This is a genomic window from Novosphingobium sp. SG707 (genome assembly GCF_012275515.1).
Taxonomy (GTDB): domain Bacteria; phylum Pseudomonadota; class Alphaproteobacteria; order Sphingomonadales; family Sphingomonadaceae; genus Novosphingobium.
The window spans coordinates 1-42,390 of record NZ_JAAZQL010000016.1 but is presented as its reverse complement, the minus strand read 5'-3'; the positions used below and the strand labels follow the sequence as shown (position 1 = coordinate 42,390).

The following is a 42,390-nucleotide window of genomic DNA, read 5'->3' as shown; positions in this document are numbered from 1 at the left end:
AGCCGCATTAAAGGCCGGACACATGGCCGCACCGACCACCAAGTGCACACGCTCACCAAACCCCTTGCCAACGGAGAGCCGTCCACACATGGGCGGAAGCCGCACCTCTCGATATGGTGGATAGCGGTCATTCCCAACTAGCGCCTGTTCGAGTAGGCTGCTCAAATGAGCGACGAACGACCAAACCGAGGGCACATGGATGCCCATCCCCAGAACAACTGGGAAACGGTGCAATATGACGCACGCTATGATGTCTATTGGGTCGAAGCTGGCGGAGCCAAACAGGCCCTGTTTTTCTGCCCATGGTGCGGTGAACGCTTCCCGCCATCTCAACGAGATCGCTGGTTTGACGAACTTGAAGCGTTAGGTATCGACCCCTGCATTGGCCCCATCCCTGAAGACTTCCAGTCTAGCGCATGGCGAGGCGTTCCAGCAGCATTAGCGTCAGTTCGGCGGACCGGCGCTATAGGCGCTATAGAAGGGCGATACATCGATTTCTTCGATATTCCTTTAGACGACGGCGCGGACGAGTAAGTCCGCAACTGGGCGCGAGCCGCCCGTCTCGTTGTGGTGGTGAGCCGTCGTTCCGGCTTCATGAACAACTCGGTCCTTTCGGGTCTGCTGCGAATAGTTCGAAGCGGCGGAAAAGTTAGAGGGCGCGGACGGCCCTTTCATTGACGGCGAGAGATGAGAATGCGCAAAAGCGCGCTTGCGGCCAGCAAGAGAGGAGGCAGTACCTGCAAAGCCATGCTGCCTCCAGCTGCAAAGGTCCCGCATGGGCTTGGCGAATCGAAACCGTAAGGATTTGAAGTCGTGACGCTTATGCCCAAGAGCGGACAGGTCGCTCTCAACAAACTTTCCAGATGTAAGCTATAGGGTATGGATGCTAACGTGAGTCCTGCGAGAACCAAGGCTCGATTTGCGACTCTGATATTTAGAATATGCCCTTTGCCAAGGATGGCTACCAACAGCCAATGGGCCAAGACCATTGAGGTCACAGGCGCGTAAAATATCAACAATACGTGTCTGTAATTCGAAGCTCTCGCCGTGATTATGGTTTGATCCGTTATGCCGGATTGAACGAGCAAATGCAGAGCGAGCCAGTACTGGGCGCCTGCGAGCGTACCCAGCGAAATAAGTGAATTTGCAAGTCCGACGGATGCGCCTCTGAATAGTTTTGCCCTGTCTGATTTGCCCTCAAACACCTTCATTGGAACATCATACCTGATCAGTGAATGTCCGCAATGGTGTCGTGTCCGGAACGGCGCTTATCGTCGGAATTGGTGGGGAGCGGACATCGTTCAATAGGTGTCGTCACGCTTATGATAAGGCCGTAGTCGTCCGATGCGACGCGCAGTCAAATGCGGCAATCGGGTTTCGAAATGACGAAGCTCATTAGACGCATATCCGTCCCCGAGTTTGGCACCTTGCCTTAGCCAATATCGGTAGCCAGTTAGATCTCTTCGGTTGAAGCATTGCACCGCCAAGTGCTGGGCAGCGCGGACATTTCCAAGCCGGAATGCTCGATAATACAAGCCTGCGGGTGAGAAGGCGTCTGATCGGGCCCCCAAGTCTCCTGGCCATTTACTGGTTTCGCATATCCAGCAAGCCAGTTCGATCATGGCCTCGGCGTCACGCCGCAAAGCTAAATGCCACATGATCGGCACCCACAGGCCGGGTTTATGGTCGTAACGAATTGCCAGAGCCCTGAGGAACAATTGGTCGGAGCGAGCAGAGGCTGTACTTGGCATAGTTGCATGATGGCGGCAGGAGCCAGTGTCCGCAATCGTGTCGTGTCCGGAACGGCGCTTATCGTCGGAATATGATGGTTAGCTGCCACTCTGCCTTAAACGAGCAAACCAACCGATCATGGATGCACACACGGCAAGCGCGACGACCCACACTATGTAATCAGCTTTGAAGGAAAACTGCAGAGCCAATGGGATAACCGTGAAACCAATCAGCATCAGCGCCCCAGGGAGCCACCATAAACCGCGAGCAATCAGAACGATAAGCGAGGCAAGCGCGAATACCGCAAGCAGCATCAATGCCGTCGGAACTTTCGTTTGATCGGACCGCCAATCAAGGTTCAGATAGAAGATCCAGTAGCTTATCGTGAGTACTACGGCATAGGTGACGAGAAATGCGATCCGTTTCATCCAAAGATGATTGCAGCCGATCCGATTGTCCGCAAGTGGGCGGGAACCTCCCGTCTCGTTATGGTGGGAAGCGGACATAGGCTCGCAGGACCACTATGTCGCAAGCGCTCCCCCGCTATCGGATAATTCCCCGGTCCCGCATCCATTTCGAGACAGAACTAACGCCCGCGACGATGCCGACTATTCCGATCGCGGCCGTGAATTTGACGAATACGGATTCTTCGCTCGCGTGATCAACCAGCGCAGGCTCTGTAATCAGCAAACCAATGAATAGGCCTAAGGAAAGGACCGCTACAAGCGCTCTTGCTTTCGCCGAAATCTGCACGTTCCAAGCCCGATGCAACAAGCGCATGCTCAATTCCTCTAATGAGCAACCGAAGCAGCATTAAACTACTTGAGCCATCCTGTCGATGTCCGCAACTGGGGCGCCACCCGCCCTTCCACGGTGGCGCCCATTCCCTCACCCGCTGATAATTACCTCCCGCCCCTCCATGGCCTTGGCCTGACCGCCGATGGAATAGCGCACGCCAACCTCCTTGATGTCGAACCCGGCAAAGATCCGGCGTACCTCGGACCGGTCGTTGAGGGACAAGATAAACCGCCCGCTGATCCCGCGCAGCACATCGGCCATCTGCTCGAATTCCTCGCGCCCGAACATGCCCTTGCCATAGTCGCCTTCGCAGCCGTGATAGGGCGGATCGAGATAGAACAGCGTCCCCGCCCGGTCATAGCGCGCGACAAAATCCGCCCAGGGCAAGCGCTCGATCACCACGCTCGACAGGCGCTCATGCACTGCCTCGACCATCGGCCCCAGCTTTGACACGTCGAATCGCGCCGGGCTGGCGGGCGAGATCCCGAAACGCCTGCCCGCCACTTTCCCGCCAAAGGCACAGCGCTGGAGATACAAAAACCGCGCCGACCGCTCCAGATCGGTCAAACTTTCGGGCGGCAAGGCGGAGAGCTTTTCAAACCCCGCGCGACTCGTCACCTGCCAGCGCAGCATGTCCATGAAGGGCTGATAATGCCGCTGCACCACGCGAAAGAAGGTCGAGACATCCTCGCTCCAATCGTTGATGACCTCGGCATTGGGGCGCCGGTCGCGCCGGAAAAACACCCCGCCCATGCCGACAAACGCCTCGGCATAGGTCGCATGCGGCACGGCATTGATCCGCTCGACCAGGCGGCGCGAGAGGTTGCGCTTGCCCCCGATATAGGGTGCCAGCGGACGCACCGGCGCCACCTTTTCCGCCACCATTGCATCCATGTTGAAAGAAACCGGATTCGACTCTTGCATGCTCAAACTCTCATAGGCCCGCCGCCAGCGTTGGCACGGCGGGATGGCCCCATGACGGGCCCGATTGGGACATGACGAGCTCAATTCGTCGGATTGGGGCGCGCCAACGCCCCATCCCCCGCCGCATTCACCGGCGAGATGGATTTCAGGGGCGTCGCGCGCCGCTTGCGCCGCTGACCGCCACGATGGTTCCGTCCTGCTGGATCAACCGTCCATCGGCGCAGGTCCAGTCGCGGAAGGCCAGCAGCGGCACCCCGAACCAATCATTCATCCGCAGCATCCGGCGGATGATGGGAATGATCTCGGTCAGGTAAAACGTGTCCAGCGCCTCGCTCACCTTGCCGAAACCGCCGCTGTTCTGCGGGATGATCCCGATCAGCGGCGGCGGCATTCGATGCGCGGCCAGCATGTCGTCACGGCTGATATTCTTGACCGCCGTGAACTCGTCATGCGCGGTGATGTTGCCGATCGGCAGGATCTGGACGCCGTCCTTCTTCCCGCCGGGCGAGTAGATCAGCATATTCTTGAAATTGCCTGCGCCCTTGGACTGGCGGATCTTGTCGGTGATCGTGTCGACCATCTCCTGATCGGCCAGCGGATCGTTGATATAGAGAATGAAGCCCGCATGGTTGCCGTTGAGGTAATAGCGCCGCCGAAACAGCGTGGCATTTTCCGAGAGCAGCGCCGACTGCAATGCCGACAGCCATTCGGGCAGCCCATAGATCTCCTGCGCCACATCGGGCTGCATCAGATGGAACACGCGGCCCGGCGCAAACTGATGCTCCTGCCCCAGCGCGCCATTGACGAACCAATAAGTGTCCGCCGCCACGCCCGCGCGCGTGTGCACCGCCGGGCTGTGCTTGGCCGCCGCGATGCGGCCCGAGAGGTTGGGGACATTTTCCAGATAGCCATTGCCCATCTGGACAAAATCCAGCGCGAACCGCTCGAAATCATCGGCGCCCAGCCAGCGCGACGCCACCATCTGCGAGACCAGCAGATTGACCCGCAGGGCCACCGCGCTGCGATGATAGGGCGTGGCATTGAACACCTGCGCCAGCTTGCCCATCGGCAGCGGCGGCTCATACCAGCGGCCATTGTGCCAGACCTCGAAATAGGCCGACAGTTCGCGCCGATCGAGCACGCTCTCGGCATCGCCAAAGGTGAAGACATCGCCGCTCAGGGGCGCGGCTTTTGCGGGCGCACCGGCCTCCTGCTCGATCAGGGCCAGTTCTGTCTTGGGCGCATCAGTCATCAATCGGCTCCTCAATCGTCGGACGTCGCCACCCGGCCCCGGCTCGCCCCGCTGGCGGCCCCGGCATCGAGCGGTTCATTGGAAAGGGCGTTGAGCAAGGCCCACGCAAGGTCGGCATGGCCAATCTCGCCATTGCGGCGGGCGACATAGGTGACGCCGCGCCCGCTGCCGGTCAGCGCGGGCCGGATCGCCATCAAGGCCGCCATCAGGTCGGTCCACTGCTCGTCGAACTCGATGCGGCCGGAATTGAAGACATTCTGGGCTTTCACCACCAAGGCCGTCTTGCTGGCCACCGAATATTCGATCCGCCGGGCGCGCGGGAACCAGCCCACCACCAGCTCATAGACCGCCTGCCCCGCGCCGGTGGTGTCGATGGCGATATCGGTGACGTTGTACCGGGCCGCGATATCTCTGATGAAATCGGCCTGCCCCTGAAAGTCGCGCCCGTTGAGCCGGTATTTGGCCAGGACGCGGAACTTGCCCTTGCCCGGCTGTTCCGGCGGCGCCAGCACCACAAGGGCGGCATCATCGCGCCCCTGCTTGTTGGGGTCATACCCCAGCCACACCGGCTTATCGCCAAAGGGGCGCCCACCCGCCACCTCGGCCAGCGCAGGCCGGAAATCGCGCCAGCGATAGAAGGCATCGACGCGCGCGGGCGCGATCCGGCTGAACGGAAAGCTGCTCTCGCTGTCATCGACGAACTGGCAATTGTAGAGGTTCTCGAATTCCTCTTCGCTGCATTCGGCGCGCAGCTCCTCCTTGTCGATGCGCCCGCCTGCCCCGCCCGCGATGGCATCGTCGAGCGTGACCATCTGGCACCACGAGCCATCGGGCATGATGGCGCCGCCGCGCAGGTTCCGGTGGCTGATGTCAAAGGGCCGCTGATCGCCCTTCTTGCGCCCCCGGTTCCACTCCTCGCCGCTCCAAAAGGCATAGGCTTCATGGGTTTTGGTGCTGGGCGTCGAGAAATAGGTGCGCTTGTAGATGGTGAGCGTGGCCATCGCGGCGGCCACCTTGCGCAGCTTGGCAAAGCCATGGACCCAGAAGAATTCGTCGAAATAGAAGTCGCCGCTTTCGCCTTGCGCGGTGTTGCTGTTGGTGGACAGCGGATAGAGCCCCACCCCATCGAGCCGGATCTCGGCCTTGCCCGCGTCCTCATCGGCGGGATGCAGGTCGGAGAAATCCAGCATCAGCGGATTGCCCTTGAGATCGACGCCGGTGACGCGTTTTACCCAGCCGGTGATCTCGCGGATGAACTTCTTGGCCTGTCGCTCGCTGGCCGAGAGGAAGATCTGGTTGCGCGGCTGCTCACCATGGAGGACCGCCTCGCCAATCTTGGCCATGGCCTCACGCGCAAAATAGGCGGTGGCGCCGATCTGGCGGCTCTTGAGGATCTTGCGGGTGCGCTGATCGCGCTGCTCCCACCAGCCCTCCTGATAGTCATCGCACCATTCATGGAAGTCGGTGAGCAGGGCCTCCCACTGCTCAAGGCTAAGGAAATTCTTGCGCTTGTCCGCCCGCTTGGCCTTGGCCCGGTCATCATTGCGGCGGCCAACCGCCTCGTTGAGATCGCCCTCCTTGCCACTCTCATTGTATTTGCGGATGCGCGCGGCGGTCTGCATCTGGCGCATCAGAAACTCGACGCGCTTCATGTCGCCTTCGGTGAAAGGCTCCTTGCAAAGGTAGGTCGCCAGCTTGGCCTCGAGGTGATCCTCGACCACCTCGAGCGGACTGTCGGCATCCCAATCGCCCCGCCGCTTCCAACTGGCCACGGTGTTGTAATTCTCGCCCAGCTCACGCGCGATATCGGCCAGATCCCAGCCGCGATGATACAGCGACTTGGCCTCGCGGGCTTTGGCGCGCGTCACCTGACGGCTGTTCGCCGGGGGCGTCGGATCATGGGGGGCGGGTTTTGGGGTCATGATCCTGCCATGCCCTGATCGGGGGGCCCCGCGCGCCGGGGTGCCGGTGTAACCCGCCGGGTTACTGTGCCCGCGCGTTGCAGGAAGGCCGGTTGCCGTGGATTTCAGGGGTCAATGCTGATCCGCCCCGCGCAATCCCCCATGTCCCCGCCCGGAGTAACCCGATGAAGACCAAGCCCTTCCTGCTCGCCACCGCCGGTTCGACCGTCGATGGCCGCGAAATTGCCGAAGCCGATATCGACCAGATCGTCTCGGGCTTTAACCCCAAGACCTATGGCGCGCGGGTCAACCTTGAGCACATCCGGGGCATCAGCGGGCAATCGCCCTTCTTTGCCTATGGCGATGTGATCTCGGTCTCCAAGGGCACGGTCGATGTCGACTTCAACGGCAAGATCGAAACCCGCGCCGCGCTCTATGGCGTCCTTGACCTCACCGACAATGCCAAGGCGCTGATCGAGGCGGGCCAGAAGGTTTATCCTTCGATCGAGATCATCCCCAACTTTGGCGGCAAGGGTTTCTCCTATCTGGGCGGGGTGGCGCTGACCGACAGCCCGGCAGCCATCGCGGTCGAGCGCGTCCAGTTCAACCGCTTCCAGCCCGGCTCGATGGTGCTGGCCCGCGATGAAGCCGCCGCGCTCGAATTCGCCGATGATGGCGCCGCCACCGAAAGCGCCAAGGGCTTGCTCGACAGCATGAAGGGCATGCTCGACAAATTCACCGCCAGCTTTGCCCCCGCACCCAAGCCGGAAGACAAGCCCGAAACCAAGCCCGATGGGCAGCAGCTGGCCAGCCTCGATTTTGCCGCCCTGCGCGGCGTCTTCGAAGAATTCGGCACGACCGTCACCGCCTCCATTGAAGGGCTGCGCAGCGAATTCCGCGCCGAGGCCGATGCCCAGGCGCTCAAGCTCAAGAAGCTCGAGGACGCGCAGGAAGGCACCCCTGCCCACAGTTTCCAGCGCCGCCCGATCGCCGATGGCAGCAGCCACGCCAGCGCCGACAGCAAATACATCTTCTGACCCTGCCCTCCCAAGCCCCGCACCCCAACGCCAAGGAACGCAGCTTCATGTCTCAAATCCATACCCTTTCTGATCGCGGGCGCGGCGCGCTGGATCAGCTTCTCGCCAACATCGGCAGCGCCAACGGCACCCGCAATGTGGCGCGCAACTTCTCGCTTTCCCCCACCAGCGAACAGCGGCTCGAGGATCTCCAGCGCGAGAGCGTCGGCTTTCTTCAGCGCGTCAATGTGATGGGCGTGCGCGATCTTCAGGGACAGGTGATCGGGCTTGGCACGTCCAACATGATCGCAAGCCGCAAGAGCCGTAACAACCTGCCCCGCAAGCCGCGCTATGTCGGCCAGATGCAGGACCGCAAGTTCCAGCTCTATTCGACGCTCTTCGACACGATGCTGCCGTGGGAAGTAATCGACGCCTGGTCGAAATTCCCCGACTTTGCGGCGCGCTATGGCCGCCATGTTGCGGTCTCGGTGGCGCTCTCGCGGATCTCGGTAGGCTTCAACGGGCTTGAGGCAGCCGAGGATACCGACGCCGAGGACAATCCGCTGGGCGAGGACGTCAACATCGGTTGGCTGCACAAGCTGCGCCTTGAACGCCCCGACCATGTGATGGGCCGCGCCACCGTCACCGCTGGCGGCGTCACCACTGCGACGGGCGCCGCCGCGCCGATCTACATTGGCCCCGATGCCAACCATGCGCAGGGCGATTACAAAAACATCGATGCCCTCGCCTATGAGCTGATCGCGGGCATGCCTTCCTATGCGCGGGCCAGCACCGATCATGTCGTGATCGTCAGCCAGGATCTGGTGGACGAAAAATACTTCCCGATGATCAACCGCCCGCTCTCCGACACGATCGACGGCGGCAAATCGACCAGCGATCAGGTGGTCTCCGACCTCATCATGTCGACCAAGCAGATCGGCGGGCGCCCGGCGGCCATTGCCCCGTTCTTCCCCGAAGGCACGATGGCCATCACCCCTCTGGGCCGCGCCAATGCGCCCGACAGCTCGAACCTCTCGATCTATTATCAGGAAGGTTCGCGCCGCCGCTACATCAAGGATGAGCCGGAAAACATGGCGGCCCTCGTCGACTATAACAGCGTCAACGAAGGCTATGTGATCGAAAGCACCGATTACATGACCATGGCCGAAAACATCACCTTCGGCGCCCGTCCGTAACCCTCCCCGCTCTGCCCACTGACACCCGCCCGCCGGTTCCCCCCTGCCGGTGGGCGGTCATCACGAAAGCCCCGCTTATGGTCTCCGCCTTTCGCCGCCACCAGATGCGCGTGCGCGCCCTGCAATCGGGCGCGGCCCAGCCTGATACGGCCCCCGCCGCCGCGCCCGAACATGCGCTCGATACGCCCCTTGGGCAGGAATATGCCGCCCTGCGCGTGGCGCTTCATGACAATTTGCACTCCCTGTCCGACATCGCCAGCATCGAGGCCCGCAATCCCGTCAAGATCGAGATGGCCCGCACCTTCGCCCCATGGATCGAGGGCGTGCTGCAGGCGGGCGAAGAGGGTCAGGCCGCGCAGGATGAGATCCTGGTGTGGAACCTGATCTGGGCCATCGACTACCGCGATTGGGACTATGGCCTTCGCCTTGCCGCCCATGCGATCCGGTTCAATCTGGCGTCGCCCCAGCGCTACAACCGCACCGTCGCCTGTTTCGTGGCCGAGGATATCGCCAAGCTGAGCCTCGACCAGCAGGAAGCCGTACCCCATGAGGTGCTCTGCCGCGTCCTCGCACTGATCGAGGGCCACGATATGCCCGACCCGGCCAAGGCCAAGCTGCACAAGGCGCTGGCCCGCTCCTTCATGCGGCGCGCCGATGCCTTCGACCCCGCCGCCGACAATGCGCCTGCCGGTGGCAAGGCGGCCTATCTCTCCGAAGCGCTCGACCACGCCCGCCGCGCCCATCAGCTCGACAGCAGCATCGGCGTCAGATCCGACATCCGCAGTCTCGAAAAATCCCTGCGCAAACTCGGCCCCGAAGACGCGAGCGGGGATGTGGGCGACGATGACGAGGCAAGTGAATAACCAGTTCGCCCCACGGCGGCGGGGGGCGGTTGGCGCGGACGGCGCACGCAAGTGACAGCCCACCCACACCATCCTCACCCCCCGTTTTGACGCCCCGTTTCAATGAAGGCCGCAGCCCATGAGCAGCTTCACCCCCTCCCCCATCGCCCCGCCCGATGCCGATGACGCGCAGGTGGTAGCCGATGGCTGGTTCCCGCCGGTCAAGCTCGCCGATGTGCGCGAGGGGCTCAACATCGGCGGCGGCGCCATCACCCAGCTCCAGCTCACCCTTGCCATCGAGGGCGGCATGCTCTCGGCCCTGCGCCAGCTTGCCGCATGGCGCACCGAGCGCGCGCTGGCCGGGGCGGTCAACCTTGCCGATGTGACCACCCAGAAACTGGGAGGCAAGAATTTGGGTGAGCTGCTCTGGACCCGCGCGGTGGGCTATTATGCCGTCGCCGATCTCGCGGCAGGCAACCGCGATGTTTCCTCCTCCGACACCGGCCTTACCCGCGCCTCGGAAAAGGCCGCGCTGGCCGACGAATACCGGCGCGAAGGCCACGCCGCGATTGCCGACCTGCTCTCGATCGGCGGCGCCCAGGTCGCGCGCAACCGCGTGGAGATGTTGTGACCCAGACCGCCACCGCCATGGATGGCGAAACCGTGGACGAGATCTGCCACCGCGTCCTGAGCAAGACGGCGGGCGTGACCGAGCAGGTCTTGGGCCTGAACCCCGGCCTTGCTGAACTCGGCCCGCGCCTGCCCGGCGGCACGGTGGTGATCCTGCCCGATGCCAGCGCCGCCCAGACCGCCACCATCGATATCGTGCAGCTCTGGGACTAGCGACTATGCTGAAAATCAACCTCCTGCGCGATGCCCTGATGAAGGCGATGCCGGAACTCAAGGCCGCGCCCAAAAACCTCATCATGTGGGTCGATCGCGGCAAGGCGCAGTCGCGCGACACCGACGATCTCTCCTTTGCCTTCGAATTTCAGCTCAACGTCCTGCTGGTCGAATTCGCGGGCGATATCGCCGACTTTGCCCTCGCCATGCTGATCTGGCTGCGCACCAACCAACCCAATGTGTTCGCCATGGGGGCTGACGCCTTCGACTTCGATGTCGATATCCTCGACAACGGCAAAGCCGATGTGCAGATCCGCCTGCAACTGCGCCAAAGCGTAGAGGTGGCTATCACGCCCCAAGGCGCCAAGGCCAGCTATCTGCCTGAACCGGCCCCGATATTCCCTGACGATCTGCCCTTCGGTGGCCTAGATGCCGCCACGATCCTGACATCGATAACCGTCAATGATGAGGATCTGCCGCCATGGAGCGCGGTCGATGGCGGATGACCTCTCCCGCCTCGATGAATGGTTTGGCCGGATTGTGGCGGGCATGGAACCGGCCGAGCGCCGCAAGGCCACGCTCAAACTTGGCCGCCTGTTGCGTCAGGCAAACCTCAAACGCATCGCCGCCAACGTCGATCCCGATGGCGCCCCCTTCGCCCTGCGCAAGCCCCGGCGCGATCTGCGCGGCCGCCTGCGCAAGGGCGCGCGTGGCAGGATGTTCAAGGGCCTGCGCAAAACGGCCAAATGGCGCATCGATGCCGCCGCCGATGGCGTGGAAATCAGCCCCGTCACCAACACCGCCGACCGCGTCGGTTCCGTCAGCCAGTTCGGCCTGACCGTCACCGTTGGCCGTGGCCGCGATGGCCGAAAGATCCGCGCCAAATATGCCGAGCGGCGGTTGCTCGGCTTTGGGCGGGAGGATGAAGATCTGGCGCTGCAAGTGGCGGGGGAGATGTTGGAGGCGGAGGGAGTTTAGGCAGCCCAGTCAGCGGATGGCAGCAGTCCGGCCACAATGCGTCGTTCTCATCTGCCTTCGCGAACGACAGCTTACGCAGAAACCCACCGTTGGTGTGAATCTCAACGGCTAGGCAGAAGACGCTGCCAGAACAGTCATTTATGCAACTCATTAATCACAGTAAAATTTGGCGTTCGTTCAAGCAAGGCCCTTGGAAACTTCTACGAATCCACCGAGTGCGTTTCTCCAAAATCCGTTTGGCTTGTTTGGGAATTGTTCCCGCAAATCTTGCATAACGAAACGCACATCGGGCTGTTTCAAGCGCGCTAGCCACCGATCAAGCGGCAGATCAGCTAAAGCCGCGCCGCACAGTATAGCTTCTGTCCGATAAGAACTCAGGCCGTAGTCTTCGTCAGCCTCTGCCTTGTCCCAGGTCAGCGCCTGTTCGAACCATAGATCGAGACAATTTATGACGGCCTGCCTCTCATGGAAGGGCCAATTTTGCCATCCTGCTAGTCGCAGCTTGCCGATCACAATCTCGGCACGTGGAGTATTGTTATCGGCTGCTATGGAGATCTCGAGAATGCGAGGCAAGAAGTATCGAAAATCGAGTTCGTCACCGACCGTATGAAAGACCCCGCCGATGTAGTGCATCAACTCTTGACAGCTAATTTGGCGCAAAGGTTTGGAGAGTAACACGTCGATTTCGCGCCCATCAACGCAACACGGGCAACCTTCAATCATAAGTGGTGTGGCTGCCTCGAAAGTGCGATAGAGCTCTTCCAAGGCGGCAACCAGATGGTCTTGCAAGGCATCCATGGCAGTAGGATGGAGCGCCCGGGTCATTTTGGCAAGGGCATACACCAGAACCAGACAACCTACATGAAAGGCCGCTAATCGCCTTGCCGCGTTTCCAATCCGATTTGCAGGATCGTGCTCAAACAAGGGCACGGGAGAGATGGCTGGCGTGACTCCACAAATGACCGGTTTCGGCCTAACTTGACGTGCTCGACCGTCGCGCCGATCAGCATGAATGTCCCATCATCCGCCCCCACCCCCGTAACCCGCCGGGTTACACCCCCTTGCCCTCCCCGCGCGCGCGAAGGCTCGGCACAACGGGGGCATGGCTACCAGCACCTCCGTCATCGACCTGTCGCAACTCCCCGCCCCCACGGTGGTGGAGGCGCTCGACTATGAGACGATCCGCGCCGAACTGATCGCCGATGTGCAGGAAATGCTGCCCACCTGGGACGCCACGGTCGAAAGCGATCCCGCTGTCAAGGTGCTCGAAGTCGCCGCCTATCGTGAACTGCTGATCCGCCAGCAGTTCAATGACCGGGCCAAACAATGCCTGCTCGCCTATGCCAAGGACAGCAATCTCGACCATCTGGGCGCGCTGCTGGGCGTCGCGCGCCTGCCGGGCGAACTGGACGAGCCCTATCGCTACCGCATCCAGCTTGCCCCCGACGCCTTCAGCGTGGCCGGGCCGGAATCGGCCTATGAATATCACGCTCTGTCCGCCGACAGCACGATCGCCGACGCCAAGGTCACCAGCCCCAGCCCCGGCGTGGTCCTGGTCTCGATCCTGTCCAAGACCGGCGACGGCACGGCCAGCGCGGATCAGATCGCCAACGTAGAGGCCGCGCTGGCTGGCGCCCGCCCGCTTACCGATCAGGTGATCGTCCGGTCGGCCACCATCGTGCCCTACACGATCACCGCCGCCATCACCCTGTTCGACGGCCCCGATGGCGATGTGGTGATCGCGGCCGCGCTGGCGGGCGCGCAAAGCTTTGTAGCAGCCGCCCGGCGCATCGGGCGCGACATCAACCGCGCCAGCATCTTTGCCGCTATCGGCGTGGCAGGCGTCTCCAATGTCGCGCTCTCCAGCCCGGCGGCGGACATGCCGATGGACGATACCCATTGCGGGCATTGCCTCGCCATCAATCTGACGGTGGCGGGCCGTGGCGAATAACCCTTCCCTCCTGCCGCCCAATGCGCGCCCGCTCGAACATGCGCTGGCCACATCGATGGCGCGCATCACCGCCATCCCCACCCCGCTCACCGACCTGGTGCGCCCCGATGCGATCCCAGCTCCCATCCTGCCATGGCTGGCATGGGGCCTGTCGGTCCAGCGCTGGCGCCCGAGCTGGAGCGAGGCCCAGCGCCGCGCCGCCACCGCGCAGGCGATCCCCAACGCCAAGATTCGCGGATCGCGCGGCGCTGCCGAAGCGGTGATCGCCGACTATGACCCGCGTATCACGCTCACCGAATGGTGGGAGGCGGGCGGCTCGGGCGTCCCCTACACCTTCTTCGTCACCCTGCCGCTCGACGGTCTGTTCGACACGATCGCCACCGCCAGCTTCGCCGCCGAGCTTTACCGCGATCTGGTCCGCGTCAAACCGGCGCGCGCCCATTTCACCCTGCGCCAGACGGTATCGTCATGGGCCGCGCTGCCCCTGTTCCCGATTGCCCGCGCCCTGCGCGCCGACCGTTTCGCCGCCACCACCATCGGCCCCTTCGATGCCGATGAGATCAAACTGCAAACCGAGGATGGCGAGCCGCTCGAAGGCCCCGACGGCATCGCCTGGGAAGATCAATGATGGACAATTTCCAAATCACCCTCACCAAGGCGGGCCTTGGCGCGATCATCCGGGATGACGGCCCCGGCTTCATCACGGTGGTGATCGCCCAGATCGGCCTCACCGACGCTGAATTCACGGTTGCCAGCACGCTCACGGCGCTCCCCGGCGAGTTCAAGCGGTTGGACGTTTCGGGGCAGCAGGTGGGCGATGATATCGTCCATATGGTCGCGCTCGATGCCTCGGACGATGCCTATACCTATCGCGGCTTTGCGCTCTATCTGTCCGATGGCACCCTGTTCGGCGCCTATGGCCAGAGCGGGCCGATTGCCGCCAAGGCCCAGCCCAGCGCGACCCATATTGTCGTCGATATCCACCTCTCGGGCGGCATGGCCGATGCCATCAGTTTTGGCGACACCAACTTCCTCAATCCGCCCGCCACCACCACCCGGCAGGGCGTCGTCGAACTGGCAACGGTCGAAGAAGCGGCAGCGGGCCTCGATCCCTTGCGCGCGATCACCCCGGCCACCGCCTATGGCGCGTTGCTTGAATGGCTGCGCGGGCGCAACATCAGCGTGGGCCTGATCGATGCCTATACGCCCAATATCGGCACCACCGGCGCGGTGCGCATTCTTGCCAACGGCCAGACCGGCAAGGCGATCCTGCAATGCCTCAATGTCGATGGCTCGCGGCAATTGGGCTATCTGCTGGTCGATGATACGGGCGCGGCGCAGTGGCATGGCGGCCCCTTCAATGCCGATCTGCTGGGCGGGCATGACGCGGGGTGGTTTGCCGATATCGTCTCGCGTCTGGGCTATGTGCCCTTTGACAGCGCAGGGTTCACCGGCGCGGCGGTCAAGGCGGTGCTGGGCTATACGCCGCAGGACGCGGCCGACTTCTCCTTCGGCTCGAACGCCAACGGCTACTGGCGCAGAATGCCGGGCGGCCTGATCGAGCAATGGGGCGAGGTGACCGCAGGCGAAACCGGTTCACCCCCTGCGCTCAACTTCCCGATATCCTTCACAGACCTTGCCTCGATCAATCTGCAGGTGACCGCCCGCGCGCCCAATATCGGGGCAACCAACGGCAACAAGGTGGGCGGCAACCGGGTCAGTCTGACCCAGTTCAACGTCTTCTCCGACGATCTCAACATGGACGTCTTCTGGCGCGCCATCGGCAAATAAGGAAACGCCAGTGGCCAAAATCACCAATCTTGACCAACTGATCGCCGCGAATGTCGATGGCAGCGAAACCCTGCCGGTGGTCAAGGGGGCCAAGTCGTGGCGGGTGCGCCTGTCCGACCTGTTCTCGCCGCTCACCGCCATGATCAACGCCATGGCGCCCGCTGCCGCGCAGGGCGCGATGGCCGCCGCCAGCCTCACCGCATGGGTGGACAGCGGTATGGCCACGGTCAACGGCTATTACATCAACAATAGCGGCGCGGCGGTGGCGGTAACGGGATACACATATCTCGATTACACCATCGCGGCTTCGGACATTGCCTTTCGGGCCACCGGCACCGTATCCGGCAATGCGGGGGTGGTAGCGTTGGCCGCCTATATCAACAGCAGCGGTTCGATCATCAGCCGTGAGCTTGTGGGCGATGGCAGCGGCAACCAGCCCTATAGCAACCGCGATTTGACCATCCCGGCGGGCACGGCCAAAATTCGCCTGTGCGGCATCACCTCGGCCACGCTTGCCTTGACCGTCCGCCGGGTGGTGTCGGGCATCGCCGATCAGGTGGCGGCCAATCAGTCCGCCATTGCGGCGCAGGCGAGCGCAGCGTCGACCACCGCGCTCAAGCTGGCCTCGATCAGCAATGCGCTGATTTCGTGGCAACGCCCGGCCTATACCGTGGAGGCGGGCTATTATTATGACCGCCTGACCGGGGTCCGCAAGGCTGGCGGGACTTGGAGCAACATTGTCGTGCCGCTCACCGGGACGGAATCAGCGGTGCGGGTGACAGCCACCGTGACCGGCAACGGCACCGCGCTGGCCTGCTATTTTGATGCGGGCGGGGTGTTTATCTCGTCCGAACTGGCCGGGCCATCGACCGGCGACCAACCCTATACCAACCAGCTTTTGACCTTGCCCGCCAATGCCCGGTCGGTCGCGATCACAGGCCGCACGATCTACGCCCTGTCGCTCGACGTGTTGCAGGTGCGCGCGGTGTCGGCCGATCTGGATACGCTGGGTAACACGGTATCCGGCCTGTCTGCATCGGTGGCGACCGCCTCCTCGCAGACCGCGCTGGCCTATGGGTTGCTCACCTATTGGCGGCGGCCCAGCTATACGGTGGAGGCGGGCTATTACTATGAGCGCCAGACCGGCACCCGCAAGGCTGGCTCGTCCTGGAGCAATATTGTCGTGGCCCTCACCGGAAACGAGGCCGGGGTGCGCGCCAACGCCTCGGTTGCGGGCGATGCCACCGCGCTGGCCGTCTATTTTGACGCCAGCGGCGCGCTGATCTCATCCCAATTCGCCGGGCCGTCTACCGGCAACCAGCCCTACACAAACCAGCTTTTGACCGTACCTGCCAATGCCCGTTCGATGGTGGTGACCGGCCTGTCATCGCAGGCCCTTTCGGTCGATATCCTGATGACCCGCGATCTTGCCGCGACAGACACCAAGGCGCAGGCCGGGCAGAGCGCTTTGGCCTCGCTTACCACGTGGTGGGCATCGGGCAGCGTCGTGGTGGATGGCTATTACATCAACAGCGCGGGCGCGGCGGTGGCGCTCTCGGGCTATCGCTATCTGGACTATGCACTGGACGGGTCGGAAACCGGTTTTCGCGCCACCGGCACAACGCAGGGCAACGCGACGGCGCTTGCCAATTACCTTGACGCCAACGGTACGATTATCAGCCGCCAGTTTGTCGGCACCGGCTCCAACCTGCTCTATTCCGATCAGGATCTGACGGTCCCCACCGGCACCGCGAAAATCCGGCTTTGCGGCATCTCGTCCAAGGATCTCTCGCTGTCGGTCAAAAAGGTGTTTCCCAACGCCGCGCAGGCCATTCTGGCGTTGCAGGCCGGGGCGGGCACCACGCTGCCGATTACTACCGTGGGCGACAGCATGGCCGCCATGCTGGCCCCGGTGGTGGCAGGCCTCTATCCCACGCGCACCACCTATGCGCAGGGCTTGGGCGGGCAGGTGACGGCGCAGGGCGCGGCGCGCCTCGGGGCTAAACAGGTCACGCTCAATGTCAGCGGCGGCCAATTGCCCGCGTCGGGCGCGGTGACCGTGACGCCATCCATTGACCTGCTTTACCTCTATTCGCGGCCCAACGCGGTTTCGTGCCGCGTTATGGTTATGGGTGTCCTCTGCAATCTGGTCTGCGCGGCCAGCACCGGGGCCTACACGCTGCAACCTGTCGCCCCGCTGGGGACCGCGCTTACTCTGCCCAACGGCGCCGCAACCCCGATGCAGGTGGTCAGCGGCATGGTGCAGACGACAGACCCCAGCACGGCCCCGGCGCTCGACACCATGCTCAAGGGCGTCGTAATTTGCCGCCTCTCGCGCAACGATACCGCCGCCATGATGACGCAGGCGGGCCGGGACAGCGTGATGGCCGATCTGGCCGCGATTGTCGCGCAGGTAGGCAGCTATGGCGGCAAGCTGATCATGCTTACCGGTACCAACGGCAATTACGATCTTCCCACCGGCACGGCAACCGGCGCGGCGGTGGCCGATGCGGCAACATCGGCGGCGCGGCTGTCAGGTATCGCCGCGCTCAATGCCGCGATGCTGGCCGCGTGGCCCGACAAGGTTGTCGATCCCTTGGGTAACCATATCCTGCTGGGCGGGGCCACCAGTCGCACGGTGAACGGCCAGACTTTTATGGTTCTCGATCAGCCCACGCTCAACACCGACGGCATGCACGAAAGCACGGCCACCGGTCAGCCCCGAACCGGCGCGTTGATCAAAGCGTACATCACGGCGCGGGGCTGGTGATGGCCGGGCCTGATCCTGCCGCGCAGGCCTTTGCCGCGCTCCACACCGCTCCGCTGGCGGCGCAGATGCGCGGCTGGTGGGATGCGGTCCTTACTCTTCTGGTGATGCTGATGGTCTCCTTTGTCGAGGCCCTGCCTCACCTCATCCAGTTCGGCGGTCTGATCGTGGTGATCCTGACCGGCATCGAGAAACTCATTGCGCTCGGGTGGATCAAAAACCCCCGGCGCCAGCCAAAGGATGGTCCCGATGACCTTGGTTGATGACGCGCGCCAGGCTTGGCGCTGGTGGTCTGTGCGCCTGGCGGCGCTGGCCGGTGTGATCGCGGGCGCGCTGGTGGCGCAACCCCAGATCCTGACCGCGCTGGTGGCCTATGTGCCCGAGCAATGGCGCCCTGCCGCCTCGGCGCTGGCCGGGCTGGTGGTCTTTGCCGCGCCCACCATCGCGCGGCTGGTGCAGCAGGGAGGCGGCAATGGCCAGTCTGCCTGATGCGCAGCCAAACAGCAAACGCGGGCCGGTCATTGCTCTCGTCGGCACGCTGCTGGCCATTGTCGGCCCGGTGACAGGAAAGCTGCTGCTGACCGATGTGCCCGCGCATGAATCGGGCCGCAAGGTCGAGGTGACGGTGGCGCCGGGGCGCGTCACGATCCAGCACATCAGCGGGCCGCAATACCTCAAGGCGTACCTCGATATCGTCAAGGTGGCCACTGCCTGTGACGGGCTGACCGGCGCCGATATCAAGCTGGGCAAGAGTTTCACCGAGGCGCAATGCGCGCTCCTGCTCGAGGCCCGCCTGGCCGAAACGGCAGAGCATGTGATGGCCTGCACGCCGGGTCTGGCGCTGACCATTGTGGGCCGGGATTTCGTGCGCTTTGCCGCTGTCAGCCTCGCCTACAACATCGGTTGGCCGACCTATTGCGCCAGCACCATGCGCCGCCAGATCAATTCGGGCCAGATCCGCGCGGCCTGCACCAGCCTGACCTGGTTCAACAAGGCAGGGGGCCGCGTCCTGCGCGGCCTGGTCGATCGCCGCAAGCGGGAGCAGGCGATTTGCCTGAAGGATGCGGCATGATCCGCAAGCTCGCCTCGCTCGCCCTGTCCCTGCTCACCGGCTCGCTCTGGCGCTGGCCGCTGGCGCTCTTGCGCTGGATCGCGGCCAGCGCGGCGCGCGGCTGGGCCGCGCTGGCGCTCCTAGCGCTGGCCTTGGCCGGTTGGCAGACCCACCGCGCCGCCCATTGGGCCGATAATGCGCGCCAGACCAAACTGGCATGGGACAATGAACGCAAGGCCGCGCAGGCCGCTCAACACGCCGCCAAGGCCCAATCGAAACAGGACGCCAAGAATGCCGACACAAACCACACCGCGCTTGTCCAGGGCGGCGCTGGCCGCTTTGCTGCCTATGCTGCTGATCACAGCTTGCGCCAAAACACCGCCCATCGCCCCGGCCCCATTCAGGCCGAGCCTCCCGCACTTCCTGAAAGCCCCTCCCCCGACGCCGTCATGGCGGACATCTCCCGCGTCTGGATCACCCGCTCCGACTGGCTGACCTGCGACGCCGATTGGGCCTACGCGCAGGCTGCGCATGATTGGGCAAAGGGAATCGGCGAATGAGGATAATGAAATGGCGGTGCCCACACCCCCCAGCGCAGACACCGCCAAATGCGATCCCGATGGCTCGATCGGCCATGCCTAGGCAGATTTCTAATATTATATTTTTATATAATCAACACACCATTAACGGGACAAATTAACGAAATTGTCCGCCTGGAGCGAAGTGCCCACCGATGCGCTACGACGATGACGATATCCCCCTCGATCCCTCGACGCTGATCCGCCTCGGTGTGATCAGCGCTGTCACGCTCGATCCCCCGCGCTGCCGCGTGCGCTTCGGCGATCCCGATGCCGACGATGGTGCTATCGAAAGCCCGCCCATCCGCTGGCTGGCCCTGCGCGCTGGCGCCACCCGCCGCTGGTCTGCCCCCACCGTGGGCGAGGAATGCGTCCTGCTCTGCCCCGATGGCCAGATCGGCAATGGCGTGGCGCTGGCGGGCCTCAACAATGACAACCACCCCGCGCCCGCCTCAACGCTGGCCGAACTGATCGCCTTCGCCGATGGCGCCATCCTCTCCTATGATCCCGAGGCCCACCATCTGGCCGCCATGCTACCCGAGGGCGCCAGCGCAACGATCAAGGCCAGTACGATCACGCTTGACGCGGAAACGGTGCATGTGACCGGCGATATCACCGCCGATGGCGATGTGGTCGCGGGCGGGGGCGACCTCAAGGGGCGTATAGCATCGGCTTGAGCATAGTATAGAATACATGGCCGCCTGAGACTGGGGCGCTTGAGCGGGGGAGAGCGTATGCCGATACTCTCCGGTGAATGGGGGTTCATCGCCGTTCCGTGGCCAAGGTAAGGCCCCGCACCTGCGCACCAGGCCGCCCATGATTAACAGCAGCTTGTTTCTACTGGATTAATATTCCTGTGGGAAAACTCCCCGATACTTTACCAAAATATTGATTCTAAAAAATTAAACAACTTTGGCCACCCATTCCGCCCTCCATGCAAGGGATTGCACGTATGTTAGCGTTAATATACGCATCAAGCATCCAATCGGAAAGCCATTCCAATTGGATGTCACGCCAATAAACTGATGGGGGTCAGTATGGCAAGAAATGTACTTGTACAATGTATCTGCGATTTTTGTGGAGAAACGGTTTACTGCCGCGCAAACTATAATATACATCATCACTTATATGAGGACGGATTACCTGAAGGATGGGAATATATAGATAATCTAGACTACAAATTGATATCCCACGGTGGCGACCACTGCCCAAGTTGCCTTACTTCATTTTCAAAATATATCGATAGCTGCCTTCATTACTGGATGAAGTACGTGAGGTTCAAAAACAACATAATACCTCAATACACAGCCAACAGTGACGAAGATTTAGAAAGCTCATTATAGAGCATATCTCAGAAAATCTATCAAAATACTATTTATTTAATTTTTGGAATAATCTCGAAATTGCAAGCCCTTCCACATTCGTTTTTCAACGCCGCTGGAAGTTTGAAATTTCAAAACATTTGTCTAATATTATATAGGTGCGCGCAGAGCGGCAGCGATCGACGGGATAAGTGACCCTTATGTGTCGTGCCTAGCATAAATTGGCCGATATACAGTGGCGTCGTCAGCGACAACGCCACTGTTACGCGCCCGCCTCATCATCCAAGCCGATGGACGCGGAAATTTGAAATCGGCTTGACGCTTTCACCTTCAGAAGTGGGATGCGCTGCGCTAAATGCTACAAGTCACTATTCCCAAAGGTCTCCGCGGAATTTGATCCGTGCCGCAAGCCTGGTGAAGGACTGGCCAAGATGAGTATGATTTGGTTCAGGATCGCCATTGAGAGCGCCTTCCTTGCCGCATATTTACGTCTGCCCACCAAGCCATCACCCTATCCCTCCCCGTAACCCGCCGGGTTACACCCCCGCCCCCTACCCCGCGCGCGCGCGGGCAGGCATCCCATCCGTCATGAACGGAATGGACGCCACCACAGGAAAGCCCCTCTCGGGCGATGCGCATCTGGCGCAGTCGGTGGTCGATATCCTCACCACACCCATCGGCTCGCGCGTCATGCGCCGCACCTATGGTTCGCTGATCCCCAGCCTCATTGACGCGCCGATCAACGCCGCCACCCCCATGCTGATCCGCGCCGCCACGGTCCTCGCCATCCGCGCGTGGGAGCCGCGCCTCTCCATCGCCCGCGTCCGCCTGTTCGGCGCGCCCGCGCGGGGTAAGCTCACCATCCAGATCAGCGGGCAACGCGCCGACACCGGCAAACCCGTCACCCTCTCTATCGCCGCCTGACGCAAAGGACACGCCATGCCCCACGGCCTTACCCTCACCGAATCCACCAGCGGGGCGCGCAGCCTCGCCACCTCCTCCATGGCCGTGATCGGCATCATCGCCACCGCCAGCGCGGCGGCAGGCGCAGCCACCACCGCGCTCGATGCCGCCTTCCCCATCGGCGCCCCGGTGCTGGTCACCAACATTGTCGAGGCCATCGGCAAAGCTGGCACCGGCGGCACATTGCTGCCCACGCTCAAGGCGATTGCCGATCAGGTCACTCCGGTGCTGGTCGTGCTGCGCGTCGAGGAAGGCGAGGACGATGCCGAAACCTCGGCCAATGTCATCGCCGCCATGCCCGCCCTGGTCTCGGCCAAGAGCGCGGTGGGCGTCCGCCCGCGCATTATCGGCGCCCCCGGCCTCGATACCGCCACCGTCACCGCGCAACTGGTGATCGCCGCCAAGCGCCTGCGCGGCCGCGCCTATGCCCGCGCGATCGGCGAGGATGATGCGGCGGTCATCGCCTACCGCAACACCTTCTCGGCCCGCGAACTGACCCTGATCTGGCCCAATACCTCGCCCGATTTTGTGGGTGACGCCACCGCCCGCGCGCTGGGCCTGCGCGCCCGGATCGATGAGGAGACGGGCTGGCACAAGACGATCAGCAATGTCGCGATGGACGGCGTCACCGCGCTCACCCGCAACATCGCCTTCGACCTGCTGGATTCCAGCACCGAGGCGGGCGTCCTCAACGATGCCGACATCGTCACGATCATCCGCGAATTCGGCGGTTTCCGCTTCTGGGGCAACACCACCTGCGCAGGGAGCGACCAGAGCGAATATCGGTTCGAAAGCGCCGTCCGCACGCTCCACGCGCTGCAGGATATCGTGATCGACGCCTTCGCCCCCGAATTCGACAAGCCGATGACCGTCGCCCTGGTCAAAGACCTGCTCGAATCCTGCAACACCAAATTCAGTGACCTCGCCACCTCGGGCTGGATCATGGGCGCCAAGGTCGCGCTGGCCAACACCGGCAACACCAGCGCCGAACTCGCCGCCGGGCGCCCCAAGTTTGCCCTGCGCTTCACCCCCTGCGCGCCGTTTGAAAATCCCACGGTCGATTTTGCCATCACCGAGGAATTCTACAGCGACTTCGCCTCGCAGGTCGCCGCCTGATCGCGCCTTCCCGCCTCCCCTCCCCCTTCTTCTGACAGGAGCGTCCCATGGGCCTTCCCCGCACCCTGCAAAACCTCAACACCTATATCAACGGGGCCGACTATCGCGGCATCATCGGCGAATTCGAACAGCCCAAGCTCTCGGAAAACACCGGCGACTGGCGCGGCGGCGGCATGCCCGGCACGGTCAAGCGCAAGATGGGCCTCAACCCGATGGAGGCCACGCTCACCTTCGGCGGCCACGAAACCGCGCTGGTCCGCCTGTTTGCGCGCGACGACACCCGCATCCGCCTCGTCTGCGCCTATCAGGCCAAATCGACCAGCACCCCGCAGGCCGTCGATATCTTCATGCGCGGCAGCTTCAACGAGATCGACTTCGGCAAGGACAAGCCCGGCGATCCCACCGAACACAAATACAAGGCGGACCTCACCTATTACCGCCGCGAAGTGAACGGTGTGGTCGAGGTCGAGATCGACATGTTGAATGGCATCTACAATGTCGGCGGCGTCGACCGCTATGCCGAGATCATGGCCATCCTCGCCGGTTAATCCGCGCGCATCAGATCCCCCATTCCAGATCCGGCCAGGCGGTCCTTTTGCGGGGCGCCGTCTGTCCGGTGGGCCGGTGGCCTTCCTCTCCCGCCACCGGCCCCTTCCCGCCCCGCGCATCAGCCCACTTTTGCCGAAAGCCCCGCTTATGACCGACACGCCCCCGATTGCCGCCGCCCCCGGCTCCTCCAGCCACACCTTCACCCTTGCCGCCCCGATCCTGCGCGGCGAGACCAGCATCGAGGCGCTGACCATCCGCAAACCCAGCGCAGGGCAATTGCGCGGCCTCTCGCTGCAAAACCTGCTCTCGCTCGATATCAGCGAGATCCTCAATGTGGTTCCCCGCATCACCATGCCGCCGATCACCGGGGCCGAGGCGGACATGCTCGATCCCTCCGATGTGGCCGAGATCGGGGGCGCGATCCGCGATTTTTTTATGACGGCGGGCGAGCGCAAGCTGCTGCAGATGGTGATCGAGCAGAACACGCCGAAGAGCTGATGGCCGACATTGCCGCCATCTTTCACTGGCCGCTGTCCGAGATTGCGGCCCTCACGCTGGACGAACTGATCCTCTGGCGCCGTCTGGCGGTGGAAAGCTGGAACCGCATGTGGGCGGGCAAGGAAGGTGAAGGATGAGCGACAAGAAGCTCTCGCTGCTGGTCAATTTCATCGGCATCGACAAGATGACCGGCATCATGAAGAACATCGTCGGCCTTGGCCGCGATGGCTCCAAATCGATCAAGGCGCTGACCGGCGAGACCAGGAAGCTCGATGCGCAGATGCGCGCGGTGCAGGCCGATATTGCCAAGGGCGCGGGCAATATGACCCAGCTCATCGACAAGGAGCGCGCTTTGGCCGCCCAGCTTGTCCTCACCAACCGCCAGCTCGAGCGGCAAAAGAAGCTGGCCGCGATTCGCGCCGACACCAATGTGATCCAGCGGCGCGGCGCCGATCTGCGTCAGCGCGGCCAGGACAACATGCTGGGCGGCGTCGGCATGGCCACGCCTTTCATCCTCGCCAGCAAGGCCGCGATGGATTTCTCGAGCGGCATGGTCGATATCCAGCAAAAGGCCGAACTGACCAACGCGGAAACCGCTCGCATGGCCTCGCGCATCCTCGATCTGTCCAAGGTGGCGCACCAATTGCCCGAGGATATGCGCAGCGGCATCGACACGCTGGCGGGCCTCGGCCTCGATCCGCGCAAGGCTATCGAGATGATCGGCCCCATCGGGCGCCTCGGCACCGCGTTTAAGGTGGACCTCGCCGACGGCGCCAATGCCGCCTTCTCCAACCTCAACAACCTCAAGGTGCCGATTGGCGAGACCGCCCGCGCGCTCGACATTATGGCCGCCTCGGGCAATGCCGGGGCGTTTGAGGTCAAGGATATGGCCCGCTGGTTCCCCTCGCTCACTGCCCAGATGCAGGCGCTGGGGCAAAAGGGCACGCCCGCCGTCGCGGATCTCGCCGCCGCGCTGCAGATCGCCCGACGCGGCGCGGGTGACGCGGATCAGGCCGCCAACAACATCCAGAACCTGCTCTCCAAAATCCAGTCGCCTGAGACGGTCAAGAAATTCGCCAAATTCGGCATCGACCTGCCCAATGCCCTCAAAAAGGCCGCGCGCGAGGGTAAGACCCCGCTTGAGGCCATCGCCGACCTCACGCAAAAGGCCACCGGCGGCGACAATGCCAAAATCGGCAACCTGTTCGAGGATATGCAGGCCCAAGGGGCTCTCCGCTCGCTCATCCTCAACATGGAGGATTTCCGCAAGATGCGCGCCGACATCGCGAACAGCGGCGGCACCGTGGACAAGGCTTTCGCCCAGCGCGAGGCGCAGGACGCCAGCATCAAATGGCGCGACTTCATGGGCACGGTCCAGCGCCTCGGCATCACGCTGGGCAACAGCTTCCTGCCCGCCGCCACCCAATTCCTCACCGCCGCCGATGGCATGATCTCCCGCGTTGCTGCCTTTGCGCAGGCCAACCCGCGCCTTACTTCGACGCTGATGACGTTGCTTGGCAGTCTGGTCGCCGCCCGCATCGGGCTGGGTGCGCTGCAATTCGCGTTTGGCGGCCTACTTGGTCCGGTGTCGGTCGCCTATCGCCTGCTGCGCAGCTATGAGGGCCTCGCGGGCGTCGTCGCCTTCTTCCCGCGCCTTGCCGCCGGTATGGGCATGGTCGCCGGGATCGGCCCCACGGTCACCACCGCGATCAGCGGCATCATGGCAGCGATCCGCCTGCTCGGCCTCTCGCTGATCACCACCCCTTGGGGCCTTGCCGCCTTGGCCGTGCTGGGTTTGGCGGCGGGCGGTTATGCGCTCTATGCCAATTGGGACACCATCAAGGAAAAGTTCGGCGGCGGCCCTGCCAAACCGACCGGCCCCGCGCCCAAAGCCAACTGGGCGGGCGCCAAGGTGTCCAACCCCTTCCCTGCCCTCGCCCCCGTCCGACCGGCGGCACTCGGCGCTGGCGGCGCGGCGCGCGGCCCGGTCACGCTCAATGTCTATCCCGCCCCCGGCCAAAGCCCCGATGCCATCGCCAATCACGTCATCCGCAAGATGGATCACGCGCAGGGCGTAGCGGGGCGATCTGACATGAACGGCGGGGACGGACGCTGATGGCTTTGCCTCCCACCGACAGCCTGATCGACCTGTCCACCCCGGTCACAATCAGCCAGCGCGACCTGCTCTCGCCCGCCGTCCTGATGTCGCTGGGCCTGTTCACCTTCGGCATGGAGCAGGCCGCCTATGACCAGCTCTCGCGCCGCATCGCATGGCGCCATGAACAGAACGACCGCTTCATGGCCCGCCCGGCCAGCCAGTTCGCAGGCCCCGGCGAGGATCGCGTCTCCATCGCTGGCGAGATCATCCCCGAAATCGCGGGCAATTACGGCGCGCTCACCTTCCTGATCGAGATGGGCGACAGTGGCGATGCCTTCCCGCTGCTCGACGGCCTCGGCACGCTCTGGGGTTTCTATCGGATCGATGGGCTGGATCAGACGCACCGGGTGATCATGGCGGGCGGTATCCCGCGCATGGTCGATTTCTCCCTCGAACTATCGCGGGTGGAATGATGGCGGCGAACAAGGCGGGCCTGCGCCTCACGCTCGACAATGGCGTTGATCTCGCGGCCAAGATCAACCCGCGCTTCCTCTCGCTGACCTTGGTGGAAAAGCGCGATGGGTCTGCTGACGAGCTGACGCTCTCATTGCAAAATGTCGATGGCAAACTGGCCGTGCCCAGTGCTGGCGCGATCCTCTCGCTCGCGCTCGGCTGGGAAAGCCGGTTTGACGATCATCCGGTGGGCCTGATCGACAAGGGCCGCTTCCGCGTTGATGAGGTCGAGGAAAGCGGCCCGCCCGATCAGATCGTCATCCGTGCCCGCTCGGCCGATCTGGCCGGAACCTATGCCAAGCGCCGCAACCGCGTCTGGCATGACACCACGCTGGGCGCGCTGGTCGGCGAGATCGCCGCGCGCCATGGGATCACCGCCCGCGTTCATCCCGATCTGGCCAGCGAACCCATCGAGGCGCTCGAGCAGCACAACAAGTCCGACATGGCCTTGGTGCAGGATCTGGGCAAACGCTTTGACGCCACCGCGACATGGAAGGACCGCAAGATCCTGATCCTGCCCAAAGGCAGCGCCACCACGGCGGGCGGCCAGACCATCCCGGTCATCACCCTGACACGGCAGGACGGCTGGAACTGGCGCTACATCCGCGCCGAACGCGGCGCGCAGACGGGCGTGGAGGCGCAATATCACGATGGCTCAACCGGCGCGCGCAAGACGGTGAGCGAGGGCAGCGGCGATGCCTATCGGCTCAAGCACATCTATGCCAGCAAGAGCAGCGCAACGCGGGCGGCGAAATCGAACCTCGCCAAGCGGCTGCGGGCGAGGAGCAGGTTCGAATATTATCTTGCGGTGGCCGATTGCCGGTTGCGGCCGAACCAGCAGGCCGCGCTCAACGGATGGAGCGTGGCGGTGAGTGGGACCAAGTGGCTGATCGAGAGCATCGATACAACGATGGATGCGGGTGGGATCAAGCAAATTATCAGGCTGGAGGGGACCTGACGCCTCAAAGGTAATCAGCCCCAGACCAATCTGGGCAATCTCAAGAAAACGGCATCAAAGCAATATTTTGATTATCTTTTTCACCAAGCTCCTAGTCTTCATAAAAATCTTATCGCACAACCCGTAAAATTACCACACCACTTCCCTCACAATTACCGCACCTCATTTTTTCTCCTAAATATTTACTCACTCCAGATCCGTTCCCCGTTCCATTGCAATTTCCGCAATCCACCTCCAAATCCTCATACTCAACTTCATCAAAGAACTCTTCATAATCTCGGCAATCTTCGTCGCCTTCGGACTCTTCATTGTCTTCTTGCTCTATTTCATCGTCACATTCTTCGCCATCCGTGCCAAATTTGTAATTATTACCGCCGCTGCTCTCGGCACTAAGGATGAGCGCAAGCTCATACGCCTTAGCAGTGAGCTCGGTTACCGGTTCGCCCGCGACAGCCCCCCCTTGAGCTCTATCAAATTGATTTTCCTCTAGACCCCTCAAATTGAAGTAATTATAGGTATACTCCCCCTTTTTACTTCGATTTATAACAGTAAACTTGACCAACATACGGTCATCAATATCTATAGCGCTGTACCTCATATGATGGCTATAGTAATCGAAATTGGGGTGAATTAACGCGTAGTTATCACTATTACCCCATGTAGAAGAGTCAATCTTGTTGACAACAAAGTCATCGTCATTTTTCTTATACTGCATGTTGCAGCGTTTACATGAGGCAGCAAGATTCCAGAGCGTAAAGCTGAGTTGACGATAGCCTTCCTTCGATTTCGGAAGGATGTGCTCCCGGTCGATCATAAAGTGCCCACCACCCTTCAGGCGTGTGCGGCAATAACAGCATCTCCCCCTATGCCGGGCAAGGTGATGGTCACGGATTTTATTCTTTGCACTCTTGATAGCAGCCTCGACGTCACCACCAGGCGTCCAGTCCCACGGCTTACTGGTGGCTAGCGCCGCACTAATTGCAGCAACCTCGTCAGCACTCAAAACGAGGGCATCAAGCTTTGGCTCATATGGATCGATCATGGCTCTCGACGCGCACTCGCATTACTGCTCGCAACTTTGTCCACAAGCTGCCGAACACCATCAAAGAACGCCCGCTGCCTGTCATCGAAACTTCGGCGCTCCATCCGTTCGATCAAGTCAAGAAGCCCTTCCTTCGATATCTCATCGCGCTCAAACCGCGCAATTTCATCAAGGACTTCCACGCTAACGAAATGGCTAGCGGGCGTTACAATGTCGAACGCTTTCCAAAGAAGCTCTTCGATACCGCTAGAAGGCGCTAACCTCCCCTTATCGCCCAAGGGCGTGGGCTCACCATCACACACTTGATAGACCGAAATAATATCGGAATTGCCAGTAATCGCCCCCGTAACAATCAGTGGAGAGTGCGTTGCTATCACAATCTTTCCGTTACGATAGCTCATAGCAGCAAGTAATTTATCGACATATTCGCGCTGCCAATTAGGATGAAGACTATTTTCCGGCTCGTCAATTATGACGATTGGACTTTCTGAAGCGTTAACAATCAGAAAAACGAATGATGCTATCAAGGAAAGTTGGCCAGAACTAGCATGCTTGAGTTCTATTACTTCTCCATCCTGCATTTGTAAGCAAACATCTATACCATCAAGGACTGCATATTTGATCAACTCTCGCTCTCTCCGCAATACGGACACGAAATCGTAAGTACGCGCATGGGCAAGAAATGGCTCAGCAGGATCAATCCAAAGTATATCGTCGCTGGAGTGGGTACGAAGTAAGTCAATGGCCGTCGCAAGGTCTCCCCTAACAGGGCCAATTTGATCGATCAACAAAGGGAAATAGCTGTTAATCCTGAACCTAAAGCCGAACTTTGGGCGATAACCACAATACTCCAAAATATTTTTTATCTGATAATATCTAGAGTCATTATTATCGGCAGTCTCTGCAACAGCTCTCTTGATTACATTCTGCGGTGAATTGCTAGATCGCCCAGCTGAAAAACGAATTACGCCGCGCATTTCGGCAAACCTATCATAGGCTGTATTGCAAATAATGATGACATTGCGGCGCTCGGTAATATCACCTGCCAATTTACGCAGAAGATTACTTTTACCCGAACCATTTGGCCCAACGAGAATTGCAACACCTTCTTGGGTACCAGCCAACGATGAGAGACCAAAAAGATCCAGCATATTATTCCACCCTCGACGTCAACACAATGGCCACACCCATAGCGGAGCGTTGCTCAAAACTTCTGCCAAAGTTCGCATCACTGATCGGTAGTGAAAGAAAATCCATCTTACCCCCGAGATACATTCACTCTACCCCACCAATGCCATTTCAAACACTTGGATCATCCATAAATTGAAGCCGATCAGACAAAAAGTGAACCCCAAGAAGCATCGTAATCATCAAATTCGCAAATGTCGCAAAAAACAAAAATACAAATAAAGACTTAATATATACCCAATAATCGCCTGAGAATGATATGAATTCAATGATCGGTACTTGAATGATCTTTGAAAAATATATAAATGACAGCATTGCTATAGAAATCAGCGATAGGTATCCAAAAAGATAGCAAACAAACTGCCTGTGCGTCAAAATTATGATAACAACAGAACCACGCTTATTTGTCCTTTTTAGAGAGGCCACTTCGCCCTTCATTCTATCATCCAACCCCTTTCTATCGAAAGTGGCGACGGCGGCGAGGGCCGCGATATAGAAAGCCGCGAGAAGATTGAGCAAACTGGCAATGTTCGGAATGACACCCTTATCTTCAAAGAGGCCAAATTTGACGTTAAATCTCCAGCTAAGAATGGTGATTACGACACCAATCGCGGCAGGAATCACAAAGTCGTACATTCGTTTTGAACGCAAAACAGTATCACCTTGCGAAATCATCAGATATCGCAACGGTGATCCTAATTGGCGCAAAACCCAAAGCACTACCAGTTCCCTTCGTTACCAATTTCCCTAACTATTCTCTCAACAATTTCCATATTCATTGAAGAGTAACAAGATTGAAGAAGATCATTGAAATCATCTATTAATTTCGTTCGAGAATACAAAGTCTCCATTGCATCTGCTTGCTCTAGTTCAAACTTAGGATGGGCAGATGTACCACCCTCCAAACCTTTTATCTCAAACTGGACCGCGCTAAAATTCTGCTCACGCCCCCAATCTGAAACCTGTCGAATGAAGTCCTTCGCTCGATCCCCACTCATATGAGCCGGACGAATCGTTAACTTTTGCTCGATTGATCGGAATGTCGATGGATCACCCGGTCCATTGTATTCCTCAACTTCCCGGATAAGATTAATTGCCGAAAGGAACCCCCTTTCAATGTCCTTTTTGAGGCTCGATGAGGGAACCCGATTGATAGTTAGGGCGGGCCGATATGACCGAACCACTTCGACATCCTGCCCACGCTGAATAACCATTTTCTCGAATTGATACTCGGGGTTATCGTCAGCCGCCTTCTTCAAAAGAGCGTCAAAGTACCTCTGCACCAAAGTGGTGGAAACGTTTTGCATCTTTTCAAAGCATGCGCGGTGTTTCCCATGCCTTTCATTCATATCTATGACGAGGTGTGCAGACCACCCCTGCACCTCATCTTCCCCCGGAGGAACGACTGTCACTGTTCGCGCAATTGGATTAATGAAACTGGGATGAACCACATCAGGGTCGCCCCTGTTCAACAGCAAGTAGCAATAGCGTCCCTCGGCACTGTAGGACAGATCTGCAATGTAAATGCAGTTCTTGATGTCCCCATCCTCATCGGGAGAACAAACACGCCCGTCCTGATCGAGGTGGACGAAGGCATTTCCATTCTGAAATGCCCCTTCCAGAATTTCGAGCACTTCGGTGAGAGACACATCCTTAGGTGCCTCCCGAGGAATGGGCTCTGGTGTCAGATGCCACATAAACACCCTACGTTGCGTTCTTGATGCAGCCACCAATCCCCCCCTATTAAACGTCGACCAACTCAAAAGGATCCATGCAGAGCTTCACATCTTCCGCACCACCGCGACGATCCGCCCGATGATGTGAACATCTTCCGGCATGACAAAGCGCGAGCGCACCGACTGGTTGTCTGAAATGATTTCGATCTGGCCCCCACGGGCCGGGCCGATACGTTTGATCATGCCCATGCCTTCATAGGTCATGGCCCAGATAAGGTCAGCGTTATCGACCACTTGCTGGCGGCGATCGATCAGGACGATGTCGCCGCTAACCATGGTCGGCTGCATGGAATCGCCCACGGCATGGGCAAAAAACAGATCCTCGGGCGGGCTATGGGTAAACGCGCGCAGCCATTCACGCGGAAAATGCTGCACCTTGTAGTTTGGCTCGCTGTCGAGAAAACTCGCCCCCATTCCCAAGGCGAGATCGAACTCTCGAACCGGCACAAGGCCCAAGTCCTCAGCGACAACCTCTATAGACGGCGGCGCGACATAGCCTTCGCTCGGATCATCGGTCTCGCCCGACAAATAAGCGGGCGTCGTGTGCAACTCTGCCGCGATTTTGTGGAGATATTTCGTCCCAACCTTATTACGATTAATCAGGTTGTTGATTGTCGGCTGAGCCACACCGACGCGACGCGCTAGCTCTGCCTGAGACAGATTGAGTGCCTTCAATTGGCTGTTGATTCGGTCCCCGATGCTCACGTCAACTGAGCTATAGAAACGGCTATAGCTATCCATATCGTATTTGGGATTGACGAGGCTATAGCTTTTGAAATATCTGGATGGCTATGACCGACGCGCCCACACCCTTTGAAGCCCTGCAAGCCGCGCTCAACAAGGCTGGCTCGCAATCCGCCCTCGCACGCATTTGCGGTGTTTCGCAGCCGTCCGTTTGGAAATGGCTGCAGACTCGCCGCGTTCCCCCAATCCATGTCCTGGCTGTCGAAACGGCCACCGGCATTTCCCGCCATCACCTGCGCCCCGATATCTACCCTCCCGAAATCCCCGCCGCCCCGGCCCGTTTCCACGGCGTAGATCACGGCGTCCCCCTCGTCGCGTTCAATCGCAGTGCGGCTTTGCGAGACGGGGCTTTGCGCGACGGAGCATCGGCATGACCCTGCGCCGCGAACCGCTCACCTATGAAAACACGATGCTGGCCGTGGCGCGGGTGCTGGGCTGGGATACGGTCGCGGGCATCTGCGGCGTGTCCTCGCGCTCGGCGCGCTATTGGGCCGAACCGGAATGCCAGAAACAGATCCGCATGATCGACGCCGAACGGCTCGACCGCGCCTTTGTCGAGGCGGGCGGCGATCATCGGCCCTTTCATCGCCTGATGACGATGCGGCTCGATATTGCCGATATGGCCGCCAATGCTGCGCTGGCTGATCTCTCCACACTGGCCGCCGTCGCGGCGAAGGAGGCGGGCGAGGCGATCTCGGCCCTGATCATCGCCGCCCAATCGGGCGACCGCGCCAGCATCCGCAATGCACGCAAAGAGGCCGAAGAGGCCATCCACGCCCTGCATGCCAGCGTTGCCGGCATCGAAAGCCGCGAGGCCCGCGCATGAGCGGCGAAGGCATCATCCGCAATCAGCCCCTGATCCACGCCCCGCTGTCATTGCGCCTACGCTCGGGCGGGGCGCAGGCCAAGGATAAGGCCTTCATCACCTGCCCCAAATGCGGCGCGCCCATGTTCGTGCGCGACAGCATGCGCCACAACGAAACCGTCAAGCATCTGATGACCCACTGCACCAACACCGGCTGCGGACTCACCGGCATGCATGAACTGGTTTTTGTCCATTATTTCAATCCCGGCATGGTGGATCGGTCCGATCTCAATCTGGTCGCCTGCCCGCGTGACAAAATCCCCCACGTCCTGCCGCCCCCGCGCGATGAAGCCGACGATGGGCAAATCTCCATGTTCGACCGCCCCTAACCGCTTGCGAGGTCCGCCATGTCCATGCCCAAAGCCGCCGCCGCCATCGCCACTGTCTCCCTGCTCTTCACCACCGCCCTGCTGGCCATCGACCGCGTGATCGCGGGCGCGGTGCAATGCGGCGCGCTCTCCTGCCTCAACGCCTGATCGCCATGGCCTGCCCTTCCCCCTCCCCGCGCGGCGCCGCGCTTTGGACACTGGCCATGGTGCTGGCCGCGCTCCTGGGCGCGGCATGGGCCGATTGGCATGCGCCCCACAATTCCCGCCCGCCGAGTCGCACCGCCCCGATCAGCGCCACAGGCGCGGTCGGGGCCCCCTTGCCCGGCGCTCCTCTGCCCGGCGCCTCCCTGTCCAGCTCCGTCGCATGACGCCCCCGCGCCCGTGGAAACCCGAAGGCTGCGCCGATTGCGGCCTGCTCCACCCCACCCACAGCCTCAACGGATCGCACGGCCCATGGCGCTGCCGCGATTGCCATGTCGAGGCGCAGCAAAAGCACAGAAAGACGCTCTGATGGCTGTTCAGCCCGCCCGCGTGCGCATGGTCGAGGCCCAGCGCATCCTCAAAGCTGCCCGCAATTCGGGCCTCACCCCCAAACGCATCCGCGTGCATGACACCGGCTATGACATCATTTTCGATGATGACGGCCTGCCCGGATCGATCCTGCCCAATCCATGGGATGCGGAGCCGAAACAATGACCAAGCGCCGCTGGCTCCCGCCCAACGTCACCCGGTATCAGGATAAAACCGGCCGCTGGCGCTACCGCTATCGCAAGGCGGGCAAGGCTACCTACAGCTTCCGCGCCGCGCCCGGCACGCCCGAATTCCTCGCCGAATATGAAGCGGCAAAGGCGGGCCAACCGGTGGGCGCGGATCGCGTTGCCCCCGGCTCGGTCGATGCCCTCTGCGCGGCCTATTACCGCTCGCCCCGCTGGCAATCGATGCAGGCCAGCACGCAAAAGACCTATCGCAGCATCATCGAACGCTGGCGCAAGGTCCATGGCGACAAACCCTTCGCGCGCCTCGAACCCCGCCATGTCGATGCATGGCTGGCCGCGATGAGCGACCGCCCCACCGCCGCCAACAATCTGCGCAAAGCGCTGATGCGACTGTTCCGCTATGCGGTCCGCATGGGCTGGATCGCGCGCAACCCGATCTCGCCCACCGAACCCTATCGCATCAACAGCGAAGGCATCCACGCCTGGACCGAGGACGAGATCGCCGCCTTTCAGGCCAAATGGCCGATGGGCACGCGCGAAAGGCTGGCGCTTGAACTGATGCTGTGGACCGGCCTGCGCAAAAGCGACGTCATCCGCCTCGGCCCGGCCCAGCGCCAGGGCGACCGCTTCCACCTGCGCCACACGAAAAACAAATCGGACACGATCCTGCCGGTCTCCCCCGACATCGAACGCGCCATCACCGCGCTGGACCCGGCCTATGCGGGCGGCGAAACCTATCTCATCACCGAATTCGGCAAGCCCTTCACCTCGGCGGGCTTCGGCAACTGGTTCCGCGATCGCTGCGATATGGCTGGCCTGAAAGGATGCAGCGCCCACGGCCTGCGCAAAGCCCTCAGCCGCCGCATCGCCGAAGCTGGCGGCACCTCAAACCAAGGCCGCGCCGTCACCGGCCACAAGAGCGACCGCATGTTCGCCCACTACTCGCAAAGCGCCGACAAAGCCGCCCTTGCCGATACGATTTTGGCGAACCTTTCCGAAAAGTTCGCCAAATCAAACCGCCAAACCCATGAAAATTAAAGGATTTCACATGTACTTTGGTGAGCCCAGCTGGATTCGAACCAGCGACCTACTGATTAAAAGTTAGTGTTGATTTGACCAAAAGCCGAGGGAACCCTAACCGTAACTTAAGCAAATTAGGGATTATAGTAATCCCTAGCTATCACAAATCATCCTTGCTTTTATCAAATCTGATGCCTATCTGATGCCTGAGGCTAAAGCGAGCATCAGAATATGGCGAAGGCACCGATCACCAAGCGCACCGTGGATGCCGCCAAGCCCGGCCCTGCCGAGTATGTGATCTGGGATGATGGCGGAAAGGAAACCATCAAGGGATTTGGCCTCAAGGTCACGCCAGCCGGAAGCAAGGTCTATATCTTTCAGTACCGCCTTGCGCGTGCTGGCTTGGCCGACAAGACCGCTCCGCGCAAATACACCATCGGCAAGCATGGCCCGCTAACGCCCGATCAAGCCCGCACGAGGGCCAAGGAGTTGGCAGCCATGGTCGAGCAGGGCATTGACCCGCGCCAGTCAGAACTGGACGCCATAACCGCCCAGGACAACGCCAAGCGTGAAGCTGCGGAGAAGGCCCGCCTTGAAGGTGAACTGGCTTTTGAACGGCTGGCTCCGACCTTTCTCGATTGGTACGAGAATGAAAAGGGCCGCCGCCCGTCCAGTGTTGCGATGGCGCGCCTCGTGGTAAACGGCTACCTGCTGCCTAAGTTGACCGGCAGGCCCCTGCCCCATATCGCTCGCGCCGACCTGCAACCGATCCTCGATGGCATCCCTACCAAGAAACGTGGGATGCGACGCGCCGTGTTCGCCTATGCCTCAATCTTCTTCAGCTGGGCGCTTAAGCGCGGCGACATTGATGAAAACCCGCTGCTGGCGATGGCCAAGCCCGAGGCTCCCAAAGCGCGCGATCGTGTTCTGGCCGATACCGAACTTACAGCGATCTGGAACGCCAGCAGCACACTGTCAGATCCCTTTGGGCAATTCTTCCGCCTGCTGATGCTGACCGGCCAGCGCCGGAGCGAAGTTGCTGGTATCGCGTGGTCGGAACTGGATCGGGCCTCCGCTACATGGATCATCCCCGCCGACCGGGCCAAGAACGGCGTGGCCCACCTCGTGCCCCTCACGTCTCATGTCGTGGAAGAACTGGACCGGCTGGCAATGGCAGCACAGATGAAGGCCGATGCCAAAGCCGAGAAGGCCAAGGCCACCACACAGGAACCAGACCCCAAGCGCTGGCCCAAATCCGGCCCGGTGCTGACCACCACCGGCCGCACACCGATTAGCGGCATCACCAAGGCGAAGAACGCGCTGGATACGGCCGTCGCGGAGGCACGAAAAGAGGATGGCGGCGCAATCCCGGCATGGCGCATCCATGACCTTCGCCGCACCCTTGCCACGGGCTTCCAGCGGCTTGGCGTGCGCTTTGAAGTGACCGAGGCGGTGCTGAACCACGTGTCGGGCGCCAAGGCGGGCGTGGCGGGTATCTATCAGCGTCACGATTGGGCCGAAGAGAAGCGAACCGCGCTGGAAGCATGGGCGCGCCATGTCCAAGCCATCGTGACGCCAGCCGAGAAAACCAACGTCGTGCCCATCCGCAATGCCAAGCAATCGGCAGGGAGTGTGTAGTTTTTTACACAACATTTCTTGCCCTCCATCCCTCTAGCATGTAGAATACTACTCATGGAACGAGACAGCAGACGGATCATCCGGAGGCTTGAAAGCGAAGGCTGGGAACTGGTTTCCACACGCGGATCGCATCACAAGTTTCGCAAGGACGATAGGATCATCATCGTTCCCCACCCCAAGCGGGATTTGCCTTTGGGCACGGCCCGCAACATCGCAAAATTCGCCGGGTGGCTGTGATGCCAGCCGGAAAGGCAGGAAGCATGAAGACCTTTTTCGCACTGGTGCATAAGGACGCAGACAGCGCCTATGGCGTCACCTTCCCCGATCTGCCGGGCTGTTTTTCGGCGGCGGATGATCTGGCGGATGTGTTGCCCAATGCCTGCGAGGCGCTGGAACTGTGGTTCGAGGATGAGCCGATGGTGGAACCGCGCGCCCTCGATGCCATCACCACCGAAGTTGCGGAGGAATTGGCAGCCGGGGCCTTTCTGCTGGCCGTGCCCCTGCTGACCAGCGCCGGGCGATCCGTGCGCGTGAACCTGTCACTGGACAAGGGCATTCTGGAGGCCATCGACACAGCCGCCAGCATGCGCAAACTGACCCGCAGCGCCTTCATCGTCGAGGCCGCGCGGAACGAGATTCGCGGGTTGCATTAGGCAGCGCGCGATAAAACGGGCCAGTCGGGAAATTGAGCCTTCCCGACCGGCCCTGACCACAAACCGACTTACAAGGAGTCGATACCATGGCTGACAATGCCCCTAACACGCCTGCCGCGCCTGCGGCTACCTTCGACGTTGCCGTTTGGCTGTCCCGTTTTGAATCAGTGGGCGGCAACTATCTGGCCACAAAGAGCCAGACGAGTTTCTGCCTCGCATGCGAAGACGTTGCACCGGGACAGAGTCCCGCACATGCCATGCTGCGCGAATTGACCGATCAGCAGCGCGCCGCAGTGGTTACACATATTCGGGCGCGGGCTGGCCTTTCGCCCACTTCACAAGAAAAGACACAGCAACCTGATTTGAACGCTATCCCTTTGGAGAAGCTTAGCGAACCGGCTGGCAATGCCGTTCCATCGAGCGGGCAAACCCTCGATCAAGAGTCAGAGGGATCGCAAAACATGGACATGACGCACGCATTCGCACCAGTTCTGGCCACGCAGCGCCCCAAGGATTGGGATAGCGCGCTCGCCGAATATGAGGCCGCGCAGGCATGTTCGAACGCCCTTCGCGAAAGCAATCCACTTTCAGATGCTGCTCGGGACGCTTGCTGCGATGCGTTGGACCACCTTATAGAAAATGTCCGCGCGCCCTCACTTGAGGCGTTGTCTTATAAAATTGGCCTGTCTCAAAAGCATTGGAAAACATGGGGGCGCCCGGAAGAGTGGCTCCAAGCATTCCAGGCGGATCTGGACAGCCTGGCGAAACCCGCATTGTCGGCAGCATCCTGCACAAAGCCGGATTTGGCTGACAACAGCGCAGCGGATGAAACCGAACGGAACGGCTGGGATCAACTCTTCAAGGCTTACCAAACAGCAAAGGCAGCCGAGGATACCTATGATGCCGACGTCTGGAGCCCTGCCCAAAAGCGCCAGGACGAATTTGAAGAGATGGTAGGTATCCACGGGCACACGCATGAGACTGGTGAAAAGCGCCGGGCGCTGATGGCGAAATTTCCCAACGAATATGTGCCCCATGATGTGAACAGAGAAATAGAGCGATTGCAGGGGGTGCGAATCGACCTAGAACGCGCACTGATGGACATGCCTGCCCCCGATCTGGATGCCCTTCGATGGAAGCTCAGTTTGCAAAGGCGGCTGAGCGAGGACTTTGTCATCGCGCCTGAGGTTCTTGACATGATCTTGGCGGAACTTGATCGGTTGTTCGGCAAGGCGGCGAGCCCCTGTGCTTATTTCGCCGAGCTCGACGCCGTTGATGCTCTGGCACAGCAAGTCGATACCGAGGGCTTTCCGGCCAGCGAAACCGACCGCTGGGAGCAATGGTCGATGCGCGTATGGCGCGAAATTGAGGCTCTTCCGACAACGCAAGAGAATGCCCCGATCAAGGCCCGGGCGGTTTTGTCGATCATTGGAGGCGATCTTGAAGGCCTCAATGATGGACAGACCACCGCATGTCGCTTGATCCGCCAGATCGTACTTGCATTGGGCAGGCCGCCAGAGAGCGCGGCGATTCGTCCAGATTTACCCCTGCCGAATACAGGTTTTGCCGCCGCTGCCGAGGTAGACCTTACGGCCGCCGAAAAAGCTGCCGATGCAGCTGGAGATGTGTTTTACGCGGCGCTGGAAAAGCTGTTTGCCATTCCAGCTCCTGATTTGTCGCACGTGCTGGAAAAGATGGAACTTGCCCATCAACACGGCGAGGAATTGAATGCCTTCACCCACGTGATGGGCGATCTGCGGCGATTGATCGGTGACATTACGGCCAACTGCGAACACCGCATGGCGGCCTGATCTGGATAAGTAGGAACGGAGCACTTACATCGTTGACGGGGATAGGACGGCCATCCGACAAGCGCGCATCCCACGCGCTTCCCCGCCATCACTTTGGGAGTCGCGAGGGAGGCGGGTATGGTACATGAGCGCAACATTGATGACGCCCAGCCATCTCCACAATCTGCGAGACGCGAACGTAGACGAGCACAGGCGGTGCCTGCGTCAACTTCCAACGAAGCAATGATTGCCAGCTGTGTGAAAGTGGCACGTGACGCTCAGCCGGGCAGCGGTCGAGCGCTCGAGGCCGCTCAACAGGCCATATTCATGAGTATAGTGGACACAATGCAAGCCCTTCAACCTGCGTTAGCGCCATTACTAACAGCGGACGATCCAGGGGACCCGGCCGCGACCCGAAAGTCGTGGATTGCCAAAGTCCGTTTTCTCAATGGTTGTTTGGCGCTTCCTGATTTGCAGGGCCTATCCATCGCACTCCAAGAATTGGAGCGAGGAGTAACTGCCGAAGCCCTGCGCCCTTGTGGGAATATGCAGGGCGGAAAGTCCGGAACCGAAAAGTTGCGCCTAATGGCTTATGTTGTTGAGGCGGCAGACGAATTAAAACGTCGTTGCGCCAAGGACGAGGCATATCGAGAAGAACTCAAGGCGTCGGAAGCCTCCTACTCAACCGTTGAAAAATATCGCAAAAAGATTTGCGATGTGCCCGAATTTGCTCCCCGTCTCGGCTGGCGTCTTCATTGGCAAGAGGAACCAGAAGTTGTCCTGCAACGGCTGATTTGGGCCATAAAATCTCTCGAAAAAAACACATAAAATCAATTACGTCACAACTTTTCTGAGAAGTTATGACGCGCTATCTTGATGCGCACGGGCAAAATCTGCGTAGATCAGACTGCTATCAACCATCGGGAGATAGCATTATGACCCCTGAAATTCTCGATACCGCTGGCGCCGCCGAATATCTCAGCCTGTCCACGCCCACCTTGGAGCGCATGCGCCTGACTGGCGCTGGCCCGGTTTTCGCCAAACTCACCCCCGGTAATCGCGGCCCGGTTCGCTATCGCCGCTCCGACCTGGATGCATGGGTTGCCAGCCGCTTGATCCGTTCCACCAGCGAGCAGGCGGCCTGAACCATGAAAAGCAAAGCCCCGCACCAAGGGGGCGAGGCTTCGCGGAATAGCTGTGGCGGCATTTCCTGCGATACCTTTACCCTCTCCGCCTACCGCGCGCAACACATTGCCAGCCGGCACGCCCTCCCCTTCGAAACCGCCGCCCTTGTTGCTGCGCTGGCCTTCGGAGGTGCGCACCATGGGTAATCGCCCCACTCGCACCAGCCGCGCAGCATATGCTGCCATCGATCCGGTTGCTGGCCGCCTGCGCGCCCTTGCCTATCGCCTGATCCATGAGGCGGGCGAGCGTGGCATGACTGCGCTCGAAGTCGTCGACGCCTCCGGCCATGACCGCTGGGGCATTCAACCCCGCATCTCTGAACTGGTCAGCGCCCGCGCCGTGGTCGATTCCGGCCACACACGCACCAATCCATCCGGCAGGCAGGCTATTGTCTGGGTCCTGCCGGAATATGGCCCCGGGCGGGACGCGGTGCCCTTTGGCGTTGCCGCCGAACATGTGATGCAGTCGCTCGCGGCAAAGATGGAAGGGCGCAACAATGAGTGAAGCCCCCTCCCCCATGCTGGGTAATATCGAGGCCGAAGCGGCCTTGCTGGGCACGCTGCTGATGGACAATGGCGCCATCGAGGCCGCCGCTGATCGCCTGACCGGGCCCGACTTCATCGAACCGCTGCACGGGCGGATCTTTGAAGCAATCACCCGCGAAAGCGCGCTTGGCCGGTCGGTGTCGCCCATCACGCTCAAACCCCATTTCTTGGATGATCCGGCGATGCAGGCGCTGGGCGGCACGGCCTACCTGATGCGGCTGGCCAGCGACGGTCATACCCTGATCGCCACCGGCACACTGATCGAGCAGATTGCCGACCTGTCGCGCCGCCGGGCGCTGCGGGCGGGACTGATCGACGCCGCCGGAGCCTGCGCGGATCTGGCCCAGCCCCTGCCCGAGATCGTAGCCCATGCCGATGCAGCGCTTATTCTGCCGGAGGAAAGCCGCGAGGCGCGCGAAATGTCGGCAGACGAAGCGCTGGCGGCCATGCGGGAAAACAGCGCCACGAGCGGGCCGGGCGTGCTGTGCGGGGCCATCCCGCCCGCCGATGAGGCATTGGGAGCCCTGCGCCCGGGCCAACTGGTGGTGATCGCGGCTCGGCCGGGCATGGGCAAAACCGCCTTTGCCATCAGCTATGCCGCAGGCGCGGCGGCGCGGGGCCATGGCGCGCTGTTCGTCAGCCTTGAAATGCCGGGTGAGGATCTGGCCGAACGGCTTGCCAGCGATCTGGCCTATGGCGTCGACGGCAAAGAGGCCGTGCCGTATCACCTGATACGGTCCCGCGAACTGTCGGACTGGCAGCGCAGGCGCCTTGGGCAAGTGGAATATCAAGCCCGATCCCTGCCCCTGCACATCACCGACCCGGCCCAGTTGCGCATCGGCCAACTCGACCAGCGCGTGCGCCGTTTCGCCCGGCGGCTGGCCGCCAAGGGGCAACGCCTCGATCTGGTAGTGGTCGACTACCTGCAATTGCTCCACCCCGACAGCCGGGGCCGCAGCGAATATGAGGCCATTTCCGAGGTGTCTCGCATGCTCAAGGCCATCGCCAAACGGCACGGCGTGGCCATCATGGCGCTGGCCCAGCTTTCGCGCGAGGTCGAGAAGCGCCCCGACAAGCGCCCACAACTGGCAGACCTGCGCGGATCGGGCCAGATCGAGCAGGATGCCGACATTGTCGCCTTCCTGCTGCGTCAGGAATATTATCTGAGGCAGGCAGAGCCCAACCCGGGCACCGTCGAACGTCTGGCATGGGAAACCGCCTTAGAGGACGCCACAGGCCGTCTTGAGCTCATTGTGGCGAAGAAGCGGGCCGGACTTACCGGCAACGCCTTCTGTCGCTTTGA

General features: G+C 61.0%; 50 protein-coding genes. 39 read left to right on the top strand and 11 right to left on the bottom strand.

The features are described 5' to 3' along the window. The first annotated feature begins 165 nt into the window (after positions 1 to 165). Positions 166 to 534 carry a hypothetical protein gene (locus FHW92_RS24395; RefSeq protein ID WP_168605852.1) on the top strand — a complete coding sequence of 123 codons (369 nt, stop codon included), beginning with the start codon at positions 166 to 168 and terminating at the stop codon, positions 532 to 534. 1,295 nt (positions 535 to 1,829) lie between these two features. Here FHW92_RS24395 and FHW92_RS24390 read toward each other — a convergent pair. The 4 genes from FHW92_RS24390 to FHW92_RS24375 form a co-directional block, all read right to left on the bottom strand. Beyond that, complete coding sequence (locus FHW92_RS24390; protein WP_168605900.1) at positions 1,830 to 2,159, bottom strand: hypothetical protein; 330 nt, start codon at positions 2,157 to 2,159, stop codon at positions 1,830 to 1,832. Positions 2,160 to 2,619: 460 nt separating this feature from the next. After that, complete coding sequence (locus tag FHW92_RS24385) at positions 2,620 to 3,423, bottom strand: DNA adenine methylase (protein WP_168605899.1); 804 nt, start codon at positions 3,421 to 3,423, stop codon at positions 2,620 to 2,622. A 175-nt stretch (positions 3,424 to 3,598) separates the two neighbouring features. After that, positions 3,599 to 4,705, bottom strand: coding sequence for a phage portal protein (locus tag FHW92_RS24380; protein WP_168605898.1), 1,107 nt, complete (start codon positions 4,703 to 4,705; stop codon positions 3,599 to 3,601). A gap of 11 nt (positions 4,706 to 4,716) precedes the next feature. Beyond that, positions 4,717 to 6,627 (bottom strand): terminase family protein, encoded by a 1,911-nt coding sequence (locus FHW92_RS24375; protein ID WP_168605897.1) that lies wholly within the window; start codon positions 6,625 to 6,627, stop codon positions 4,717 to 4,719. A 164-nt stretch (positions 6,628 to 6,791) separates the two neighbouring features. Between FHW92_RS24375 and FHW92_RS24370 the strand changes: the two genes are divergently transcribed. From FHW92_RS24370 to FHW92_RS24340, 7 genes are all read left to right on the top strand, one after another. Continuing rightward, entirely contained in the window at positions 6,792 to 7,643 is an 852-nt protein-coding gene (locus FHW92_RS24370; RefSeq protein ID WP_168605896.1) for a GPO family capsid scaffolding protein, read from the top strand. A gap of 47 nt (positions 7,644 to 7,690) precedes the next feature. Continuing rightward, entirely contained in the window at positions 7,691 to 8,818 is a 1,128-nt protein-coding gene (locus FHW92_RS24365; RefSeq protein WP_168605895.1) for a phage major capsid protein, P2 family, read from the top strand. 77 nt (positions 8,819 to 8,895) lie between these two features. Continuing rightward, positions 8,896 to 9,681, top strand: coding sequence for a phage terminase small subunit (gene gpM / locus FHW92_RS24360; RefSeq protein ID WP_168605894.1), 786 nt, complete (start codon positions 8,896 to 8,898; stop codon positions 9,679 to 9,681). A gap of 118 nt (positions 9,682 to 9,799) precedes the next feature. Continuing rightward, complete coding sequence (locus tag FHW92_RS24355; RefSeq protein WP_168605893.1) at positions 9,800 to 10,291, top strand: head completion/stabilization protein; 492 nt, start codon at positions 9,800 to 9,802, stop codon at positions 10,289 to 10,291. Continuing rightward, the gene (locus FHW92_RS24350) at positions 10,288 to 10,503 is read left to right on the top strand and encodes a tail protein X (RefSeq protein WP_349237750.1); all 216 of its coding nucleotides are present in this window, start codon (positions 10,288 to 10,290) and stop codon (positions 10,501 to 10,503) included. Before FHW92_RS24355 ends, FHW92_RS24350 begins: the two co-directional genes overlap by 4 nt. Before the next feature lie 5 nt (positions 10,504 to 10,508). Beyond that, entirely contained in the window at positions 10,509 to 11,009 is a 501-nt protein-coding gene (locus FHW92_RS24345) for a phage tail protein (protein WP_168605892.1), read from the top strand. Further along, positions 10,999 to 11,481, top strand: coding sequence for a phage virion morphogenesis protein (locus tag FHW92_RS24340; RefSeq protein WP_168605891.1), 483 nt, complete (start codon positions 10,999 to 11,001; stop codon positions 11,479 to 11,481). The genes FHW92_RS24345 and FHW92_RS24340 overlap by 11 nt, the downstream gene beginning before the upstream one ends. Before the next feature lie 177 nt (positions 11,482 to 11,658). On the opposite strand, the gene FHW92_RS24335 is transcribed toward FHW92_RS24340, so the two are convergent. After that, entirely contained in the window at positions 11,659 to 12,279 is a 621-nt protein-coding gene (locus tag FHW92_RS24335) for a hypothetical protein (RefSeq protein ID WP_168605890.1), read from the bottom strand. Positions 12,280 to 12,583: 304 nt separating this feature from the next. On the opposite strand from FHW92_RS24335, the gene FHW92_RS24330 reads away from it, so the two are divergent. The 17 genes from FHW92_RS24330 to FHW92_RS24250 all read left to right on the top strand — a co-directional run bounded on the left by FHW92_RS24330 (position 12,584) and on the right by FHW92_RS24250 (position 27,636). After that, positions 12,584 to 13,432, top strand: a complete 849-nt coding sequence (locus tag FHW92_RS24330; protein ID WP_168605889.1) for a baseplate J/gp47 family protein — start codon at positions 12,584 to 12,586, stop codon at positions 13,430 to 13,432. Further along, positions 13,422 to 14,060: a phage tail protein I gene (locus FHW92_RS24325; RefSeq protein ID WP_168605888.1), complete on the top strand. Its 639-nt coding sequence runs from the start codon at positions 13,422 to 13,424 to the stop codon at positions 14,058 to 14,060. Before FHW92_RS24330 ends, FHW92_RS24325 begins: the two co-directional genes overlap by 11 nt. Further along, on the top strand, positions 14,057 to 15,223 hold the full coding sequence (locus tag FHW92_RS24320) for a hypothetical protein (protein ID WP_210428684.1): 1,167 nt from the start codon (positions 14,057 to 14,059) through the stop codon (positions 15,221 to 15,223). The genes FHW92_RS24325 and FHW92_RS24320 overlap by 4 nt, the downstream gene beginning before the upstream one ends. Before the next feature lie 10 nt (positions 15,224 to 15,233). Then, a complete protein-coding gene (locus tag FHW92_RS24315; protein ID WP_168605886.1) occupies positions 15,234 to 17,993 on the top strand; it encodes a hypothetical protein in 2,760 nt (919 codons plus the stop codon). Then, positions 17,993 to 18,253 carry a hypothetical protein gene (locus FHW92_RS24310; protein ID WP_168605885.1) on the top strand — a complete coding sequence of 87 codons (261 nt, stop codon included), beginning with the start codon at positions 17,993 to 17,995 and terminating at the stop codon, positions 18,251 to 18,253. Before FHW92_RS24315 ends, FHW92_RS24310 begins: the two co-directional genes overlap by 1 nt. Beyond that, positions 18,240 to 18,479: a hypothetical protein gene (locus tag FHW92_RS24305; RefSeq protein ID WP_168605884.1), complete on the top strand. Its 240-nt coding sequence runs from the start codon at positions 18,240 to 18,242 to the stop codon at positions 18,477 to 18,479. Before FHW92_RS24310 ends, FHW92_RS24305 begins: the two co-directional genes overlap by 14 nt. Continuing rightward, positions 18,463 to 19,062: a lysozyme gene (locus FHW92_RS24300; protein WP_168605883.1), complete on the top strand. Its 600-nt coding sequence runs from the start codon at positions 18,463 to 18,465 to the stop codon at positions 19,060 to 19,062. Before FHW92_RS24305 ends, FHW92_RS24300 begins: the two co-directional genes overlap by 17 nt. Then, complete coding sequence (locus FHW92_RS24295) at positions 19,059 to 19,601, top strand: hypothetical protein (protein WP_168605882.1); 543 nt, start codon at positions 19,059 to 19,061, stop codon at positions 19,599 to 19,601. Before FHW92_RS24300 ends, FHW92_RS24295 begins: the two co-directional genes overlap by 4 nt. A gap of 173 nt (positions 19,602 to 19,774) precedes the next feature. After that, entirely contained in the window at positions 19,775 to 20,296 is a 522-nt protein-coding gene (locus FHW92_RS24290) for a phage baseplate assembly protein V (RefSeq protein ID WP_168605881.1), read from the top strand. A 1,233-nt stretch (positions 20,297 to 21,529) separates the two neighbouring features. After that, positions 21,530 to 21,865, top strand: coding sequence for a GPW/gp25 family protein (locus tag FHW92_RS24285; protein ID WP_168605880.1), 336 nt, complete (start codon positions 21,530 to 21,532; stop codon positions 21,863 to 21,865). A gap of 15 nt (positions 21,866 to 21,880) precedes the next feature. Next, positions 21,881 to 23,020 carry a phage tail sheath subtilisin-like domain-containing protein gene (locus tag FHW92_RS26170; protein WP_168605879.1) on the top strand — a complete coding sequence of 380 codons (1,140 nt, stop codon included), beginning with the start codon at positions 21,881 to 21,883 and terminating at the stop codon, positions 23,018 to 23,020. 47 nt (positions 23,021 to 23,067) lie between these two features. Continuing rightward, entirely contained in the window at positions 23,068 to 23,568 is a 501-nt protein-coding gene (locus FHW92_RS24275; RefSeq protein WP_168605878.1) for a phage major tail tube protein, read from the top strand. A 148-nt stretch (positions 23,569 to 23,716) separates the two neighbouring features. After that, complete coding sequence (locus FHW92_RS24270) at positions 23,717 to 24,067, top strand: phage tail assembly protein (RefSeq protein ID WP_168605877.1); 351 nt, start codon at positions 23,717 to 23,719, stop codon at positions 24,065 to 24,067. Next, positions 24,067 to 24,204 (top strand): GpE family phage tail protein, encoded by a 138-nt coding sequence (locus FHW92_RS24265; RefSeq protein ID WP_168605876.1) that lies wholly within the window; start codon positions 24,067 to 24,069, stop codon positions 24,202 to 24,204. Before FHW92_RS24270 ends, FHW92_RS24265 begins: the two co-directional genes overlap by 1 nt. Beyond that, entirely contained in the window at positions 24,201 to 26,183 is a 1,983-nt protein-coding gene (locus FHW92_RS24260; protein ID WP_168605875.1) for a phage tail tape measure protein, read from the top strand. The genes FHW92_RS24265 and FHW92_RS24260 overlap by 4 nt, the downstream gene beginning before the upstream one ends. Continuing rightward, entirely contained in the window at positions 26,183 to 26,638 is a 456-nt protein-coding gene (locus FHW92_RS24255) for a phage tail protein (RefSeq protein ID WP_168605874.1), read from the top strand. Before FHW92_RS24260 ends, FHW92_RS24255 begins: the two co-directional genes overlap by 1 nt. Further along, positions 26,635 to 27,636 (top strand): contractile injection system protein, VgrG/Pvc8 family, encoded by a 1,002-nt coding sequence (locus FHW92_RS24250; RefSeq protein WP_210428683.1) that lies wholly within the window; start codon positions 26,635 to 26,637, stop codon positions 27,634 to 27,636. The genes FHW92_RS24255 and FHW92_RS24250 overlap by 4 nt, the downstream gene beginning before the upstream one ends. A gap of 109 nt (positions 27,637 to 27,745) precedes the next feature. Here the strand turns inward: FHW92_RS24250 and FHW92_RS24245 are convergent, their stop codons facing one another. The 5 genes from FHW92_RS24245 to FHW92_RS24225 all read right to left on the bottom strand — a co-directional run bounded on the left by FHW92_RS24245 (position 27,746) and on the right by FHW92_RS24225 (position 32,343). Next, complete coding sequence (locus tag FHW92_RS24245; RefSeq protein ID WP_168605872.1) at positions 27,746 to 28,678, bottom strand: hypothetical protein; 933 nt, start codon at positions 28,676 to 28,678, stop codon at positions 27,746 to 27,748. Next, entirely contained in the window at positions 28,675 to 29,829 is a 1,155-nt protein-coding gene (locus FHW92_RS24240) for an ATP-binding protein (RefSeq protein ID WP_168605871.1), read from the bottom strand. Before FHW92_RS24240 ends, FHW92_RS24245 begins: the two co-directional genes overlap by 4 nt. Positions 29,830 to 29,977: 148 nt before the next feature. After that, on the bottom strand, positions 29,978 to 30,586 hold the full coding sequence (locus tag FHW92_RS24235; protein WP_168605870.1) for a DHHC zinc finger domain-containing protein: 609 nt from the start codon (positions 30,584 to 30,586) through the stop codon (positions 29,978 to 29,980). Continuing rightward, on the bottom strand, positions 30,586 to 31,515 hold the full coding sequence (locus tag FHW92_RS24230) for a hypothetical protein (RefSeq protein WP_168605869.1): 930 nt from the start codon (positions 31,513 to 31,515) through the stop codon (positions 30,586 to 30,588). Before FHW92_RS24230 ends, FHW92_RS24235 begins: the two co-directional genes overlap by 1 nt. A gap of 132 nt (positions 31,516 to 31,647) precedes the next feature. Then, on the bottom strand, positions 31,648 to 32,343 hold the full coding sequence (locus FHW92_RS24225) for a S24 family peptidase (RefSeq protein ID WP_168605868.1): 696 nt from the start codon (positions 32,341 to 32,343) through the stop codon (positions 31,648 to 31,650). A 50-nt stretch (positions 32,344 to 32,393) separates the two neighbouring features. On the opposite strand from FHW92_RS24225, the gene FHW92_RS24220 reads away from it, so the two are divergent. Genes FHW92_RS24220 through FHW92_RS26165 form a run of 4 tightly spaced genes read left to right on the top strand, consistent with a single transcriptional unit; the run spans position 32,394 to position 33,687 of the window. Then, positions 32,394 to 32,720 (top strand): YdaS family helix-turn-helix protein, encoded by a 327-nt coding sequence (locus FHW92_RS24220; protein ID WP_168605867.1) that lies wholly within the window; start codon positions 32,394 to 32,396, stop codon positions 32,718 to 32,720. Next, entirely contained in the window at positions 32,717 to 33,172 is a 456-nt protein-coding gene (locus FHW92_RS24215) for a hypothetical protein (protein WP_168605866.1), read from the top strand. Before FHW92_RS24220 ends, FHW92_RS24215 begins: the two co-directional genes overlap by 4 nt. Further along, the gene (locus FHW92_RS24210) at positions 33,169 to 33,540 is read left to right on the top strand and encodes an ogr/Delta-like zinc finger family protein (protein ID WP_168605865.1); all 372 of its coding nucleotides are present in this window, start codon (positions 33,169 to 33,171) and stop codon (positions 33,538 to 33,540) included. The genes FHW92_RS24215 and FHW92_RS24210 overlap by 4 nt, the downstream gene beginning before the upstream one ends. A gap of 18 nt (positions 33,541 to 33,558) precedes the next feature. After that, entirely contained in the window at positions 33,559 to 33,687 is a 129-nt protein-coding gene (locus tag FHW92_RS26165; RefSeq protein ID WP_282599825.1) for a hypothetical protein, read from the top strand. Here the strand turns inward: FHW92_RS26165 and FHW92_RS25605 are convergent. Further along, positions 33,677 to 34,015, bottom strand: a complete 339-nt coding sequence (locus tag FHW92_RS25605) for a hypothetical protein (protein ID WP_210428682.1) — start codon at positions 34,013 to 34,015, stop codon at positions 33,677 to 33,679. The genes FHW92_RS26165 and FHW92_RS25605 overlap by 11 nt on opposite strands. Before the next feature lie 35 nt (positions 34,016 to 34,050). Here FHW92_RS25605 and FHW92_RS24195 point away from each other — a divergent pair, with 35 nt between their 5' ends. From FHW92_RS24195 to FHW92_RS24150, 10 genes are all read left to right on the top strand, one after another. Then, positions 34,051 to 34,236, top strand: coding sequence for a hypothetical protein (locus FHW92_RS24195; protein WP_168605862.1), 186 nt, complete (start codon positions 34,051 to 34,053; stop codon positions 34,234 to 34,236). Further along, a complete protein-coding gene (locus FHW92_RS24190) occupies positions 34,233 to 35,294 on the top strand; it encodes a tyrosine-type recombinase/integrase (protein ID WP_168605861.1) in 1,062 nt (353 codons plus the stop codon). Before FHW92_RS24195 ends, FHW92_RS24190 begins: the two co-directional genes overlap by 4 nt. 213 nt (positions 35,295 to 35,507) lie before the next feature. Then, on the top strand, positions 35,508 to 36,914 hold the full coding sequence (locus FHW92_RS24185) for a site-specific integrase (RefSeq protein WP_168605860.1): 1,407 nt from the start codon (positions 35,508 to 35,510) through the stop codon (positions 36,912 to 36,914). A gap of 54 nt (positions 36,915 to 36,968) precedes the next feature. Then, positions 36,969 to 37,151, top strand: coding sequence for a type II toxin-antitoxin system HicA family toxin (locus FHW92_RS24180; RefSeq protein WP_168605859.1), 183 nt, complete (start codon positions 36,969 to 36,971; stop codon positions 37,149 to 37,151). A 23-nt stretch (positions 37,152 to 37,174) separates the two neighbouring features. Next, on the top strand, positions 37,175 to 37,567 hold the full coding sequence (locus FHW92_RS24175; protein WP_168605858.1) for a type II toxin-antitoxin system HicB family antitoxin: 393 nt from the start codon (positions 37,175 to 37,177) through the stop codon (positions 37,565 to 37,567). Between the two features lie 86 nt (positions 37,568 to 37,653). After that, positions 37,654 to 39,378: a hypothetical protein gene (locus FHW92_RS24170; RefSeq protein ID WP_168605857.1), complete on the top strand. Its 1,725-nt coding sequence runs from the start codon at positions 37,654 to 37,656 to the stop codon at positions 39,376 to 39,378. A gap of 117 nt (positions 39,379 to 39,495) precedes the next feature. Beyond that, positions 39,496 to 40,185, top strand: a complete 690-nt coding sequence (locus FHW92_RS24165) for a hypothetical protein (protein ID WP_168605856.1) — start codon at positions 39,496 to 39,498, stop codon at positions 40,183 to 40,185. Between the two features lie 107 nt (positions 40,186 to 40,292). Beyond that, on the top strand, positions 40,293 to 40,502 hold the full coding sequence (locus FHW92_RS24160; protein WP_168605855.1) for a helix-turn-helix domain-containing protein: 210 nt from the start codon (positions 40,293 to 40,295) through the stop codon (positions 40,500 to 40,502). A 178-nt stretch (positions 40,503 to 40,680) separates the two neighbouring features. Continuing rightward, on the top strand, positions 40,681 to 41,046 hold the full coding sequence (locus FHW92_RS24155) for a hypothetical protein (protein ID WP_168605854.1): 366 nt from the start codon (positions 40,681 to 40,683) through the stop codon (positions 41,044 to 41,046). After that, on the top strand, positions 41,039 to 42,390 hold a 1,352-nt coding region (locus FHW92_RS24150; RefSeq protein ID WP_168605853.1), incomplete at its 3' end, for a DnaB-like helicase C-terminal domain-containing protein. The genes FHW92_RS24155 and FHW92_RS24150, both read left to right, overlap by 8 nt.

Excerpts from the sequence above, each read along its gene's own strand:
- FHW92_RS24395 (WP_168605852.1), top strand. The coding sequence starts at position 166 with ATGAGCGACGAACGACCAAACCGAGGGCACATGGATGCCCATCCCCAG.
- FHW92_RS24390 (WP_168605900.1), bottom strand. The coding sequence starts at position 2,159 with ATGAAACGGATCGCATTTCTCGTCACCTATGCCGTAGTACTCACGATA.
- FHW92_RS24385 (WP_168605899.1), bottom strand. The coding sequence starts at position 3,423 with ATGGATGCAATGGTGGCGGAAAAGGTGGCGCCGGTGCGTCCGCTGGCA.
- FHW92_RS24380 (WP_168605898.1), bottom strand. The coding sequence starts at position 4,705 with ATGACTGATGCGCCCAAGACAGAACTGGCCCTGATCGAGCAGGAGGCC.
- FHW92_RS24375 (WP_168605897.1), bottom strand. The coding sequence starts at position 6,627 with ATGACCCCAAAACCCGCCCCCCATGATCCGACGCCCCCGGCGAACAGC.
- FHW92_RS24370 (WP_168605896.1), top strand. The coding sequence starts at position 6,792 with ATGAAGACCAAGCCCTTCCTGCTCGCCACCGCCGGTTCGACCGTCGAT.
- FHW92_RS24365 (WP_168605895.1), top strand. The coding sequence starts at position 7,691 with ATGTCTCAAATCCATACCCTTTCTGATCGCGGGCGCGGCGCGCTGGAT.
- gpM (WP_168605894.1), top strand. The coding sequence starts at position 8,896 with ATGGTCTCCGCCTTTCGCCGCCACCAGATGCGCGTGCGCGCCCTGCAA.
- FHW92_RS24355 (WP_168605893.1), top strand. The coding sequence starts at position 9,800 with ATGAGCAGCTTCACCCCCTCCCCCATCGCCCCGCCCGATGCCGATGAC.
- FHW92_RS24345 (WP_168605892.1), top strand. The coding sequence starts at position 10,509 with ATGCTGAAAATCAACCTCCTGCGCGATGCCCTGATGAAGGCGATGCCG.
- FHW92_RS24340 (WP_168605891.1), top strand. The coding sequence starts at position 10,999 with ATGGCGGATGACCTCTCCCGCCTCGATGAATGGTTTGGCCGGATTGTG.
- FHW92_RS24335 (WP_168605890.1), bottom strand. The coding sequence starts at position 12,279 with ATGGATGCCTTGCAAGACCATCTGGTTGCCGCCTTGGAAGAGCTCTAT.
- FHW92_RS24330 (WP_168605889.1), top strand. The coding sequence starts at position 12,584 with ATGGCTACCAGCACCTCCGTCATCGACCTGTCGCAACTCCCCGCCCCC.
- FHW92_RS24320 (WP_210428684.1), top strand. The coding sequence starts at position 14,057 with ATGATGGACAATTTCCAAATCACCCTCACCAAGGCGGGCCTTGGCGCG.
- FHW92_RS24310 (WP_168605885.1), top strand. The coding sequence starts at position 17,993 with ATGGCCGGGCCTGATCCTGCCGCGCAGGCCTTTGCCGCGCTCCACACC.
- FHW92_RS24305 (WP_168605884.1), top strand. The coding sequence starts at position 18,240 with ATGACCTTGGTTGATGACGCGCGCCAGGCTTGGCGCTGGTGGTCTGTG.
- FHW92_RS24300 (WP_168605883.1), top strand. The coding sequence starts at position 18,463 with ATGGCCAGTCTGCCTGATGCGCAGCCAAACAGCAAACGCGGGCCGGTC.
- FHW92_RS24295 (WP_168605882.1), top strand. The coding sequence starts at position 19,059 with ATGATCCGCAAGCTCGCCTCGCTCGCCCTGTCCCTGCTCACCGGCTCG.
- FHW92_RS24290 (WP_168605881.1), top strand. The coding sequence starts at position 19,775 with ATGCGCTACGACGATGACGATATCCCCCTCGATCCCTCGACGCTGATC.
- FHW92_RS24285 (WP_168605880.1), top strand. The coding sequence starts at position 21,530 with ATGAACGGAATGGACGCCACCACAGGAAAGCCCCTCTCGGGCGATGCG.
- FHW92_RS26170 (WP_168605879.1), top strand. The coding sequence starts at position 21,881 with ATGCCCCACGGCCTTACCCTCACCGAATCCACCAGCGGGGCGCGCAGC.
- FHW92_RS24275 (WP_168605878.1), top strand. The coding sequence starts at position 23,068 with ATGGGCCTTCCCCGCACCCTGCAAAACCTCAACACCTATATCAACGGG.
- FHW92_RS24270 (WP_168605877.1), top strand. The coding sequence starts at position 23,717 with ATGACCGACACGCCCCCGATTGCCGCCGCCCCCGGCTCCTCCAGCCAC.
- FHW92_RS24265 (WP_168605876.1), top strand. The coding sequence starts at position 24,067 with ATGGCCGACATTGCCGCCATCTTTCACTGGCCGCTGTCCGAGATTGCG.
- FHW92_RS24260 (WP_168605875.1), top strand. The coding sequence starts at position 24,201 with ATGAGCGACAAGAAGCTCTCGCTGCTGGTCAATTTCATCGGCATCGAC.
- FHW92_RS24255 (WP_168605874.1), top strand. The coding sequence starts at position 26,183 with ATGGCTTTGCCTCCCACCGACAGCCTGATCGACCTGTCCACCCCGGTC.
- FHW92_RS24250 (WP_210428683.1), top strand. The coding sequence starts at position 26,635 with ATGATGGCGGCGAACAAGGCGGGCCTGCGCCTCACGCTCGACAATGGC.
- FHW92_RS24245 (WP_168605872.1), bottom strand. The coding sequence starts at position 28,678 with ATGATCGATCCATATGAGCCAAAGCTTGATGCCCTCGTTTTGAGTGCT.
- FHW92_RS24240 (WP_168605871.1), bottom strand. The coding sequence starts at position 29,829 with ATGCTGGATCTTTTTGGTCTCTCATCGTTGGCTGGTACCCAAGAAGGT.
- FHW92_RS24225 (WP_168605868.1), bottom strand. The coding sequence starts at position 32,343 with ATGGATAGCTATAGCCGTTTCTATAGCTCAGTTGACGTGAGCATCGGG.
- FHW92_RS24220 (WP_168605867.1), top strand. The coding sequence starts at position 32,394 with ATGACCGACGCGCCCACACCCTTTGAAGCCCTGCAAGCCGCGCTCAAC.
- FHW92_RS24215 (WP_168605866.1), top strand. The coding sequence starts at position 32,717 with ATGACCCTGCGCCGCGAACCGCTCACCTATGAAAACACGATGCTGGCC.
- FHW92_RS24210 (WP_168605865.1), top strand. The coding sequence starts at position 33,169 with ATGAGCGGCGAAGGCATCATCCGCAATCAGCCCCTGATCCACGCCCCG.
- FHW92_RS26165 (WP_282599825.1), top strand. The coding sequence starts at position 33,559 with ATGTCCATGCCCAAAGCCGCCGCCGCCATCGCCACTGTCTCCCTGCTC.
- FHW92_RS25605 (WP_210428682.1), bottom strand. The coding sequence starts at position 34,015 with ATGGCAATCGCGGCAGCGCCATGGGCCGTGCGATCCGTTGAGGCTGTG.
- FHW92_RS24195 (WP_168605862.1), top strand. The coding sequence starts at position 34,051 with ATGGCTGTTCAGCCCGCCCGCGTGCGCATGGTCGAGGCCCAGCGCATC.
- FHW92_RS24190 (WP_168605861.1), top strand. The coding sequence starts at position 34,233 with ATGACCAAGCGCCGCTGGCTCCCGCCCAACGTCACCCGGTATCAGGAT.
- FHW92_RS24185 (WP_168605860.1), top strand. The coding sequence starts at position 35,508 with ATGGCGAAGGCACCGATCACCAAGCGCACCGTGGATGCCGCCAAGCCC.
- FHW92_RS24180 (WP_168605859.1), top strand. The coding sequence starts at position 36,969 with ATGGAACGAGACAGCAGACGGATCATCCGGAGGCTTGAAAGCGAAGGC.
- FHW92_RS24175 (WP_168605858.1), top strand. The coding sequence starts at position 37,175 with ATGAAGACCTTTTTCGCACTGGTGCATAAGGACGCAGACAGCGCCTAT.
- FHW92_RS24170 (WP_168605857.1), top strand. The coding sequence starts at position 37,654 with ATGGCTGACAATGCCCCTAACACGCCTGCCGCGCCTGCGGCTACCTTC.
- FHW92_RS24165 (WP_168605856.1), top strand. The coding sequence starts at position 39,496 with ATGGTACATGAGCGCAACATTGATGACGCCCAGCCATCTCCACAATCT.
- FHW92_RS24160 (WP_168605855.1), top strand. The coding sequence starts at position 40,293 with ATGACCCCTGAAATTCTCGATACCGCTGGCGCCGCCGAATATCTCAGC.
- FHW92_RS24155 (WP_168605854.1), top strand. The coding sequence starts at position 40,681 with ATGGGTAATCGCCCCACTCGCACCAGCCGCGCAGCATATGCTGCCATC.